Genomic DNA, 45821 nt, shown 5'->3' with positions numbered 1-45821 from the left:
GGGGGGGCGGGTCGGCGGGGGGACCCCCCTTGATAAGGGGGGTGCCGGTAGGCGGGGGGATCCCCCTTGATACGGGGGGTGCCGGTAGGCGGGGGGATCCCCCTTGATAAGGGGGCATCTGATAATTTTTAACGCCTACCTACTTATCAATTAACTTTATTATAACAGGATAACTTCTTTCTTTTCTGGGCTGAGATATTTATCAGCGTTTACTATTCTAATAGCAACCTGACCAGCTTTTTGAGCAACTTTACTACCCATAATATCACACCACCTTCCCAACTGATAACCGATAACTCTTGAGTAATGCACAGAAAACGGGTTTCTCGGAGAAACCCGTTTTCTACTCATGCAAAAGACAAAAAGGGAAATAAATAATCAGGATTAAGCTTTTGTTACTCCCGATCAACCTTTTTTAAACCACGCCTTAAGTCTCACTAATTTCCTGTCGTGGGTCATCCTTGGGTGGATGGAGTTGGCCGGCTATCCATTGCCGTCGGGCATTCTGGATAAAGGGTTCTTCACGACGTTCATCATTCAAATCTAGGCGGTGGCAGGTGGCGCGTCCTGATGGAGTTTTGCCGATAATTTTCAAGGCATCCGCCGACCACAGAAAATGCTCTGACCATATTTGCTGGCGTGGGTTGAACAGTGAAGCTTCTGCCTCGGTTTCTGGGTCAATCCCCGTTGTGAAGTTATAACGCCTTTCATTGCAACGACGACAGGCTAGGGCGAGGTTGTCCAGCGTATCGCTACCACCGAGGGATTGGGGTTGAATATGGTCGATCGAAAGAGGGGCGGAACTGAGGAGTTCGGGATAGTGACAGTATTCACACCGGAACCTAGCGCGTTGTCGAACAATATGGTAGAGCGATTTAGGAATGACCATTTACTCTGGCGGCAATGACAGCGTTGATGTAGCTGAAAATTTGGTCAAGTTCGCCAATCGCTTCTAGCTCAAGGACTTCCTCCGGGGTGAGATCATCAGCTTTTTTTTTGTCAAGAAGCGTCTGCATCCGATCGCCCAGTTCATCTGTAAATTTGAATAGGGTGAGATTATTAATCTGTTGCACCCGCAATCCTTTGGGAATCAGGCTAGAGGGTTTGACAAGAGCGCTCATGGTTGTAGCTGGCTTTTTGAGCAACTTTACTGCCCATAATATCACACCACCTTCCCAACTGATAACCGATAATTCTTTCATTGCCTTAATAAAATTTAACATTAACGCCATTTTCTCAAAAAAATCGACCCGCCTAAGGGCGGGAAAGAAAAGAAAAGAGAAAAAATAGGGAATGAGGGTAAAAGGGGAAAAAGGAAAAAGGGTTAGAGAGTTCTCCCGAATACGCAGACTACCCGAAAACCGACGTTGTTGAGGACGTCGCAGCGGTAGCTGAATCTTGGTTAATTGTCCAACGGTCTTTTTTAATGGCATTTCCCACAAGATTATGGCAGTAATCCGCCAGCTGTCATGGCTACAGTTCCCCCCTAAATGCCCTTTGTAAAAGGGAATTAAAGAGATTTTCGGAAATTTCTTCCGACTCTTTCTGATGCTCTTTTTTGAGCCAAAATTGATTGAAAATTTCCCTATACTTCAACTGAAGCAGTTGTGGCGGAACCGGAAATGGTAAAGTACGAAGTCTCGCTTTTGAAATATTTGGCATAGAACCTGCTGTACCTCCAGCCAATCCACTCAACTTAAGACGCATTGTTTTTTGGCTGAGGGTTTGCCACACATACACTGGATCTATTCCGTCTATTAATCGAAGCCTAAAAATCAAGTCTGGTAGCATTAATTTGGGGCGAGTCATCTGTACAAAAGCAGAAGCGCCAACTAATTCATAAGTGTTCTTTCTAGTAACCAATAAATCACCTGTCTTGATCTCCAATTCCTGTCGAGGAACGTCATCTGGTAGCATAGCTTTGTTTTCATCAGGATTAAAATGCCCGTATGTTACTGCCCCCAATTTCAAAACACCCCATTCTTCAGGTTCGGCTTGTCGCGTATCACATTTAGGACTCCAACCCGATTCAATATCCTTGACACAATCACCTAGTTCTCTAACCTCCCACCCTTTCGGATTAGTAACGGGATCACCGAACATCTCTAGGAAAGTCGATTTTAACAACTCATCAGTCAACCTAATTGCCTCTTTGCGCTTGCGTCGCACCCCATCCGCTTTATCTAAAATTGCCGCAATTCTTCGCTGTTCTTCGAGGGGTGGGAGGGGAAGCCGGTACTGTTTGAGGCTTTGGGCTGAGAGGTTAGGTTGTGAGGATCCGTTATCATATTTATAAATTTCTGCCTGTCCAATTGGACTAGCTAAATAACGATAGAAATAGTCCGTTCTAATTTGTTCAGAAGGTCGAATAATTACCAGAGAAGATGCTATTGCTCCCTCCTGAATATCTTTGATAATTGCCGTCTTGCCTAATGAGCCTCTTAAGCAGTACAAAATATCGCCAGACTTAACCTTTCCGCTTCCTAATAAGTCAAACCTTTTTCTAGAAATAAAGTTCATCGATTCAAAATCTATTTCACCATTTTGAATATGACCAGCATTTATAAAAGGGACTCCATTATCAACAAAATCTTTTTGACTTGGATAGTTTTTACCTCTATCTCCATTTATTAGGGTTCCTACTTCACCCAAACTTACCAGTTTCCAGCCTTCGGGCAACTTAGTCGGTTTGCTCATCCCAACATCTCCTTTAATGCGTGTAAAACCTGATCAATCTTATTTTCAAACATAAATCAAATATCTTTTCGGTGGACTAAAGCGGTGGGTTACGACGGATTGTTAGATTGACTTTAACGCCTAGATTGTTGCCGTCTAACCCACCCTACTATAAACTCTTATCCCCCCTTTTTAAGGGGGGTTGGGGGGGATCGAACCTAAAATCTATTTTTAATTTAATTATAACCAGCTACTTAGGGTCGCAGATACTAGAAAAAAATCAAGCCACTACAGTGGCACCCCTGAGATAATCTTCTAGTTGGCGACCATTATCGTGACTGAGATTGCCTAGAGGTAAAGTTTCGACGCTAAAAGCTCTCACCTCACTAACTTCTAATGTATCTTTGATCTGAAAATTACCCGACGCTGTAACTTCAATTAACAATGAAATGGAGTGAATGCGCGGATCACGCTCAAAAGAGGAATAAACCCCGACTAAACGCCCTAAACTGACTAAATTTAATCCTGTTTCCTCTTTTAATTCCCTTTGGGCAGTATTAAAAATATCTTCCCCCCAATCGATCATTCCCCCCGGTAGGGCCCATTTGCCGGTGTCTCTGCGTCGGATTAAAACAATTGTACCATCAGCAAGCAGCGGAATTATTGTCACCCCAGTTACAGGATGACGAAAGATAATTCCCATCACACTTTTAATAAAATACCAAACACGACCCATAGGAATTAGGAGATGGGGAGATAGGGAGATAGGGAGATAGGGAGATGGGGGGATGGGGAGAGAAATTTTAACTAATACCCCAAAACCCCAAAACCCCAAAACCCCTAACAATATCAATCATGATCGAGAATGGCTTTAGCTTGAATTAAAGCCGATCGCACTTGTTCAAAACCTGTGCCACCATAGCTATTACGGGCCGCCACCACCTGACGAGGAGCGATCGCGTCGTAGATATCGGCCTCAAAAGCCGGATGTAATTCTTGCCATTCCGTCAGGGTTAAATCTTTCAATAACTTACCCGCTGCCAAACTGCTTTTAACGACTTTCCCGACTAAATTATAAGCTTCTCGGAAGGGAATCCCCTTACTGGCTAAATAATCCGCCACATCCGTCGCATTAGAAAAATCTTCCGCCACCGCATTAGCTAATCGGTCAGTTTTAAATTGAATTCCGGTGGCTAAAAGTACCGTCATCGCTTGCAAACAAATCCGCACGGTTTTAACGCCATCAAATAACGCCTCCTTGTCCTCCTGCAAGTCTTTGTTATAGGCTAGGGGTAAACCCTTCATTAAGGTCAATAACGCCTGTAAATGCCCAAAAACCCGCCCTGTTTTGCCGCGCACCAATTCGGGAACGTCGGGATTTTTTTTCTGGGGCATAATGCTAGATCCCGTGGCACAACTATCGGTGAGAGTGATAAAACTAAATTCTTGGGAAGACCAGAGAATCATTTCTTCGCTCAAACGGCTCAGGTGGACCATAATCAGACTAGCGGCCGTCATAAATTCAATGGCAAAATCTCGATCGCTGACTCCATCGAGACTATTGTTATACACCTGCTCAAAATCGAGTAAATTGGCGCTGTAATGACGATCAATAGGAAAAGTCGTCCCCGCTAAAGCACCACATCCTAGGGGCGAAATATTAGTCCTGGCGCGAATTTGCCCTAATCTTTGGTGATCCCGTTCGGCCATTTGAAAATAAGCGAGGAGATGATGGGCTAAACTAATCGGTTGGGCGCGCTGTAGGTGGGTGTAACCGGGGATCAGGGTTTCCAGATGGTTTTCAGCGTGATTGACTAAAGCTTGCTGAAAATTGCGAATTTCTTGCCTAATATCATCGATTTGTTGTCTAAGATACAGACGTATATCCGTTCCTACCTGATCATTCCGCGAACGGGCCGTGTGCAGTTTTTTGCCCACATCTCCCACAATCTCGGTTAAACGACGTTCCACGGCAAAATGCACGTCCTCTTGATCGATGCCGGGGTTAAAGTTGCCGGTGCGGTATTCTTGACGAATTTGTTCCAATCCAGAGACGAGACTATCTGCTTCTTCGGGGCTGATAATACCCGTATAGGCGAGCATTTTAGCGTGAGCGATCGATCCGGTGAGATCATACTCGATTAATTCGATATCAAAGCCAATACTGGCGTTAAATTCTACGATCGTAGGATGGAGACTACCTTCAAAGCGATCGCTCCAAGTTTTCTTTGCTGTCACTGTTTTCGTTAGATGATTGTGGATAAAGTTAACCAAAATATGCTGGACAATTTTGGGGAATAATCCAGCGCTGATAGCATTACCGCTTCAGGTTAGAAAAATCTCCAACCCTACAAACATAAGAATAGCAAGAATTGCTCGCTCTGGCTGAATGCCCATAGGCGAAAAGCTAATAAGAAGTAAAACCTCGAAACATATAACCGGCAATAAAACCGATTAATAGGGCCCATGCTTGCCCAGTTTTGACGAAATTTGAGAAGGATTTCTGAACATTGCCGATGATATCCACGTCTTGCTCCGAAATAGTCATCAAGACATTGGTAAGAGGCGAAAAGTCGATCGAGACGGATAGATGATGGAAGATGTCGATCACGATGGCATTCCTCAAAGACGAAAATCTACAGAATAAGTTAACATGAAAACGACTAAATCAAAACCGCTTTTGTCTCCCTGGTGGTGAGTTGGAAAGGAGGTCACTTTCAAGATGATTGAGATTGCTGGTAATAGGATAATAGTAAATTGCCCGCTTTTGCTAAATCTTGCCCAAAGGCGATAATTCCTTCTTCGTGACCACTCATCACTAAAATTTGTTGCTCCTCTAGATGATCTTCTTGACATAAACGGATAATTTCTGCGGCCATTTCTGGGGTTCCATAGGCGATATTTTCTTGAGTGGTCGGCACTCGATACATTAAATTTTGCCACAGGGGGCGATGGTGAATATGAATCACCCCATTAATCTGGGGATTCGCTTCATAAATCGCTGCATGGGTGAGAGTTTCTGAAGAAGCGGCGATTGTTCCCCGACAAGTGACCCGATTTTCTTGCCAATCGTAGTCTATAACCGTGGTGTAATGGGATTCATTTAATACTGGGATTCCCCCGGTGTTAGTGCCAGAAATAATGATTTCTCTGTCTATTTTTCCTCGTTGACTCACATTCCCAAAACCGATTCCGTTATCGTATTGACCGATTAATCCTAATCGATAGAGGCGATTGCGCCAATAATTTAATTCTGCAATCTCTGAGCTTATTAAGGGACGGTCAGGAATCCAAGTACAATTGTATTTAACGTAGCCTTCGTCAATCATAGATTTTTCTGAAAATATTCGGGATAACTTTGACAAACTTTCTGCACAAAGTCCTGGAGAGGATAGGAAATATTGGCGATATAATTATCTTTAATTGCTTGAGAAAATAGGGGTAAAACTTCCGTGTCTAAGGCGGGGTTAAATAAGTTGATAGGTAGAATTAAATCGGAACATTCCCGCACATCAATGGTCTCAAAATTATCGGCTATAATTAACCAGAGAGGACGCACCCAAAGAGCCGAACGACTTTCGATCACCTGAATTACTTCTCCGTATAAAGTTCGATTTTTGCAGAATAAACTAACAATTTGATGGGGAGTGAATGTGTTCATAGACGATTCTAGTTTTCCTCGATCAGCTAAGACGCATTTTAATCGCTTATTCTTAGATTAGCCGAATCTTCCCCCAATCTCTTTACTCTTGCAAGAGCCAACAGTAAAGAGTATCTCATCTCCACAAGCAATTTAAATGCGTGGGCAGCTTATCTTTCACTGGTCACTGAAAAAAGCTGGCCACTTGCCAATCCCTTGCCAGATCGGGAAAAAACGGCTCTTCTAGGTTGTGTGTGATAAGTTTAACTTACTATATGATTGATCGATCTTTGTGTCCTTTGTGTCTTTGTGGTTCGTTCCACCCCCTCTCTAGGAGGAATGTATCTTAGAATACATTTTACCCACCAAATCCAAGAGAGCCAAAAAACTCCGTTAGAATACGGAAAGCCGTTGACAAAACGATAGAAAATCATGACCGTTGCTTACCCTCGTAAATTCAAGAAGACGATGAGCGCTCGCGACATCATGAAGCGTGTTATTAGCGATCGCGAAATTCATCTTGTCACCCTCAACCGTTACCGCTACAACGAACAACGTAGCTGTAAAGACCTGACCGAACTGATCGAAACCCTAGACGGACAACCGAAAGAACTGATCCAGGAGCTTTCCCGTCACGTCGCCGATGAGGCCCGCCATGCCTACTGGTTAACCGATTTATTAATCGAATTGGGGGCCGATGTGGGGAAACCGCCGGGGTTGTCCTATATTGATGAATTTGAACGTCTTCTCGATCAAGATCAATTCCAAGGTGAAGAACAAAGGGAAGATGGACTGATTGCGGCCCTAGCGGCAATTAACGTCACGGAAAAACGGGGATGCGAATACTTTGCCGCCCATATTTATGCTCTCAAAGCAGGGGAACAAACCCCGGAAAATCTGAAAATTCAGGAAACGATCGCCAAAATCTTTCCTGAAGAAGCAGGTCATGTGCGTTGGGGCAATCGTTGGTTAGCCAAAATTGCCCAAAAAAGCCCCGAACATCGGCAAAAAGTCGAAAAAGCTAAGGCCAAATACTCAGCGATCGAACAGGCCGCCTATGAATCGGGTATGGATATCACCCTGGGGGCAGAATTGCGCCGCTTCGGTCATTTAATGGACATCGCCGCCACTATGCCACTCTGGGAACGTCCTCAATATCTGATGGAACGTTTACCCCAAACCCTTCTCGACCCGAAATTGCAATTATTCCGGGTAGAAGCGGCTCAAAAAGCCTGGAATCGTGATCCACAAATGTTTATGGAACGCTTTTTGTCGATGTTTTTTAATGCGGACGGCAATATCGGCAAAAAAGAGAAAGTCAACTAATTTAATCTTGATTTTCAAAGGATCGAGAAAATCAGCTATTGTTTTAAATAGGGGTGAGTTCTCGGCTTTGGAGCCAGAGAAACACCACTTTTTTACTGTTTATTTTGACTTTTCTTTTTTAGATTATGCGTCTTTTAGCTGCCTTTGATCGCTACCCCGATAGTGTATCGTTAACCCTAGAACCAGTAGCCACCGACTCGCAAAAATTTGATTTATATTTAACTTTACACCTACAAGCTCAAATTCAATCTCTCCTTGGCGGGGAAATCAAATGGGGACTAAAAGGAGGAAAATTAGATTTTCTTTTAGTTAATTGTCACCTAACACAAAATCCTCTTTCTAGTCAAGAGTTATACATAAATCGTATTAATAATTATCAATGGCGGTTATCTTTCAAAGGTCCTCAGTCAATATTTACAGGAGCGCTCGAAAGGATTAACCTAGGAACCGTCAGTGTGGAGGAAGAACCTTATCATCTGACGGTGCAATTTTCCCTGACAGCTGCGGATATCTGTATCACGGAAACATCGGGATTATGGAAACACGATCTAAGTCCCAATAAACATAGTATTTTAGAGCGAAAGTTAGCATTTTTCCTAATGGAAAATCAATTTGATGCTTTTTTGAGTCGTATTTCTTTGGGATCATCGCAGGTGGAATTAGATAATGTTCTAGTTGAACCGCAACCGGCAGCATCAGAAAATTTAGAGAAATTGCAGACACAAATCGAGGGAATTTATGCTGCTGTTAGTGATGATTTTCTCGAACTGACCCAATTAGCTGAACTCGATCCCCTAAGGGATTTTACTGGGGCAAATCTCCTGGCAGCGGAATTAAGTGGTATATCTTTAGGCATGGCCAATCTCTATCAAGCGAATCTGCGGGGGGCCAATTTAACCGATGCTGATTTAAGCGAAATTAATGGCAGTCATGCTAATTTTAAGGGAGCAGATTTAAGCGGAGCCTTATTAGCTAATGCCGATTTAAGTTATGCTGATTTTTACCGTTCTAGTTTGGCTTTAGCTAATTTAATTGGCTCCAATTTAGAAGGAGCTAATTTGGTTGAAGTCAACATCACTCAAGCGAATTTTAGCGGGGCAAAAGTGAAGGGGGCAAAGTTTGCCGATAACGTGGGTATGACCGAGGAATTGCGGGAAAATTTACGCTTGCGCGGAGCTTTCTGCGATTAGTCAACTATTCAGCCTCTAAATGACACCAAATACCCTCACCTTTCACCGAAAATAGCGTTATTAAATAACAAAAGGAGATTAGAGATTTTCCTCGGTATCTATCCCTAATTCCCGCAGTTTAGCCGCTAATTTCGCCGCTTTTTGCTTTTCTTGCTCGACTTGGTTTTCTGCCTCTAAAACCCGATTTTCTGCCTCTAAAACCCGATTTTCTGCCTGTTGTGCCGCTTCTGCGGGAGTGGGTACTAATTCGCCTTCGGAGGTAAAATAGCGCAATTTATTGGCAGATAAACCCAAATATAAGCCTAATTGTTGACTCCAGAGCCATCCCTGGGGATTGGGGGTAATCGGTTGATATTGACCGCTAATTAGGGTAAATCCCTGAAATTCTAAGCTTTCTGGGTCAAACCAAAAATAATCGGGAGTGCGAAATATATCCTGATAAATTTGTTTTTTCTCCTCTCGGTCAACTTTGGCGGTACTATCGGAGAGAATTTCGATAATTAAATTGGGATATTTGCCCTCTTCTCGCCAAATTACCCAACTTCTGCGGTTGGGGTTGGGATTTGTCCCCAAAACGACGAAAAAATCCGGACCACGGAAGAATTCTGACTTTTTCTGGTTGGGACTGTAATAAATGGTTAAATTGCCGGCGGCAAAATAATCTTCTCGCTCGCACCACCACCATTCTAAACACTGAATTAATAAAATAATTTGTTGTAGATGTAGGTTACTTTCCAAGGGTGGTTCATCACTCCAAAATTCGCCTTCTGGGAAGATTATCTCAGGGTTTACATGGGACTCCACTAGGGGTAAGCTTTCAGCGATAGTCATGGTTAGTCCAACAGAGATAGGTCAACAACTTATTATAAATCATTGAAGGGATTTTTTGAGCAATTGTAGCAGTAGCAATTGAGGTAGAATATTCCTGTGGGTAAATCGTCATTTTTCCCTTAAACAATACCAGATCGCAGGGCAATTACGGCCGCTTGTACTCGGTCGTCCACGGCCAATTTATTCATAATTCCCCGCACATGGGTTTTAATCGTATTGGTGCTTAAATAAAGTTGTTCGGCGATTTCAGCGTTACTTTTGCCCTCAACAATTAACTTTAAAACCTCCATTTCTCGCTCCGATAAAAGTGCTAGATTGGGATTAGGTTGCACTGCCGGCGGTTTGAGATTATCCATGACTAAACGGGCAATTTGAGGGTCTAAATAGGTGGCCCCGTCCTTAGCTGCTTCAATGGCGGCCAAAAGGCGATCGAGACTCGCTCCCTTGATACAATAGGCATCAGCGCCACTGGCCAGAGCTGCGATCACTTCCTGTTGCAGAGTGTGGGAAGTGAGCATAACCACATGAACATTAGCTAAACCCTCCTTAATCTGTTTAGTTGCCGCAATGCCATCGAGACGGGGTAAACCGATGTCCATGACCACTAAATCTGGCCGTAGGGATAGGGCTAATTGTACCCCCGCCAGACCATCACTAGCTTGACCGACGATCTCAAAATCTGGCTGTTCACCGAGCGCTTGTTCTAAACCTAACTGCATTAAAGGATCGTCTTCAACAATTAAAATCCGCATGATCTTTGATTCCTAACGGGAAAATGTACGGTTTTCACCCATCTGCATGAAGCAGAACTACTCCTAGTTTAGGCAATCTGGAGAGAGATTAACAGTGATTCAGTGATTCAGTAACCAGTGACCAGTAACCAGTGACCAGTGACCAGTGACCAGTGAAAGATACTAAATTTATTGAAAATTGAAAACTTAAACCTAATAACTGAAAACTTAAACCTAATAACTTAAAACTTAAACCTGATAACTGATAACTGATAACTGATAACTGATAACTGATAACTGATAACTGATAACTGATAACTGAAAATGCTGCGGATTTCATCAGATCGGTCTAAAATTGTGCTTGTTGCCCTAGCTTATCTGGGTGTTGGTTGGCTAGGCTATCTCTGCTTAAATTTAGGGTCGCGACCTGCCCCAATTTGGATGAGTGCTGGTATTGGCTTAACTGCTGTTTTTTTAGGGGGAAAAAGGCTAGTTTTAGGCGTTTTTATCGGGGATTTGCTTCTAACCTTCTTTTTAGGGGCCAGTTGGCCCATAGCTCTATTTTCGGCGATCGGTAGCAGTGTATCGGCTCTGTTAGGGGCGCAATTCCTGCATTATCTGAGATTTTCCGCCACTTTACAGCGTATTCGCGATATTCTCTTACTGGTATTTTTAGCGGCCTTATTGGCCTCGGCAGTTAATGCCACTATCGATACTTTTGCCCGTAGTTGGCTAAATACTTGGGATTGGCGGCAATTTGGACAGTCTTGGGGCATGATCTGGCTCGGAGATAGTACAGGGATCTTAATGACCACGCCGCTGCTGTTGCGTTTTTGCTTCAATCGTCACTCCCTGCGGGAACCCCGGCAACCCCAACGCCTTGGCGAGGCATTACTTTGTATGAGTTTGCTAACGGTGGTGACTTTCGTGGTTTTTGGTGGTCAACAGGATTTTCTTAACCCCGATTGGAGTATGGTGCAGTACCTCGAATATCTGCCTTTTCCTTTTGTGGTTTGGGCTGCTATGCGTTTTCAGACCTGGGGAGCGGTAATAGCCAATTTTTTAGTATCTATTTTAGCTTTGATGGGATTGGTCGGGGGAATCAGTCCTTTTATCCTACAAGCCCCCGACCATACCAGAGGTGTCCTGATCTTACAAATCTTTTTGGTCATTGTCATGTCAACTTCTCTGTTTTTATCGGCGGCGATTACCGAAAGACAACAGATCGATCGAGCTTTAAATGAAACTTTAGAACGAGAACATTTAGTCACACAAGTTGCTTTAAAAGTCCATCAATCTTTAGATATAGATCAAGTTTTAAATACCATTGTTGGGGAAATCAGAAATTTTCTCGATGCCGATCAAGTCTATATCGGTCACTGTCAAGAGCGGGGTTGGTCTAAGGTAATCGCTGAGTCCCGTCGTCCCGAGATTCCCTCGCTGATGGGTTGGTTTCCCGAACCAGAATTACTGGAAGAATTGGGACAATTATTTTCTTTAGATAAGTTAATTATTGCTGATAATACCGCTAAGGTGCAAACGCTGCCCACTCTCAAGGGTTATTACGAATACCTGCAAGTTAAATCCTCTTTAGTTTTACCTCTAACGGTTAATAATCAACATTTAGGTGCTTTAGTTGTCCATCAATATTCCCATCCCCGTCATTGGCAAAAAAGCGAGGTCAAATTATTAGAACAGTTAGCCACCCAAGTTTGTATCGCTATCGGCCAAGCGCAACTATATCAGAGGGTGCAAAGCTTGAATAATAATTTAGAACAGGAAGTGGCAGCTAGAACCCTGGAACTGCGAGAAAAAGTCCGGGAAATTCAGCGTTTATACGAAATGAAAACGGTTTTTTTACAGGCAGTATCCCACGATCTACGCACTTCGATTATGGGATTAGTGATGTTATTAAAAAATTTCCAGTGTCGGCAAACAGAAAAAGTAACTATCTCGCGAGCAATGCTCGATCAGGTGGTGCGTAGTTGCGATCGACAATTAACTTTAATTAATGCTTTATCAGAAAATCATTTTGCTGAAGAACGGCCTTTAATCTTGCATCGTCAACCTCTATTTTTAAAAGAACAGGTGGAAATTTGGCTGAAAGATTGGCAAAAAGATTTTGATTTATACCAAGCTACTTTTATTAATCTTCTCCCCGATAACTTACCCGCTATTGATGCCGATCCTTATCAGCTAAGAAGTGTTTTTGAACAATTATTAAATAATGCCTTGAAACATAATCCTTCACCAATTCAATTAGCTTTAGATGCTCGTATTGACCAAGATATGCTCTACTGCACTTTAAGCGATAATGGCATTGGCATGGATGAGGAACAATGTCAACATCTTTTCCATTTATATGTAAGAAATCTTCATAATCAACACCTAACGGGGATTGGTTTAGGTTCCTACCAATGTCGGCAAATTATCGAGGCTCACTCTGGGAGAATTGGAGTAAAAAGTACCCCGCGGGTTGGTTCACAGTTTTGGTTTACTTTACCCCTTGCTCATCAAAATTCTAGAGTAATTAAGCAGGAGTTAGTCAACAGTAATCAGTGATTTGTAACGGGATCGAGATGATTCTGCTTATCGCTCTTCTGGGACTCTGGGGTATATAGAATCGCCAATTCAGACTTGAATTAGCCATTTTATGTGGGTTGCCTACCGACAATTAAGGCATATTTGAGGAGAATTTGGGCTCTCCCAGCTTTGGTGGGTAAAATGTATTCTAAGATACATTTCTCAAGAGCGAGGGGGTGGAACGAACCACAAAGACACAAAGAACACAAAGATCGATCGATCCTATGTCAATTAAACTTATCACACAGAACCTAGAAGAGCCGAATTTGCCATCTCAATTGTTAAGCAACAATCGACCAAATAGGTCGAGTTTGTAACTATTCTGATTGCTAGTATCCCTTGAAATTCTCACAAGGATCACAAAATTGGCCAATTGTCAATAGCGTTTGAGATGCGCTCACCCCCGGTGGTGAGGATGTCAAACAATCATCAAAAATAGCAGCGGTTGCCCCCTAGTTCTATAATCAGATCACGGCTAATTTGATTGGCTATCGACCCTATTCATGTCTATCTCCCCACCCCGTTCCGGTTACACTTTGCCGGTTTTTGCCTGTGCCAGTGCGATCGCATCTCTCCAGCATCTCCACGGCGAAAATGAGCTAAATTCCGTTACTTTTAATCTTTTAGAACCGCCAGAAACCGTTACAATTGCCATCGAACAAGTTGCCCAACTTAACCCCGAGGCTGCCCTAGCTATCACCCGCAGCGATCCGGGGGACAATTTAGATTTAACTAGAAATACCCCTATATGGGCGTTAGTAGAAAGAAAAACAGGTAATCAAGAGATAGAGATTCAAGGCGGCGCAGGAATCGGCCTACAGATTGATAATGGCGGAAAATCAGCTATTTATAGTTATGCCCAGCGTCTGCTGCAAGAAAACCTCAGACCCCTGTTACTGCCCCAAGAAAGCATCAAAGTGACGATTATCCTGCCAGAAGGCAAAAAACTGGCCACAAGGACTTCTAACGCCGCTTTTGGGGTGGTAGAGGGATTATCTTTGTTGGGTACCACCGGCATTTCCCAACCTCTCAGCGCCCCCGGACAGTTAGAAATCTTTCGCGAGCAATTAAAAAATTTATCCCTTCGTTTTGATCGCTTGGTGTTTTGTATCGGGGAAAATGGCTTAGATTTAGCCCCTCAAATGGGTATTAATCCTGATATTTTGGTAAAAACAGCCAATTGGATCGGGCCGATGTTATTAGAGGCACAATTACAGGGAATCTCTGAAATTCTTTTGTTTGGTTATCATGGTAAATTAATTAAACTTGCCGGGGGAATCTTTCAGACTCACCATCATCTCGCCGATGGTCGTCGGGAAATTCTTACCGCCTACGCCGCTAAAATGGGTTTAGCTACCCCCCATCTCCAGCAAATTTTTGACAGTAGCACCAGCGAAAACGGTCTGGAGTATCTGCGTCAATTAGACCGGCAAACGGGAGATAATTGGGTGGAACGCATCTATGGAGAAATGGCTAATACTATCGATCGCCGTTGCCAAGAATACGTTTATAACCACAGTAACGGTCATCTTGGGGTCGGTTGTATTTTATTCGATCGCTCTCGTTCTTTGATCAGCAAAAGCGAAAATGGCCTTAAATTTTTGCAAAATCTACCAGTTACTCCCCAGTGACTGTGCTATGATCGTGGGAATATTTAGTCTTAAAAAATGAAACTAATAAGGCCACACCATTGTAGCTTATTTTCAGAACAATAGCCGATTTAGTTTACAAATCTTTAACCTTTTCCTGCCAGTTTCTTTTCTTGATCGTAGTGACAACTCAAACCCCCCTTCCCACCCCCCAAGAGACTTTGCCCTCAGAGTCCTTCACTAATAGCCTTAATCGTCAAATAATCATCATTCTTGACTTTGGCTCCCAGTATTCTGAATTAATCGCCCGCAGAATCCGGGAAACGAACGTTTACTCCGAAGTTCTCTCCTATCGTACCAGTGCCGAACAATTGGCCCAAATCAACCCGAAAGGAATAATTCTTTCGGGCGGTCCCAATTCCGTTTATGATCCTGGAGCGCCTCACTGTGATCCAGAAATTTGGAATTTAGGTGTACCCATCCTCGGAGTTTGCTACGGGATGCAATTGATGGTACAGCAGTTAGGGGGCAGGGTAGAACGGGCAAAACGGGCCGAATACGGCAAAGCATCCCTATTTATCAACGATCCTACCGATTTATTAACCAATGTCGAGGACGGTTCCACCGCTTGGATGAGTCACGGGGATTCCTGCGTGGAATTGCCATCGGGTTTTGAAATTCTCGCTCATACCGATAATACCGATTGTGCGGCCATTGCCGATCACGAGAAAAAACTCTTTGGAGTGCAGTTTCACCCGGAAGTTGTCCATTCTGTGGGAGGAATCGCCTTAATTCGCAATTTCGTCTATCATATCTGCAAATGCGAACCCACTTGGACCACGGAAGCTTTTGTCGAGGAATCGATCCGAGAAATTAGGGCAAAAGTGGGCGATAAGCGAGTTTTATTGGCTTTATCCGGCGGTGTGGACTCCTCTACCTTAGCATTCCTCTTGCATCGAGCGATCGGTGATCAACTAACCTGTATGTTTATCGATCAGGGATTCATGCGTAAGGGTGAACCCGAACGATTAATGCAGATATTTAACGAGCAATTCCATATCGGAGTCCAGTATGTCAACGCTAGAAAGCGATTTTTAGCGCAAGTGGCCGGTGTCACCGATCCCGAAGAAAAGCGCCGTCGTATCGGCCATGAATTTATTCAGGTGTTTGAAGAAGAATCGAATCGTTTGGGACCCTTTGATTATCTGGCCCAAGGAACTTTATATCCCGATGTGATTGAATCGGCCGATAGTAATGTGGATCCCAAAACCGGGGAAAGAGTCGCGGTTAAAATTAAAAGTCATCATAACGTTGGTGGACTGCCGAAAAATCTCCGGTTTAAATTAGTCGAACCCCTGCGAAAATTATTTAAGGATGAGGTGAGAAAATTAGGTCGATCAATCGGTCTTCCGGAAGAAATTGTTCGTCGTCAACCTTTCCCCGGCCCTGGTTTAGCGATTCGCATTTTAGGGGAAGTCACCGCAGATAAATTAAATATTTTGCGCGATGCAGATTGGGTGGTGCGCGACGAGATTAATAAGCAGGGAATGTATCACGATTTCTGGCAAGCTTTCGCGGTTTTATTGCCTGTCCGCAGTGTGGGAGTAATGGGAGATCAACGTACCTACGCTTATCCTATTGTCCTACGTTTAGTCAGCAGTGAAGACGGAATGACTGCCGATTGGTCCCGGGTTCCCTATGATTTATTGGAGACAATTTCTAATCGCATTGTCAATGAAGTTAAGGGAGTTAACCGCGTGGTTTATGATATTACTTCTAAGCCCCCCGGAACTATAGAATGGGAGTAGTATTGAATTATTGATTGATTATTAGTCCCGTCCAAATATTGGGGCGGGATTTTTGCAGAATAGACAATTGAGGAGATTAATTACTACCATGGCACAGTTAGAGATGTGGGAAGAAATAGAAGCGGTGGATTTTGCCGGAGAAGAAGATATTGCAGGAGAATCAGCAAACCAAAAAAAGCTACAACTCAAAGAAATCTCCGACACTGTTGTTGCCAGCAGTGATTGGACTACCGCAACGATCCGCGATCAATTAATTCGAGAAAATATTCAACTCAATCCGCGCTTTCAAAGACGAGATGCTTGGAATATTACTCGTAAAAGTCGATTTATTGAATCCCTAATTCTAGGGTTTCCAGTCCCACAGATTGTCTTAGCTACTAATAACAAGGAAAAAGGTAAATTTATCGTTCTTGATGGCAAACAACGCCTACTAACAATTTTACAGTTTTATGGTGACAGTGACACACCTAATAATAGTTTTACTTTAAAAGATTTAGAATTTTTAGATGATCTCAATGGCTGCCAATATCAAGATCTAAAAAATGACTTCAATTTAAATGATTTCTTAGACCAACTGGATAATCAAACTATCCGCACGATTGTTATCCGTAATTGGAAAACGGAGAGTTTCCTCCATAAAATTTTTCTGCGTCTCAATGTGGAAAATACCCCTTTGTCTTCTCAAGAATTAAGACAAGCATTACACCCAGGAGGTTTTATTAATTTTTTAGATGATCGAGCGATCGAAAGTCAAGCATTAAAGAAAATATTTAAATCTTCCTATCCCGATTTCCGGATGCGCGACACTGATATATTATTGCGTTATGTAGCTTTTCATTATTATTTATCTGATTATCGCGGTGATGTTCAGATGCTTCTAGATAAAACCTGTCAAAATTTCAATCAAGAATGGGAAAAACGCTCAGATGAAATTATCAATGTTGTTGATCAATTTGAAAAAGCTGTCCAGACAACGATTAATATTTTTGGAGAGAAAAACTTTTACCGTCTCTGGCTGCCTGAATCGGCAACTTATCGAAGTCAGTTCAATCGAGCAATTTTAGATGTGATGGTTTTTTACTTTTGCGATGATCTAATTAGAGCAGCTGCCGAGAAAAACAAAGAACAGATAGAAAATGCTTTTAAAGAATTATTATCTAACCCTGACAATGAATTTAGGAACTCAGTAGAAAAAACTACTAAAAGTATTAGAGCAACTTACAATCGTTTTCATTTATGGGGTCAAGCTTTATCAAAAGTATTAGATATTAACTTCAATATTCCTCAGATGGAAGATAACCGTATTATTTTTAAGGGGTTAAGATAGTTAGTTTTTTTACTATGCCGAAATCTCTGAGATTTAGACAACTAACCAAAGAATTGAATCGACTAAAAAAACAATTCCTACCTCGTAAATTCAGCGAGATCAATGACTATTCTGAAAGACAATTAGCTTTAACTTTTGCCTATCGAGTTTTTGCTCATGCTGAGATTGAATCTTATCTTGAAGATCGAGTTTGGGATACCGTACTGACAGCAAAAAAAATTTGGGATAATCAAGGTAAAGCTAGTGGAGTTTTGTTATGTGTAATCGCTTTTTCTGGTCAAGAAATGGAAGCTCCTCCCGACACCCTTACTCCTCTTAAAGGTAAGAAAAATCTGCCTGAAGATAAACTAAAAATAACTAAAAAAATTGACATAGCGATTAGATGTTTTAAATCAGTTATCGATCAAAATCATGGGATTAAAGAAACTAACCTATTAAAATTACTCTTACCAATCGGCATCGATAGTGATGACTTAGATAAAGTTTGGTTACTAAATATGGATACTTTTGGAGAAGAACGCGGTGAAATCGCTCATTCTTCGGGAATAAAAACGAAAAAAACGCCTAACCCTGCCGACGAATTAGAGAGAGTTAAACAAATTATTCAAGAATTAGAGAAAGTCGATCAATTGATTACTAACTTGCTCAAGTAATTGCACTCTTAATAAAACTTAAATTGTTAATTATATCAGAAATACAGTATAATAAAAGGCAGACAATAGAGAGCTAATCATCAAAGTGAAACATAGACCAATTGCGATCGATTTATTTGCCGGCTGCGGTGGGATGTCCCTTGGTCTAGAAGCGGCGGGATTTGATATTGCTGTAGCGGTGGAGTTTGATGCAGTCCATTCCTTGGTTCATCATTTTAACTTTCCCTATTGTCAAACTATTTGCCGGGATATAGCCAAAGTAACAAGTAGAGAAATATGGGAATTATTAAAACTAAAAGGCTATGCCACCGATGTTAGTTTAATTGCTGGCGGTCCCCCCTGCCAAGGTTTTTCACTGATTGGTAAACGACAAATAGATGATCCTAGAAATTCTCTTGTATTTGAATATCTGCGGATTGTAGCAGAAATTAAACCCAAGTATTTTATCTTTGAAAATGTCCCCGGCATGGCTACGGGTAAACACAAACAATTTTTAGAGGAGTTAATTTCTGAATTTGAAGCTATTGGCTATACAATTAATCAGCCAATTAAAATCCTTGATGCCAGTGAATACGGGGCCCCACAAAAGCGCAGAAGATTAATCTTAATTGGTAGTCGAAAAGACGTGACGATGGCTAAATATCCCTTAGCCAAGACCGTCGATTTGAACTCAGCCAAAAAATCAGCTTTTACCAGCGTCTATGATGCGATTTCAGATTTAGAATTAATACCGGCTTTTATCGATACTGATTTAGGCATACTCGCATCAAAATTAGATTATAGTGGTAAGAGAAAAAAATATTCAGTGCAGCCAAAAGATATTTTTAAACTTTGCCATCAAAGAACAGTAGATACAAAAATCTATGGACATATAGGCTCAGTTCATACCCAAAGATCAATTGATAGATTTATCGTAACCGAACCGGGTACAGTGGAACCAAAAAGTCGCTTTTTCAAGCTTTCTCCTACTGGTTTATGTAACACTCTCCGGGCTGGAACTAATAGTGACAAAGGGGCCTATACTGCTCCTAGACCCATTCACTATTCTATTCCTCGTTGTATTACTGTACGAGAAGCCGCCAGATTACATACATTCCCCGATTGGTTTCAGTTTCACCGCACAATATGGCATGGTTTTCGTGAGATTGGTAACGCGGTTATTCCGCTATTATCGAAAGAACTTGGCTCTTCTGTGATGGGAGCAATGAATATCAATACCGCTAATCTCAACCGAGTTATTTTAGAAAAAATGCCCGAAGACTTATTGCTATATAATATGTCTCAAGCATCAAATTATTGGGGAATCTCTGACGATGTTATCCCGAAAAGAAAACGAGGTGTCTCTCAGAGGCTGTTCGGTATTTAAATTATACCAATCAAAGAGTATTTCTTTCAGAAGCACCGCGCTATAATTTGCCGTTAATTCAGGTTCCTTCTGGTGAATTATTTGTCATGGGAGATAATCGTAATAATAGCAACGATTCCCATATCTGGGGATTTTTACCAGTCAATAACGTGATTGGCAATGTAGTTTTTCGCTTTTTCCCACTGCATCGCTTTAGCTGGGTTTAATGGTTCTAATCTAACTTCTGACTTCTGTTTTCCGGCAACCTCAAATACCAGGATAAATGTAAAGATTTATTAAAATATAGTGTAGGATACAACGTTTGTGGCGGGGTGGTGTGTATCCTTTTATATTGGGAAATGTGGTAGAGCGTCCCAACCCTGATCGCAAAAACCGCCACAACCGCCACAAACGACTCCCAACTGTATCTGTCTCTTTTAGAACGCCAAATAACCGTGGAGACTTGCTATGACTGCAACACCTGGTCAAAACACACAATCTTCGTCAGCCACTTGCTTGAAAAAACCAGATTTTCGTAAGGAAACTCGCTTAGGATTAGTGCTTTATGGTGGGGTTTCTCTAGCAGTTTATATGAATGGTGTTTGTCGAGAATTTTATAACGCAACAAGGGGTCGGGGAATTTATAAATTAATTAAAGCACTGACAGATTCAGATATTGTTGTTGATATTGTATCGGGAACTTCAGCGGGAGGAATTAATGGAGTTCTCTTGAGCTATGCAGTTGCTAATAGCTACGAAAAAATTGTAGTTGACTTTAAGGAATTTGGAGATATTTGGCGAGAAAGTGGAGATATAAATAAATTACTGCGTCCGATCAAAAAAGAAAATAATCAAAAAGGTGTTAATTCTCTTTTAAACGGCGAGGGATACTATCAGGAAGAACTTTTTAAAGCTTTTGAAAAAGCTGGAAATAACCAACAATCTGCTCCTGATGGAGAATGGTATTCAGAGTTTAACGAATTAGATTTGTTTATCACTGGCACTGATGTTTTAGGAAGAATCTATAAAACCTTTGACAACACTGGAAAAGTCATCGAAATCAAAGATAATCGTTGCGTTTTTCAGCTTAAATATCGAGAAGATCAAGATTTTGGAGATCCTTTTTCTACGACAGATAAAGATACTCAACAAGCCTTAGCTAAACTCTGTCGAATCACCTCTTGTTTTCCCCTGGCTTTTCCCGTAGTACCTGTCGCAATTAAGTCTGATAATAAGGTAGATAACAAACTACAAGAATGGGGAAAACTTCTGAGAAATCGTATCCTTCCGCAAGAACCTCCAAAAGAGGGATATAAAATCTATTTTGTTGATGGGGGAGTTCTAGATAATCGTCCTTTTAGTTATACCACTGAAGCCATTTATTATCGTACAGCAGATCGTCCCGTCAATCGTCAATTATTTTATCTCGATCCCAATCCGGAAAGCTTTGTTGACAGTACCAAATTTAAAGAAATGGAGCAACCTACTGTTTGGGAAGTCATCACAGGTTCTCTAATCAGTTTACCCAGATATGAAAGTATTGGCAAAGATCTGCAACAAATCAAAGATATTAACAACAAAATTCGCAGCTATAATTTATTGTTAAAGAGTGTTGATGAAGAAGTATCTGAACAAACAACAGAAGCCAAAAATCGTTATTGGAGGTGTCGTTTAGTCGGTTTAAGAGATAGTGTTCTCTCCGTAATTTTTGACAATCAATATTTCTTGGGCAAAGAACAAGAACAGGAAGAACTATTAGAAAAAAGTGCCAGTTTATTGACCGAATTTATTAGTAATTCTGGGGAAATTAAAAAGCGAGAGGAAACTTTAAACTCCCTAGCTCAAGATGTTGAAAATCTAGATCTTCAATATGCTATTAGAAAACATGACTTTCTCTTGTCCCAAATTTCCTCTCTGATGTCTGATGCTATTACCAAAGATACAGATGATATTACCAAATATACAGAGTTAAAAAATTTAGCCAATAAAATCACTTGGCTGCTAGAGCTGCTCAAAGTGATTGATCGGTTTGTCAAAGAAGTGATAAAATCCGAACCTGTTCGCCAAAAATTTTATCAACTCATTACAGAAGAGGAAGAGGACAATAATCAAGAATCTGTAAATTTGAAGCGCAAAAAAATCTATGATTATCTATTAACGTTGTTGCGTCTTATCTTAGATAGTCAAGATTTAGCCGATGTTACCGTAGAAAATCTCAAAGAGCTAGATTTTGACAAAATCAATTTTATCCGGGGACAATTACGGAAGAAGGTTAAAGATGTAGCTCTAGATCAAGATTGGGAAGCATTAACTATAACCAAAGGTGAAACCATCTTAGAAAAAATAGAACAAGCTTCTGGGAAGTTGTTAACTGAACAATCGGAGAATGTAGAACCAGCAATTGGCAAATTTGAGAAATTTCAGCTAATTGATCAAGTAATATATCCCTATCAATATTTGTCCGATGTCCAAAACAACAGTCCAATTAAACTTGTTCGTATTTCTCCCAATGATGCTGATAAAGGATTTGGCAAAGATAAGGGACTTGAAGAAAAATTAGCTGGAGATCAATTTCGTGCTTTTGGAGGCTTTTTTAAGAAATCTTGGCGTTCTAATGATATACTTTGGGGACGGTTAGATGGAGTCAACCGTATTGTTGATGGGTTATTAACTTCAGAATCCTTAAAAGCCTTCTCTGGAGTTGTAAGTCGCCAAATTAAACTAGAACAATTCTCAGGAACTCAGGAAGAGAAAATTCAAGAATATGTCAAGCGACTTGTTGATGAATCTTTTCCCACAGAAACACAAACAGAAAAAGATGAGCTAATTCAAGACTTAATTAAACTTGCTCAACCTAATACAACCCTTGCCAAAGCAAAATTAGAAGAATTCCTAAATAAGCTTGTCAATTTAGGACATAGTGCTATTCTTAAGGAAAATTTAGGGAATGTATTTAAAGACGCAATTTCTGAACAATTGGAATGGAATCAACAAAAAATTGACCCAACTCCTGAGTCAAACTACAAATATGTTGGTGGCTATTTTGACAAAGCAGTAACTCCCTTAGCTGCTGCAAAACTTGCTCAACGTTTCCTGGAAGATTTAAAAGGGAAAGAAAAAGAATACTTCCTGGGTGAATATGGAGTTGGTTCAGAAACAATAGTGAAAGATATACCTTCTAATATTCTCAAAAGTTTAGGCACTCGGTCAGCGATAATTTTGAGTTATATCATAGAATCTAGTAAGACTGGTAAACGACTGCTTAGACTTCAATCTTATCAGCTTCTCAAACAAATTCTGAATATATACTATTTCCTGTCCCAAAGAAGTAGTCCAAGCAGCTATAAAACACAAGCCTCTCCCCTCATCTCTGCCTTGAAATCATTGCTTCTTTTTATTATTGGATTTGGAGTAATAGCCTATCTACTAAATGTATTACCAAGATGGGCTGTGTTGACCATTGCAACCTTAGCATTACTCTGGATAATAAAAAGCTTATTGGGACTATTATTCGGGAGAACCTCTAAATAACCCCTGGAAACTGTGCCAAAGAAAAATCAAGGTCCTGTAGGGGTTGCCATGGGGGAGAGAATCTGGTTTAACAGAGAACTGATTATTTATTCTCCGTTTTGTCTTTTGCCTCTTGCATGAGCGCCTCTCCTCACTTACTCACTTACTCACTTACTATCATTTTTATTATTCGGGAACCGTCCACCAAGCGAGAGCAAAAGCTTGTTCTTTTTCGTTAACTTGTTGACGATATTGAACCCGAATTTTATAGTTTCCAGAGATGGGGACAGGACAAAAAATATGCTCTAAACTATCACTATCACTCAGGGAAGCACAGGTGTATTTAGCATTATTATCCTCCTGAGCAGGTAAAAGATAAACATCTAAATTATTCAGGCCGCGATCCTGGAAACTTTCATCGATATCATAGAGATTATTACGATTAGTATCGATTAATTCTACCAAACGATCCCAAGCTAAAGTTATCGAAACAAAACTATTAGCTTTTAAGGGATTCTCTAGGGCATAATCTTGATAACCATTAGCGGTAACTGTAGCGTAATCCCAACCAATAGCAGGAATAGATTCTGCGGCCGACCATTGACCATTACTAAACTGTTGGTAGGCGCGAAAAGTGTTAAGATGTCCCGTCCCCATCTGCATATCTAAAGGAATTTTCGGATCTTTATAAGCATCGGACTCTAACCAAGTTTTTTGGTCTTTAGTTAAGACTGTCCGTCTCATACCTAACCGTAACCCATCCCCCGTATCTTTAATTTTATCGGCAGCATTAAGCATCACTGCCTTCATCACTTGATGATGACGAGAATCGAGACTCCAATGGGGATTTTTTTGATTAATTTGTTGATCGCCGTATTCTTGTAAAAGTGCCACGGATGCCGTAATATGAGGGGCGGCGAAACTGGTGCCACTAACAGTATTTAATTTACCTTTGAGGTCATAAAGCTCTATTTTATTGCCGGGGGCAACTAAATTAATTGACCGCCGCAAACCATCATTAATTTCCCGTTTAATTAAACTGCGACCAATACCCACCGGCAAAGCACTAATATTAGCAAAATCAACTTTAGTAAATTTTCCTTCTCTTTTGGCTGTATAGGCGGTAGTAATGCCGTTAAAATGATCGGTGGGAATGGGAATTCCTCCCTTACCTTGATTACCTGCAATTACATAAAGAACATCATCAACTCGCGATGACCAATCAACACATTGAGTTAATAAAGCTTGACCATCTAATTTTGGTTCCTGTCGCTGATCTCTTTGCAAAGATTCCCCAAAACTAAAGTTAATTGCTCGCACATCACCGCTATTTTGTCGGGCAATATTTTGACTGGTAAGACATTCTTCCGGTTGTCCACCGCGTCGCAAAGAACCCACCGCCCCCGAATATAATCTCGCTTTTGGGGCCACTCCGGGGATTTTTTTATCATCACTGACCATCACCGTTGCCACCATAGCGGCGTGATTATCTAGATAGGTGTTGGGTTTGGCAATTTGATCGCGAAAAAAAACACCAGCTAATTTATAGGGAGGCTGCCAAGCCGCCACTTTATCATAACCGAACTGAGCCGGTCGTCCGATTTCCACTTGACCGATGGCAATTTTTCGCCCTAATAAATTATAGGGTTCCGCCCGCAGGCGATCGGCATAAATTCCCTGTTCACCGATGGAATTAGAAAGAACTAGGGAAGGAAGCAGAATTATCGTTACTACTAACCCGACGACAAACCAAAACCCTCTTTTCATCATCAGCAATCCTGCGGCAGTAAGGTGATACCGATCCATTCTAAGACAGAAATCTCAGAAAATACCCAAATCTCTTTTTTGGCTAGGTGGGATGGTAATAAAAAGCTACTGCCAAGATTAAATAGGTGGCTAGTAATAGGGTTCCATCTAACCAATTGGAACGACCGGTAAAGCTGATTAAATTAGTGACAACCACCGCTACAATTAAAGCCACCACGTTAAAGGGATTAAAATTTAAATCCATCGGCTGCTGCCAAAATTGACCGATAAAAACTAATAAAGGTGCCACGAATAAAGCCACCAATAAACTATCACCCATAGCCACGGAAACCGTTAAATCCATCTGATTTTTTAGGGCTAATTGAGTGACGGTAACTATTCCAGAAACATCGCTAATTAAAGGAATAAAAATCACCCCGATAAAGAGAGGAGTGAGATTAAATCCTTCCATCACCGATTCCACTACATCAACAAATAAATCCGACTCATAGGCTACAGCTACGGTGGAAGTAAGCAGCACAAGTAACCAAATCCAGACTTGAGCTTTTTCTTCCTCACTAACCTGATTGTCGGGGGTATTTTCATTACTTAATCCCACTTCGTAGAGATAGCTATGGGTTTTCAGGGAAAATAATAAAGTTAACCCGTAAACTATTAATAAAACCGTGGCGGTGACTAGGGAAAGACTGAGAATATCGGCAACTTCCACCACGTTAGAAGTATATATTACCAAAGTTGGTAAAGCGATCGCTATTACTGCTAAAGTCATGGAAGAACCATTTACCCGCGCTAAAATCGGTTTAAATTCCTGCTCTTTGTAGCGAATTCCTCCCGTGAGCATTCCCATGCCCATAAATAATAATAAATCGCTGAGAATACTGCCAGTAATACTGGCTTGTACGATGTCCACCAAGCCTTTTTTTAGGGCAATTAAGGCAATAACTAAAGTGGTAGTATTGCCAAAGATAGCATTAACTAATCCTCCCAAAGTTGGCCCGGTTACTACGGCAACTCTTTCCACAGACGTACTTAACCAAATTGACAGGGGAATGATCGATAAAGCGGCAGTAATAAAAATAGCTTGATCTCCCCAATTAAGACGACTAGCGACCACCGATAGGGGAATAAATAATAGGAAAGCAAAGGAGACAATTTTTCTTAAATTCATGGGTTATTAATGGCAATTTCTCCCACCATTCCCGCTTCGGCATGACCCGGAATAGTACAGATTAATTTATACTTACCAGTTTTGAGAGGAACTATCACCCATTCCGCCTGTGCATTAGGTTTTAATTCTAGTTCGTGAATTGCCCCTTTAATCTCCACTTTTCCCGCTTCAACTTTCTGGGTCCAACTAGCATCAGCGAAGTCTTTAGCGGTAAAATAATGTTTAGTAGGACTGGGATTATCGAGGATTAATTTGTATTTTTGTCCGGCAATAAAGTCTAATTGACTAGGAAAGAATTTTAATTCTCCTTGCCCGGAGCCTAGACTAATTTTAACTTCTAGAGGGGCGGATGCAGCGAAGGCGGGAAAAGTCACTAACCAACAACTAATTAAAACTATTACTACTGCCACAAATTTTTGATAGATATCCTGGACAGGGAAGTAGGGATTAGAATTCATTTTGCTCCTGCAGCTTATAGAGAAAATCTGGCGGCTTTGACGATAATTTTAGAACAAGTGGCGATTCTTAGCGGCTCTCTTCCCTTCCATTCCCTCAAAGTCCCTTGGCCACTGTTCAAACCTCGGGACTTCTAGCCACTGTAATTTAAATCGACAAAATTAATCTAAGCTATCGGGAGAATGGGGATAAAGTTGTTCTGCTTCCGGACAATCTTCCGAGACATTAATATCAGGATTCGTCCGCGACACGGAGGCCAGTTTTCTGCTCACCGCACCGATACTTTCTAAACGCACCATTTCTTCCCAAGAACTAATCTCGTCTTCTTCTTCTGTTTCGTAGCGAATGGTGACGAGATCGCTTTCTAGATCGATAATACGAGCATTATCGATCCATCTTTGCTGATCGCGCAAGAAAATGCAGACTTCCTGACCATCCATACAGAATTGATAAATCTTGCGGTGTAACATAAATTGCTCCTAAACAGCTTCTTTTGTTGAATTCAACTAACGGGAAGTGAAAAAATGCCAATCTCAGCAATAGCTCAAGAATTCCCGTGGGTAACACAAAAAGGAGAAAAATTCCGCTAGTAGTGGCAAGAATGGGAAAGGAAAGTCAGGTTTCCAGTTTGGGACTACGTTCTTCAAAGACATCGATTCGATTAATAGACGGCCTCGGCGATCGGTAAAAAATCGCCCTTATAGAGTCATTGTTACATAAATTTTCACTTCATAACAGTATCTGTGGATGGAATCGGGAAATGGGGAGATAGGGAAATTTCCACTAAAACCTCAACACTTAAACCCCCTAACCCCGATGCTGATTTAAAATAGCCATCATCTTTTCGGCCACCGCTGCTGTTTGTTCAAGCATGGCAAAGTGACCACAATCGGATAACTCAATCACGTTGCCGCCAGTTTCAAACAAGGGATGAAAACTGGCCAGATGGTTAACGTACTTAACTTCCATAATCGTATCCTCTTTCCCCGCCAGAAAATAGACCGGCTGCGGGAGACGGGAGACAATCTGGGGTAAAAGATGAACTTCGCTGATAGTGGTGGTTTCCAAAAGTGACCCCAGGGCCGCTTGGTAATCGGCCCGGACAAAATCAATCACTCGCTGTTTGCCCCATTTTTTACTTAGGGTTTGCTTGACCATCATCCGCGAGAATAAAACATCAATCAAGGGAACACGGGGCAACCAAGGCGGTCTTCTCTCTAAAATCTGTCTTCCGGCTTCCCGAAATCGCTCAAATTCCTCCTTTAGATAGATGCCGCCGCCGGCATTCATACAGATTACCCCTTTAATGCGTTCAGGACAGCTATCCGCGGCCCACAAAGCAACACTACCACCGAGGGAATGACCGACTAACCAAGCAGCATCGAGGTTTAAGCGGTTAAGAAGGGTAATAACGTCTTGGGAGTAGGATTCAAGGTTATAACTGCTAGGAGGACTGTTAGAGGTGATTTTTTGGGAGTCGCCAAAGCCCCGGAGATCATAAACTAGACAGGGATAGTCTGGGGAGAGAATATCTACCAAAGGCTGCCAGTAGTGACGACTCAGCAGCCAACCGTGTATAAAGACTAAAACCGGTTTATCCGCTTGGGGCGAAAATAACTCGTAACTGTGGGATACTCCCGATATGTCGATGGTAGGCATATAATCAATCTCAACCTAAGTTAAACCGTTGATAGGGGTTACTAGGGAAACTTCTAGAGAAAAATCGGTGTATTTAGCCTTGTTTATAGAGCAAAATCAGGGAAGCTTAGGATTTTCCCTGATAGCTGATCAATCAATGCTATAGACAATTTCAAAAGCTTCTACTTTAAGTATAAAACACTGGGGATACCTCCCTAAAATAGGATGACAACCCTAGACCAGGATTTATCTATGAAATGCGATCGCTTTTTAACTCTTTCCCTCGTCTTCAGTCTGGGATTAGTTTTTCCCCCCTCTTTACCCGCTCAAAATCCCCCCGCTACCACCTTTCAACCGGGTCCTTGGCAGCCTGTCGCTAGGGTGAATATGAGTCGTCCTGTGGAGATTAAAATCATCAATCAAACCGATATTGACCTCAATTATGACCTATCGGCCAATATTGATTCCTCTCCCCAATTATTATCTCCTGGTACGGAGACAACCCTAAAAGGTTTCGTAATTCCAGCATATATTCTGATTAATCGGGCTAGTGCCGCCTCGGATCCCGATTCCTCTAGTTTAATCTATGCCGTAGAAGTCAATAAAGATAATTTAGTCACGATTACTGTTACCAAAGTTCCGGGGAGTACCCCCGGTTATACCACCTTTAACCTCAATCAACAGGGTGCTATTTATATTTACTAGCTCTAACTTAGGGCGATCAGACCACAATTATATTATCGCGATCGAGATTTATTTGAGATCGATCGACAATTGTAACGTTTTAGTCAATTAACGGTAATTTCCGCCCCAGGAAAGTTAAATTAATAGGGATATAACTCCCAAATTAAGTAGCTGGTTATAATTAAATTAAAAATGGATTTTAGGTTCGATCCCCCCTAGCCCCCCTTGATAAGGGGGGAAGCCGAAGGCGGGGGGATCCCCCTTGATAAGGGGGGTGACGATCCCCCCTTAGTCCCCCCTTAATAAGGGGGGCATCTGATAATTTTTCAAGCCTACCTACTTAGCCTACAAAAGGTTAAAAAATCTCCTACAAACCTAGCGAGGACAAACATGAATACAATCACTAATTTTTTAGCTAGTGCTATTGTCGGTGGTTGGATTATGACCATGGCAGTTTTTGCTATCCAAAATATCCAACCAGTTTCTTTAAAGTTTCTACAATTTGAGTCAATTAAAGTACCCATCGGCATTTTATTGGCTTTTTCTTTGGGAATGGGATTTTTTATGGCCGCAGTTATTCCCGCTTTTTTCAGAAAGTCGAAAAAATCTCCTCGCAGTCGCTTTTCTCCCCCAGAATCGGGGTTAGACGAGTTTGATTTTTAAATAGGGTCTGCTGAAAAAGTTTTTCCTGGGGGTAGGGTGTGGGGTGTGGGGTGTAGGGTTTTACCGATTTTCAGGGGGTCAATTACCTAATTTTCAGGGAAAAAGTGCCTAAATTTCCCCCCCGATCACCCCAAGGTCTGGCACTTTTTGATGGGAAAAAAGTCTAAAATTCTTATCCAACAAGGTTTTTAGATTTATTCAGCACACCCTAAATAGTCTTTTGACTGGCTAATTTATCGGTTCTCTTAGGGTTTGGTGGGTAAAATGTGTTCTAAGATACAGTCTTGCCAGCGAGCGACTGGAACGAACCACAAAGACACAAAGGACACAAAGATCGATCGGTCTTATATAAGTTAAACTGGTCGCAACGCGCTCGCTACGCGAGATCACACCAAGAACAAGAGAGCCATTTATCGGCAGCATCCCGGGTGTATATTGTAGGAGCTAATTGCATTTTGTACTTTAAACAACATTATAATTTTTGATAGCTGTTCTGACTCTCTCATGAATAGAAGCAAATAAACTTCCTTGCCATAAATAATTAAATTTATTTTCTGTGATTAGATTGAGACAATTTAAAATTCGCTTTTCCCAGTCTTTTTGATTGTAAGTATCTTTTCCCCAAGCTTGATATAATTCTCCCTCACTAATGCCACCTAATTTATGAGATAATCGATTTCTATGATTACGCAATTCTGCAGAACCCCAATCCTTTAGATCGACATTAATAGACAACTCAATTACTCGTTGTTGATTGCGACTGTCTAATAATATGTCAGTTTTATTTGTCCCATTAACAAACAATATGCTCAAATCAGGATACTTAGTTAAGACCGAAGATTTTAAAGATGAATAAGTATATTCAGAATTAACCATATAGTCTTTAAATTCATGTTTTAAACACTCATAAATTAAGCCTTCTACCGCTCGGAAACTATGAAGCATAGCCTCGGTTGTATTTTTTTGTTTTAGTCTAACTACTGCGGTATAAGCTTGTTCGTAGGCCATCCACCAATATTGTTGATGCTGCTCTTTTTGTTGATTATTGAAACTAAAAGAAGCGGACTGAAAAAAATCTTCAAATTGTCCTTGATTCCAGCTTACTCCAGATTTAATTAGAGCATAAGTTTCTTTCCATTTTTGTTTATTTTGTTCATAGTAAGGTTTAACTAAGTTCTGAAGACCAGCATAATCATAGCGTTCTAATAATTGTAGGGCTTGTTGTCGAGTGCGATCCCAAAGATAGTTAGTCCCTAAAAAAGGCCCTGTGTAATCTGAAGAAATGCCCTTTTGATTGTCATGAGGAGTGGGAATAAATTCATAGAATTTAATATCGTTTCCATAAAGACTCAATCCCGAAATTCTCGACGCTTCTGAAGCTTGCCCCACCCCACCTTTTAAGCACAATAAAATGGGTTGATCGGGTTGAGGTTCTATATTTTCTTTCCATACTTGTTGCCACCAACGGAACATTTTCTCGAAGTTAGAAGGGTTTTCATCATTTCTACCTATATAGAGAATATTTACTACCAAATCAGAATTTAATTTATTTAGCCAATACTTAATTAATTCTCCTGAGTAAAGAGTATCTTTTTCTCTTTCTTTTACTGTTTCATTTTGATCAGTTACTACTAAATAAACTTTTTCGAGATCATTGATTTTATCTTCCAAAAGTTTACCCAGAATGACTGGTTTTACTTGATCGCCATAATATTCAATGTTTTCCCAAAGGTATTGGGATATTTCTCGAAAAGATGATTTTTCGGTCAGAGCTAAATCAGACACTACTTCTATCTGTTCTCCGAGAATATCACCTTTCATGCGATCATCGCCAATATTATACCAGTCACCAGTGGTGACTTGAAACATTAAATCTCTGGTTCCGATCGTTGCAACTAAAATTGATTTCATGAGATTATAAAGGGAATATTTGAGCAAAATTTTGAGGACTTGTATTACTTCTTAATTGTTTGATAAACTCTTGACGGGGATTCAGATTAGCACCGAATACAGTAACTATCTGGTAATCTCCTAAATCAGCAATCCACACGGGAGATGGTTTAGCTCCACCACTGACTTTACCACAGAGATTACCATCATATTCTCTTTGACCATTTTTACCGGTAATTTTCAAAGTATCACTGTGAAGAATTGCTAAAGCATGGGGTTTACCTCTTTGTTCATTTCCTGCACAGACAAAAATTTGACAATTACTATCGGCTGCATCAATCCAATTACTTTGAGAAACTTGACCAGCTATCCTTAAATTATTAGAGTTTATATTAGTGCCAGTAACTTGATTTAAAGATTTATAAAAATCTCGCAATCTTTGCTGAAATTGTTGTTTAAACCCCTTCACATTATTGGGCATTGCCCAAAAATCTTCTTCACTGTCAATATAAAATGTAGAACCACGAAACCATGGGGCGCTTTCACGACTTTTGCGAGAATAATTAGGTCTTCTCGCACCTTGACCAATACCACCCATATTAGCTAAAAACCAAGTCAAATATTTAGCTAATTTTTTGACAGCTTCTTGTTTATCTTTTGGAGTTTCGGAAGACAAAGATAAGACTAAAGTTCCCTGCTGTTCACCACAGGGGTCATTTTTACCCTGAGGATTGGGTCGGGGTTCTTTTTGGGTAACTTTACCCTCAAGAATATTCACTTGCAGATAACCGTATTTTTTAGGATTAATACCTCCAAATAATTCAGCTTCAATATTTTGAACTTCGTTAATAGGTAAAACTCCAGATGCAAAAACACGAAACCAGTATCGCATCATCGATTTAAAGGCTGTCGGACGAACTTCTGCAACGGGTGCGCTCCGCATTTGCCATTCATTGCGTCGCTCATTCCATTGGGTAAATCGTTGATAACCATGAATTAATTGACCTTCTAGCTCAAAATCCAATCGATAAAATTCCGATTCTAATCTTGGGCTTTTTCCAGATAAGATCAATTGTCCATAACCTGTATTGACTTGTGAACCTATGCCAAGCTGTAAACCTTTTTTCAGCCATTGTTTTACCTTTTCAAGTATCTTTTCATCTTGACAGTTACTAGCTAGACGTAAACGTAAACCAATTAAAAAAGTTGATTCTTTGAGAGAGAAAAAAGGATTAGGGTTAGGAGAATATTCTAGAGAATCATCTTTCCATGACCAAATATTATTAGCCATGTCCATTTCTAACCCCCCGTTCTTAGAAGGTAAAGGATAGGCATCGAAAAAGACAACTTTACCCGTTTTATTTTTTTCCTCTTTGGCGTTTATATCACCGAAATAGGGGGCGATTTCTTTTTCCGCGTCTTTCCATTCCAGATTATTTTCCGCCATGATTTCTCGGATGGCTTGGTTTCTGGCAACACCCCGCAATGTACTGGATGGAATATAGGGCATTCCGAGGGCATCAAAGGCAGGTAAAAGAATACTTTCCGGTCCACGATGACCACCGACACGAATACGCCAAGTGGATTTGACTTGAAAAGCGATTCCGTCTTTCGCTAACAGTTGGGTACGTTGATTGAGTTGCTCAAGACGCTGAGTATAGTTAGCATTTTCTTGGGCTGTTTGCAGAATTTGGGTTTTAGTCGCATCTTTGTGTGGATAGTCGGCAGCACGCATCCAACGGAGATATTCGACAAAACTGGCTGATTGGTCGGGTTGAGGTTCGTTTTCGGGGTCTAACCACGGTGAGGGTGGAGGAGGATTGTTATTGCCGCCACCGCCGTTATTATTACCGCCGCCACCCCTAGGAGGCTGTCTGGAGGGTTGGTTGTTATTTGTGGGTTTTATAGCTTGATTTTTTAGGGTGGGTTTTTGAGGGCGATTAGGACGTTGTAAGGGGCTATGGGACATAATAATTATAATTTCCTTTCTAGTTCAATGAATTATAAAAACTGTGGTGACAATTTACCTGAGTTAGTCCCCACTTTCCACATCGGAATAGATGGCATTAGCCCAGAAGCTAAATTCTTGGGCGATTTCCAAGCCTAAACCCGTTAGTCCTAGATAATCATCAGTGGAAAGTTTTTTTAATGTGTCTAATCCTTGTGGGTTGGCTATATTCCGGTTGTTCGAGATTTCTTCAAGACACTCAAAGTATATTTTAACAACTTCTCGCTTGCCTTCTTTGTCTTTACTAATAGCAGTTTCTTCGGCTTTTAGGCGCATCATTCCCCAAGTAGAAAGATAGGTATAAAGTTCAATAGCTTGATTTTTTTGTTCTTTGCGGCGACTATTATCAGCAGTGGCTGAGGACAATTTTTGCAAGGCAGTGAATACGGGATTGCTAATCGTTCTAGGGTCGAATGTCATGGTTATTTTGGCTCCAAAAGTTAAAAAATATTACCTGACCAAAGGGCATCAAGAGAGATAACAATATCGGGAAATGCAGCAGCAGATAAGGTTCCTGTACTAAATTTTTCTTGATATTGATAATCAGAATTTATCGGTTGACGGAAAACATAAATCTCTCGATTTTTGATGGCAACTACCCAATATTCTGCAATACCAGCTTGGGCATAGATGTGTTTTTTTTCGGTTAAGTCTTTACTGAGAGTTGAGTCGGAAATTTCGATTAACCAAAAAATTTCATCGGCATAGGGATGATGATCTCGATAGCGAGAACGAGGGGGAAAAACTACAGCGATATCGGGTTCAGGTTCTGAGTTTTCTAAGGTAATGGGTCCAACTTCTCTTACCCATGCTTTATCCTTGAGACGTTGACGGAGAAAGTTGGCTAATCCTTCTCCACTGTCTTTATGTAAAGGGCCTTCTGGACTCATTTCGAGAATATCTCCATTCAGTAATTCTACACGCCGATCGATTAAAATTCCCGCCGCAATCATGCGATGATAATCGACCACTGACCATTTAGCTAAGGCAAGATTAGCTGTCATAAATTACCTCTACCATTGTTGCACAAAACCACGTCCTAAACTTTCCTGTCCGCCGATTTGTAGAATGTCATTATCTGCTAATAACTGTTTAAAATCAGCTTGGGATTGTTGTCTGGTTCCATTAGCTTGAGAGGTAATACCCCAAGGAAAATACATTAAGGTGTCGGGGGGAATAGCTTCTTCATAACGAAATCCTCCATCGACGGATTTATGCTCATCTAATTTAATTTTAACTTGTCTCCATAAACTCATTTGAATTAGAGTCGTGCAATGCTGATCGGGTAATACTAAGACTTTATTAATGCCACTGCTGACAGAGTTTTTGGGAATAAAACTTTGCCAATTTGACCAGTCTTTTAGATCATCGACCTTGAGAATGGCATCCTTGAGATAGACGTTGGTGTTGGCCTTTTTAAAACTACAGCTATATTCGGGGGGAATTGTCAGACTAGGATTAGTTAATCTTGTCCAACGACGAAGAAGTAAAGGAGAAGTGATCCAGACGACACCGTGACTAAGGGAAGGGACGGGCAACCAGAGAATCGAACCATCTCCTATCCAGATGTCTCCCTGTTCCAAGTTTTCTGCACCTTTATCGATTTCATTACCGAATAACTTAAATTTTAGGTTTTCTTCGGTAGCTAAAGAACGGATTTTCCCGCGAATTGTACTGGAGGGAATATAGGGTAAAGTGGTATGGGATTCACGAGCAATACCCACTAGATTCCCCTCTTGAGTGGTTCCTCCGGTATGTAGGGGAGAAAGTAGATAAAAGTGGATTAAGTTCATGATTAATTATTCTCCTTTATAGTTGATCCAAAGTAATTCTGAGTAGCCTAATTTGCCCCTATTCGCTTGTCCAAAAACAGCGATCAAATTTGATCCAAAGTAATTCTGAGTAGCCTAATTTGCGCCAGCGTTGGTGATATTCGGGACTATCGGGCTGCTCTTGAAATAGGCGATCGGGTTGATTTAAATAGTATTGACTACCGGCGGGGGCCGCGAAGACTTGGGGAGCGGGAATGCTAGTATTTTCTTTTGATTGAATGCGGCAACTGATCGGGATAGCTCGATCGGTTGCGACACTGACTAGATTGCCCGGTTTCTGATTACTATTAACAGTATGGGCGAGTTTCCATTCCCAGGGCCAAGAGCGACAAATGGCTTGATTATTATCGTGACGGCGTTCAAAAATACCGGGGGTAACGAGATAAGCGATCGCTTTATTTATTTGTTTAAAGTTCTCCTCGGATTGTTGTTTTAATTCTTGCCATTGTTGACCTAAATTATCGCATTTTTCCAGTATAACTCGGTGTCCTTCTCCTCCTAACCGCAAAGTTGTGGGAGTGGGAATATTAACATCAATTCCGATCGCTATACTCCAACCGGGTAGCATTCGGATCGCTTTTTCCACAAAGTATCCATCGGCATCTTTTACCCGTTTGCTTCCCGGTTTTATGGCGTTATGGGAACGAATTTCTTCTCGCCAGGGTTTATCTTCTCCTTCGTGCTTGACTAACCATTGAGAGGGATCGATCGCTCCTGTTTTTAAATAATCGAGAATAACTTCAAAAGGTAAATACTGACGATATTTACTTTGGTTCTCTTCTTCCGCTTGATTTTCTCGATTTTGGCAATTTTTGTTAGGTTTAGCCTTAGCTAAGGGGGCAGGTTTCGATCGATCCCAAAATATATGCTTTTCTGAAATCGTTAAATTATCACTCCAAGAAATAGGAATTAATGGGTCAGAATTGGCGAATCCTAAAGGACGGGGTAGATATAAAGTATCTCCAGCAAAAGATAGGAATGGACCAGTGATTTTAAAATAACTATTTTTAGAGCGATCTAGTAAAGCACTTAAAGCACCGGCGATCGTGTGACCGTTGGGGGGAAATGTACTTCCGGCCCAGGCTCTTTCTCCGGGGCTAAAGGGTTTGGCATCGCGTAGGAGAAGAACATCTAGGGGAGTGATTGTGTACCAATACATTAAATGGAACCTCCGATCTTAATCTCTCTTTTTCGAGTCATAAAAGCCGCTAGTTTAAGCCAATTGTTGATAGCTTCATTGAGAACTTTTGGTGTGTTTTCTGTAGTTTGCCAAAGGCTATCTAGAAAGTTGGCAAGTTCTTTTTGAATCTTCTCTGTTTGTTTTTCTGATAAGTTCTCCCGACGGCTACAGAAGGCTTTTGTCCAGGGGAAAATCGCTTCTTGTACTGGTGCGGGATGTTGTTCCCAAATTGTCGCAGCTTGTTCAAAGATACTGGCATCTAAATTCAATTCTAAGAGTTTTTGCCATTGATAAAAAACATCAAACTTAGCCGTAGATTTTAGGACGTTACCGTTACCGTAGAGAACGCGCACTTGTACAGCATCTTTTTTGACTTTTTTGCCGTCAAAGCCTTTATAGGCGTGTTCCTTGGCTTTTTTCTCGGCTTCCCAGAGATTTTCTAGGGCGATAGCAAGGGGTACGGAATGATGAGCAATGACAATACCGAAACTGATAGTCGCCCGCTTTCCCATGGTAAATAGGGGACGTTTGGAGAGATTTTCGGGAGTTTTTTCGCCTTTCCATTGCCAATAGTCACCGGCGTTCTTAAATTCCCCATGGGGGTCTTTTTCTCCCTTAAAACATTGCTGGATATCCCATAACCATTTATCCCATTCCCAGAGATTAGTATAGGCGAGAACATCATCACCGCCACCATAGATTAAGCGTCCTGCATAGCGTTGTTCGGTGAGGTAGGGAACGAGTTGATTAGAGAAGTCTAAAAGGGCGCGACTGAGGGCGCTATGGGTAGATGGTCCCATGCGTTTATTGAGGGTGACAAAATCGCCAAAAGCTTTTTGTACTTCTTTTTCTAGGGTATCGGTTTCGGTCGGGGGATGATCGGCGTATTGATGAAGTGACTTAGGGATATATTCTCGATAGGGTTTCATTTTTTGGCCTTTTAACCATTCCCCCATTCCGTCACCATCTCCTGCGGCGATAACATACCAATCAGCCGGGTTATTGTGGGGATAGTTTTGGTCAATTAATTGGCTTAATTGATGGCGATAATTAGCCATTTCTTCATCGGTAATCTCTAGTTCTTCTACTAACCATCCCGCATTGAGAAATCGAGGGTGATAACGTTTATATTCTGGTTCGATGTGATCGTCAATGTAGGGGATTCCCCAGGGTTGGGTAAGTGCCGGGGGAATCTTTTTCCCGTCTTCTCTTAACCTACGCGAGATGGTGCGACAAGCGTGATGAAAATGGTCGAGATCACCGCCTGTTTTGAGATAACCGGCGACTCCCACGGTTAAATCGGGATAAGCGGCATCTAGACGCTCTTGGTCGCTATTTTTTAAGAGTTTTGGCAGGATTAGGTGTAATCCGCGTTTAACGGTTTCGGTGGCGTTGAGTTGTTCGATCCCATCGAATAATCCGGCATTTCGTTGCCAATATTCTTTGCTTGCTTTTTCGCTAATCCAATCGTTGTTACTATCGGGATGGACGACGGGGCCAAGTCCAGAAATGGTGGAACGGGGGCCGAAAGCGGTGGGAATCTGCCAATCGCGGGCATTTTTGACGGCAGCAAGGGCGGAACGGTTTTGATCGAAAGCACTACTCCACCAAGAACCAACATTAGAACTAAAGGGATGTTTTTTCCATTTCTCAAGGCGTAGTTTTCCAGCTTTTTGCAGAAATTCCTGCTCTTTTTCTAAGAATAGAGCTTTTTTATCGTAGAGATTATAAAGTTCGTTTTGTTTATCTCGCCAGCTTTGCGCTTTTTCTGGGTCTTCGGCTTGATTTTCGGCACTATTTTCGTTTTCTTGGTAAATTTCGCTACTGGTGAGGAGTTGGTCTTCTCTACCGATGGGGACTCCCACATAATAGGTTTGCCATTGGGCATTTAACCAACTGTCCCAGGTACGACTATTTTCTTTTAATTTGGGCATCCAGTGACGTTCTCCCAATTCCTCGAAAACTTGCCGACTAATTTCTTTCCATTCTTTTAATAAACTAGATTTAGCGGTTTGCATGGCCGCTGCCACCTTATCTTTGGGCAAGACGAGGATAATAATGTTGGGAAATCCGGCGGTTAGTAATTGTCGATCGCTCGGTGGGTCGATCCAGGGTTTAAAATCGGGATATTTCTCTAGTAACCATCGATCGATTAAGGGTTGTGCGTAGAGAGAGGGATAGATCAAACTATCGGGGCCGTATTGTTGGGCCAGTTGCCAGCAGACTTGAGCAGATAGATAGTGCAGAATCCAAGAACCTGCCCAAAAATCGCGCATTTTGCGGCTGGCTTTGATTAGTTCTTGCACAGGGGAAAAGGTGAAACTAACGAGATAAGCGTGGGATAATTGTTTTCCTGTCGGCCATTTATTGACCACATCCTCGGAGGTGAGATCATATCCCGCTAGGGCCCCGGCGATGGCCGCCGTTAAACTGGCATGACTCCAGATCGATCCGTCCGGTATTCTGGTTTCGGCGGGCATTAAAAGCAGATTTTCGTCATCGAGTAATTTCGTCGCCGCTTGGGGAAGACAGCGCCATAACCACCAAAATAGTTCTTTAGCTTCGTTTTCTGAGATTCCTGTGCGTAATCTGGCGGGAATTTGGTTAAATAGTTGGTTTTCCTGTTCTTTTAAGTAATCTGTGCGGTTAGAAGCGATTTTCTTATGGGTTGTGTCGGCTAATTTGAGATCTAAGGGTTCTCCGGAGAGGAGGTGACGCAATTCTAGACCTGTTTCTCGATCGTAGTTAACGAATTGGGTTAAACTACCGATCGCCGATCGATCGCTGGCTGAGGTGATATAGTCAGCTAGTTTGATTTGTTTGAGAATTTTTTTAGTCGATTCTTCGGGGTTATGTTTTCCCCACAACTTCATTACTTCTAAATCTCTCCAGAAGCTGTTATCACCGCGTCCTGAGTTGCTATGTAGGGCCTTGAAGACGGGATCGTGTAGTAGTCCCCAGATTTTCGCTTGCCAGTATCCTAGGGCCATAAACGCCTCAATTCCTTGCTGACCGATGTTCTCAGTATATCAATATGCCTTAGGAACCTCTAGAGATAACACGATATTTTGAAGATTTTTTCTAAAAAGCTTCAAAAGCTGATCCTGTCTAAGTTTCTGGTGGTATGAATTTTTTACTATGATTATCGTCTGTTGGGGGAGAATATCGATCGACCAACATTTGCGCCGATCGCCGGTGTTTTTCCGCCATTTCTGGGGGAGAGAGAATCTGGGCCTGTTCGAGATAGCGCTGTACCCACCAGAGAAATTCTTCCAGGGAACGGGACGGGAGAGCGATGTGGTAATCGATCGAGTTAAGGATTTTCGTCTGCGGGTCGATCTGGGGATTTGTCAACTGCTGCCGGGGGTGACGTGCTTCTCCCTCCCGGATAAAGTAACTCACAGGATGAAAAAAGCGAACTTTAACGGTAATTAGGGTTAATTGTGCCGCTAATTCCAATTTTTGCGCTGCTAAATCCCCCAAATTCAAGCCCCAGCCATTTTTAATCAGTTTGTGGGCATTATTGAGGCTGTGGCGCTGTTCTTCGAGGGAGCGAGAGGGTTCTGGGAGGATTCGACAATGACCGGCGAAACGATTGAGGCGGCCGATGGCCAGACAGCCATCGGGATAGGTTTCATAGAGGAGATACCAGCCAATGTCACGGTAAATTAACTGGAGGGGATAAATCGGGAAGGGCCCGGTAAATTTCTTTTGATAGGGATCGATCGGTCGGGCGATCTCGATTACCTCTCCCCGGACAATGGCCTGTTCTAGGGTGTCGATTTTCTCGTATAAAGTTTGGCGATATTTTCCCCGTTCCATCATCTCTTCTGGATCGGTATAGTTGATCGGTCGATCGAGTTGTTCCCAGACGGGATAGAGAAAGTCAGCCCGGGAGCCGAGTGTAAACCCTTGAAGACGGCGATCGAGTTGGTGATAGACCTGACGGATTCTCGGATCACCCTGATAGAGGGCCCGGGAGCGGAGTGCATCAAAGGCGATTTTAAGTTCGTCGGGACTCATAACGCCGGTGCCGAGATAATACCCCCAGCGATAGATGTGGCGATCGAGAATTTTGTAATCCCGTAGGGTCGTTATGTCTTTTCTCAGGGTGGCAATGGAGGGATATTCCGCAGGCCAACCGAGGGCGAGGGTGGCGGCGAGTTCTCTCACCCGTTCCTGTACTTCCGTTAATGCGTTGTGATCTTTCCCCGAATGGTAATTTTCCGAGGGATCGAGGGTTTGATAACCGACTCCGGGGTGTCGGACGAGGGTGGCGATCAGGAGCATAAGTCGCTGGAACTCGCGACTATCTCGTTCACGCAGTGTTCTTTCCCTAGGGGATTTGGGGTGCTGAGTCATACAGATGCAATCGGTTCAGTCAAGGGGAAAGCCGATATAAATTTACTTCACTCCGAGGGCTAGAAAATCCGATCAGGACTGGAAAAATTAGCCGCTCGATCGAGGGGTTAAATTATTGGCTTTTTAGGGTATCATCGACTAGCGACGGATAGGGGTGGGAGCAGATAACCTCGGTTTCCGGTAAAATCCCTCGATCTACCACAGGATAAGGGTTTTGTGGTTTATGGGGTTGACGGTGCGACCGTATCTAGCTATAATTAACTTATCCGTCGCAACTGGCTTCCGAACCCCAATCCTGTTCGGACGTTTGCCTACCGGCTCTCTCTACTCGCTAGAGAAATTAATTGAATGGAAACGATTTTAAAGGTTGCGTCAGGAATTTGTACCATTTCAATCATTTCTCTCTACTCGCTAGAGAAATTAATTGAATGGAAACTCATGAATGTCGTCAATGTGCCATTCTACTCCTAATGTCCCCTCTCTACTCGCTAGAGAAATTAATTGAATGGAAACCATAAATTCCCCTCGAAATCAGGACAAAAGTAGATAAAAGACTCTCTACTCGCTAGAGAAATTAATTGAATGGAAACATTCCGCCGCGCTATAGCGATCTGATATTCGTATTCCCTCTCTCTACTCGCTAGAGAAATTAATTGAATGGAAACAGCAAAGAATCCACCTTATCCGAATCTAAATAGCGGAAACTCTCTACTCGCTAGAGAAATTAATTGAATGGAAACATGATCGTAAAATTTACCGACTGCCCTGACAGTGTCTCTCTACTCGCTAGAGAAATTAATTGAATGGAAACTGAATGGGCTGATCAGTGGGGATTGATAAATATTTCTCGGCCAGATTGCTCTGGGAATACTAATAGTGTCTATGGGAATTTGATCAGCAAGGGATTTAAAAAGCTAAAAATATCTTTCACTCCTTACGATCTCCGGCACTCTTGGGCGCGGCGATATTTTGATTTCGGCATGGATGTTACCATGTCCTCTAAAATGCTCGGCCATAGTACGAAAATTCACACAGAAATTTATCGCCATTGGATAGATCGAGATTCTTTTAATCGAATCTACCAGCAACTTATTACTCATCCTGATCGCCCTTTACCACCATGCTAAAAGCTAAATATTGGTTCACTTCTGTTTTATTATCAATTATTCTTAATTTAATGTCTTTTATCGCTTACTACATAAGCCAAGCTTTAATGGTAGTATTCGATCCATCTAAAGAATGGATTTTATATTATTTTTCCTCTTTAATCGCGACTTTATTTGTAAATTTTACAATACTCTGTTATTTTCACCTTTGGCTAAGAGAGAGAAAAATTAAAATAAATCTTGATTGGCAAAGCGTGAAAAGTGCTTTATTGACCACTTTAATACTTTTTATCTATTACAATACAATCATTTTAATTAATTTTTATTCTAAATATTTTATAAATGTAGATATTATGGCGATGTATCATCGCTTAACACCGATCATGATTATCTATTTTCTTGTTTTTTTTAGCTTTTTCTATTTTCTTTTTGACAATTTTAAATTAACCAGAAAATAAAACAGCAGAGGCAAATTACATGATTAAAAGAGTGCAACAATTTTTAGACTCTGGCGATAGTGATAGAGCTAGAGAAGAAATTGATAAAGTTTTCGGCAATCCGAGAAGGATGAATAGTTACGCCAAAGAATTTGCCGCTCTGTTGGCACTGGGATCGATCAACTCTCTACTCGCTAGAGAAATTAATTGAATGGAAACCCGCTTTAAATTTTGGATTGAAATTTTGTGTTTATCTCTCTACTTGCGCTTAGACATTAGCTGAATCTCCCCCAATCCCTTTCCTGTTGACCCTTGCAAAAGTGCCTCATCTCAACAGACGATTTAAATGCGCGGGCAGCTTATTCTATATGGTAATGTTTAATTGTATTCCCACAAAAGTTGCTTATGTCCTTACCTGAACTCCCTCTTCATCTTCAATTAACCCAAATGGTTTCGGGTTACTGGCTATCTCAGGCCATCTATGCTGCGGCTAAATTAAGTCTAGCCGAGCATTTAAGCAAAGGAACGAAATCCTGTCAAGAATTGGCCTCCCTAACTGAGACTAATCCTGCTGCTTTATACCGACTGATGAGAGCATTAGCTAGTGTGGGAATTTTTCAAGAAACTGAATCTCAACAGTTTATACTAACTCCCTTAGCCGAACATTTATCTAGTGACCATCCCCGGTCAGTAAAAGCGACAGCGATTATGTTAGGAGAAGCCCCCCATTATCAAGCCTGGGGAAATGTGTTACATAGTATTAAAACGGGACAACCATCCTTTGATGATGTCTTTGGGATGGGAGTCTTTGAATATTTTCAAACTCATCCGCTAGATGCCGAGATTTTTGAACAGTCGATGAATAGTTTTTCTTTTTCGGAGGAGAAGGCTATTTTAGCTGTGTATAATTTCTCGGAATTTCAAACCCTAGTAGATGTAGGTGGGGGATACGGTGAGATGTTGGGGACAATCTTAGAGCAATATCCCCACCTCAAAGGGATTCTTTTTGATGAAGAATATGTAATTTCCCATTGTCAACCGACTTTAGAAAAACACGGGATTCTCCATCGTTGTCAAACCGTTGGCGGTAATTTTTTTGAATCCGTACCATCGGGAGGAGATGGCTATTTATTAAAACATATTATTCATGATTGGGATGATCGACGAGCGATTGCTATTTTGAAAAACTGTTGTCAAGCTTTAGATAGCGATGGGAAAGTTTTGGTCTTGGAAATGGTTGTTCCTGCGGGTAATAATCCTTCGGCCGCTAAAATGTTAGACCTAAATATGTTAGTTATGTGTCCGGGAGGTAAGGAAAGAACCGCAGAGGAATTTGAGGAATTGTTGAGTCAAGCGGGATTAAAATTAAATCGAATTATTCCAACTCAAGAGGATATTTGTATTATTGAATGCGTTAAAAAATAATAGAATAGAAAAAGGGTTTCTTCAAAAAACCCTTTTTCTATTGTTTAGATATAAGTAGCCCAAGATTTTGCCCAGGCGAGAATTTCATGAACTCGATCGAGGGTTGAAGATTCACAGTAGAGACGCAAAACCGGTTCTGTACCACTAAAGCGAATTAACAACCAACTGCCATCTTCTAAACGGAATTTATAACCGTCTATAGGATTACAATCAGTCACTTGTTTACCGGCAATTTCCCTTAAGGGTTCCTGATCCAAAGCAGTAATTAACTGATCGCGAGCTTCCATATTAGCTAGGGGTAAATCAATGCGATCATACTGAGAATAAAAACCAGTTTTATCCTGTAATTGCGCGTAAAGATCGCTTAAATCTTGGCCCGATTCTACCACTGCTTCCAAAACGTATAAAGCTGATAATAAAGCATCCCGTTCGGGAATGTGAGTACCATAACCGACACCTCCCGACTCTTCCCCACCAATTAACACAGGAGTGGTCAACATTCGATCGGCGATATACTTATAACCGATCGGGGTTTCAAAGACCGATAAACCGTATAAACTGGCTAATTTGGGGATTAAATCGGAACCGCTCACCGTTTTCACAATTTCCCCTCTCATTCCCTTTTTGCCGGCTAAATGCTCGATTAAAATCGGGATGAGATTTTGGGTGCTTAAAAAATTCCCCTGACCATCGATCGCCGCCACTCGATCGCTATCCCCATCGAAGACCAAACCTACTCGCAAAGGGGCTAAATTTGCGCTGTGAGCCAGTTTATCGATGATTTCCGTCAAATTTCTCGGTAAAGGTTCCGGAGAGCCGCCACCGAACAAAGGATCGCGATTGCCGCGTAATTCCGTGATCCCCACCCCCAAAAGACGCTCTAAACCGGTAGCCGCCGCACCGTGCATGACATCGGAATAAACTTTTAGTTGTCCCGATTCGATCGCTTCAGCAATAGCGGCAATATTAACTTTTTGGCGTAAACCCTGACAATAACCTGACCAGGGTTCAAAAGTGCTTAATTTACCTGCATTGGCCTTAAATTGTGGCGGATTAGACAATAAAGCTTCAATTTGTTGGGTAATTTCCGGCGAGACAGAACCACCAAAATAACCTTTAACCTTCAAACCGAGATATTTAGCTGGGTTATGACTGGCGGTTAACACGATCGCACCGAGAGCATTTTCTGAGCGAGCTGCCCAACTAAAAGCGGGAGTGGGAGCGTAGGATTGGGAGAGAAGCACATCAAAACCTGCTTTTTGCAGCGATTCCGCCGCAGTTTGAGCAAAATCCTCCGCCATAAACCGCCGATCATAGCCGACGATCATCGTCCGCGAACCCGTGATCTGACCATAATTATCGGCTAAAACCTGAGCCGCCAAGGGAGCGAGCAGAGCAACTCGATCGAAAGTAAAATCGGCGGCGATAATCCCGCGCCAGCCATCGGTTCCAAATTTAATCGGGTTCACGGTGGTCATGATTTACCCCTAAATATCCATTTTTTCAATACTGTAACCCGCTCCGTACTCTCTGGACACTCATTTTTCCCGATCATCGGTTTTTGCCGCCGGATCGAGCGCACCGGCTTCACTGATTAATAATTTTTCCATTAACATTTGTAACTTCATCCGTTCTATATAGGGCCATCCCCCGGTTTCCTCGATATCCCGGAGTAATCCGTATAAATCCTTACGCGTATTGGGTAAAGATGGCTCGAACATCTGCTCGCGAATTTGCCGATGTAAATTTTCTAAAGTTCGCAGCAACCTTAACAAACCGTTACAATCTCCCTGCTGTTCTTCGGCGATCGCTGTCACTGTCGTTACAAGGGAATGTAGTTGGCTATCTAATTGGCTATTATCTCTAGGTAATCGGCTATTCATCGGAATTTCTGCATCTGAAAACAGTCACACCAATCATATCAGTCATCAGCTATCAGTTACTTAGAGCCTCCTGACTTGAAAGAGGGTGTGGGGAAGTGGGGTGTGGGGTGTGG

General features: G+C 41.7%; 39 protein-coding genes, 1 pseudogene and 1 CRISPR repeat array. Of the genes and pseudogenes, 15 read left to right on the top strand and 25 right to left on the bottom strand.

All coding sequences use genetic code 11. From position 1 onward, the window contains the following. Window positions 1-427: 427 nt before the first annotated feature. From PN470_RS18725 to PN470_RS18690, 8 genes are all read right to left on the bottom strand, one after another. The gene (locus PN470_RS18725) at window positions 428-889 is read right to left on the bottom strand and encodes an HNH endonuclease (protein WP_012265247.1); all 462 of its coding nucleotides are present in this window, start codon (window positions 887-889) and stop codon (window positions 428-430) included. Then, window positions 876-1433, bottom strand: coding sequence for a hypothetical protein (locus PN470_RS18720; protein ID WP_271935956.1), 558 nt, complete (start codon window positions 1431-1433; stop codon window positions 876-878). Before PN470_RS18720 ends, PN470_RS18725 begins: the two co-directional genes overlap by 14 nt. Window positions 1434-1473: 40 nt before the next feature. Then, the gene (locus PN470_RS18715) at window positions 1474-2697 is read right to left on the bottom strand and encodes a restriction endonuclease subunit S (protein ID WP_271935953.1); all 1224 of its coding nucleotides are present in this window, start codon (window positions 2695-2697) and stop codon (window positions 1474-1476) included. 259 nt (window positions 2698-2956) lie between these two features. After that, the gene (locus PN470_RS18710; protein WP_271935952.1) at window positions 2957-3412 is read right to left on the bottom strand and encodes an NUDIX hydrolase; all 456 of its coding nucleotides are present in this window, start codon (window positions 3410-3412) and stop codon (window positions 2957-2959) included. A 113-nt stretch (window positions 3413-3525) separates the two neighbouring features. Further along, entirely contained in the window at window positions 3526-4914 is a 1389-nt protein-coding gene (gene argH / locus PN470_RS18705; RefSeq protein ID WP_002735516.1) for an argininosuccinate lyase, read from the bottom strand. Between the two features lie 169 nt (window positions 4915-5083). Further along, the gene (locus PN470_RS18700; RefSeq protein WP_002735090.1) at window positions 5084-5287 is read right to left on the bottom strand and encodes a hypothetical protein; all 204 of its coding nucleotides are present in this window, start codon (window positions 5285-5287) and stop codon (window positions 5084-5086) included. A 106-nt stretch (window positions 5288-5393) separates the two neighbouring features. After that, window positions 5394-6005: a class II aldolase/adducin family protein gene (locus tag PN470_RS18695; RefSeq protein ID WP_271935948.1), complete on the bottom strand. Its 612-nt coding sequence runs from the start codon at window positions 6003-6005 to the stop codon at window positions 5394-5396. Next, window positions 6002-6337, bottom strand: coding sequence for a hypothetical protein (locus tag PN470_RS18690; protein ID WP_002773358.1), 336 nt, complete (start codon window positions 6335-6337; stop codon window positions 6002-6004). The genes PN470_RS18695 and PN470_RS18690 overlap by 4 nt, the downstream gene beginning before the upstream one ends. Window positions 6338-6748: 411 nt before the next feature. Between PN470_RS18690 and PN470_RS18685 the strand changes: the two genes are divergently transcribed. After that, on the top strand, window positions 6749-7642 hold the full coding sequence (locus PN470_RS18685) for a ferritin-like domain-containing protein (protein WP_271935946.1): 894 nt from the start codon (window positions 6749-6751) through the stop codon (window positions 7640-7642). Between the two features lie 125 nt (window positions 7643-7767). After that, the gene (locus PN470_RS18680; RefSeq protein ID WP_271935944.1) at window positions 7768-8832 is read left to right on the top strand and encodes a pentapeptide repeat-containing protein; all 1065 of its coding nucleotides are present in this window, start codon (window positions 7768-7770) and stop codon (window positions 8830-8832) included. Between the two features lie 78 nt (window positions 8833-8910). On the opposite strand, the gene PN470_RS18675 is transcribed toward PN470_RS18680, so the two are convergent. Beyond that, a complete protein-coding gene (locus PN470_RS18675) occupies window positions 8911-9663 on the bottom strand; it encodes a Uma2 family endonuclease (protein ID WP_271935942.1) in 753 nt (250 codons plus the stop codon). A gap of 119 nt (window positions 9664-9782) precedes the next feature. Continuing rightward, entirely contained in the window at window positions 9783-10415 is a 633-nt protein-coding gene (locus PN470_RS18670) for a response regulator (RefSeq protein WP_002737320.1), read from the bottom strand. Between the two features lie 303 nt (window positions 10416-10718). On the opposite strand from PN470_RS18670, the gene PN470_RS18665 reads away from it, so the two are divergent. From PN470_RS18665 to PN470_RS18630, 8 genes and pseudogenes are all read left to right on the top strand, one after another. Next, on the top strand, window positions 10719-12956 hold the full coding sequence (locus PN470_RS18665; protein ID WP_271935940.1) for a sensor histidine kinase: 2238 nt from the start codon (window positions 10719-10721) through the stop codon (window positions 12954-12956). Between the two features lie 524 nt (window positions 12957-13480). Further along, window positions 13481-14608, top strand: coding sequence for a cobalt-precorrin-5B (C(1))-methyltransferase CbiD (gene cbiD / locus PN470_RS18660; protein WP_103112630.1), 1128 nt, complete (start codon window positions 13481-13483; stop codon window positions 14606-14608). 140 nt (window positions 14609-14748) lie between these two features. Further along, window positions 14749-16374, top strand: a complete 1626-nt coding sequence (guaA, locus tag PN470_RS18655) for a glutamine-hydrolyzing GMP synthase (RefSeq protein ID WP_271935938.1) — start codon at window positions 14749-14751, stop codon at window positions 16372-16374. 88 nt (window positions 16375-16462) lie between these two features. Then, on the top strand, window positions 16463-17701 hold the full coding sequence (locus PN470_RS18650; protein ID WP_272104929.1) for a DUF262 domain-containing protein: 1239 nt from the start codon (window positions 16463-16465) through the stop codon (window positions 17699-17701). Window positions 17702-17715: 14 nt separating this feature from the next. Then, entirely contained in the window at window positions 17716-18354 is a 639-nt protein-coding gene (locus PN470_RS18645) for a HEPN domain-containing protein (RefSeq protein WP_272104928.1), read from the top strand. 85 nt (window positions 18355-18439) lie between these two features. Then, on the top strand, window positions 18440-19720 hold the full coding sequence (locus PN470_RS18640; RefSeq protein WP_272104927.1) for a DNA cytosine methyltransferase: 1281 nt from the start codon (window positions 18440-18442) through the stop codon (window positions 19718-19720). Continuing rightward, window positions 19696-19926 (top strand): annotated as a pseudogene (gene lepB / locus PN470_RS18635) (signal peptidase I); the annotation flags it as partial. The gene PN470_RS18640 and the pseudogene lepB, both read left to right, overlap by 25 nt. Before the next feature lie 241 nt (window positions 19927-20167). Beyond that, the gene (locus PN470_RS18630; RefSeq protein WP_272104926.1) at window positions 20168-23230 is read left to right on the top strand and encodes a patatin-like protein; all 3063 of its coding nucleotides are present in this window, start codon (window positions 20168-20170) and stop codon (window positions 23228-23230) included. Between the two features lie 165 nt (window positions 23231-23395). Here the strand turns inward: PN470_RS18630 and PN470_RS18625 are convergent, their stop codons facing one another. The 5 genes from PN470_RS18625 to PN470_RS18605 form a co-directional block, all read right to left on the bottom strand. Beyond that, window positions 23396-25015: a S8 family serine peptidase gene (locus PN470_RS18625; RefSeq protein ID WP_271935930.1), complete on the bottom strand. Its 1620-nt coding sequence runs from the start codon at window positions 25013-25015 to the stop codon at window positions 23396-23398. Between the two features lie 43 nt (window positions 25016-25058). After that, window positions 25059-26144 carry a calcium/proton exchanger gene (gene cax, locus PN470_RS18620; RefSeq protein ID WP_002735957.1) on the bottom strand — a complete coding sequence of 362 codons (1086 nt, stop codon included), beginning with the start codon at window positions 26142-26144 and terminating at the stop codon, window positions 25059-25061. Next, window positions 26141-26602 (bottom strand): cupredoxin domain-containing protein, encoded by a 462-nt coding sequence (locus PN470_RS18615; protein ID WP_002735338.1) that lies wholly within the window; start codon window positions 26600-26602, stop codon window positions 26141-26143. Before PN470_RS18615 ends, cax begins: the two co-directional genes overlap by 4 nt. Before the next feature lie 159 nt (window positions 26603-26761). Continuing rightward, a complete protein-coding gene (locus PN470_RS18610; RefSeq protein WP_002735547.1) occupies window positions 26762-27070 on the bottom strand; it encodes a DUF6679 family protein in 309 nt (102 codons plus the stop codon). Between the two features lie 337 nt (window positions 27071-27407). Then, entirely contained in the window at window positions 27408-28259 is an 852-nt protein-coding gene (locus tag PN470_RS18605) for an alpha/beta fold hydrolase (RefSeq protein ID WP_002736085.1), read from the bottom strand. Between the two features lie 231 nt (window positions 28260-28490). Between PN470_RS18605 and PN470_RS18600 the strand changes: the two genes are divergently transcribed. Both PN470_RS18600 and PN470_RS18595 read left to right on the top strand, forming a co-directional pair. Next, on the top strand, window positions 28491-28943 hold the full coding sequence (locus PN470_RS18600) for a hypothetical protein (RefSeq protein ID WP_334310457.1): 453 nt from the start codon (window positions 28491-28493) through the stop codon (window positions 28941-28943). Window positions 28944-29312: 369 nt separating this feature from the next. Next, complete coding sequence (locus PN470_RS18595) at window positions 29313-29585, top strand: lipopolysaccharide assembly protein LapA domain-containing protein (protein ID WP_002751442.1); 273 nt, start codon at window positions 29313-29315, stop codon at window positions 29583-29585. Window positions 29586-30047: 462 nt separating this feature from the next. Here PN470_RS18595 and PN470_RS18590 read toward each other — a convergent pair whose 3' ends face one another. The 8 genes from PN470_RS18590 to PN470_RS18555 form a co-directional block, all read right to left on the bottom strand. Beyond that, complete coding sequence (locus PN470_RS18590; RefSeq protein WP_103112713.1) at window positions 30048-31496, bottom strand: hypothetical protein; 1449 nt, start codon at window positions 31494-31496, stop codon at window positions 30048-30050. Window positions 31497-31500: 4 nt separating this feature from the next. Beyond that, window positions 31501-33444 (bottom strand): type III-B CRISPR module RAMP protein Cmr6, encoded by a 1944-nt coding sequence (cmr6, locus tag PN470_RS18585; RefSeq protein ID WP_271935928.1) that lies wholly within the window; start codon window positions 33442-33444, stop codon window positions 31501-31503. A gap of 63 nt (window positions 33445-33507) precedes the next feature. Beyond that, window positions 33508-33903 carry a hypothetical protein gene (locus tag PN470_RS18580; RefSeq protein WP_016515600.1) on the bottom strand — a complete coding sequence of 132 codons (396 nt, stop codon included), beginning with the start codon at window positions 33901-33903 and terminating at the stop codon, window positions 33508-33510. 20 nt (window positions 33904-33923) lie between these two features. After that, a complete protein-coding gene (locus tag PN470_RS18575; RefSeq protein WP_002751434.1) occupies window positions 33924-34487 on the bottom strand; it encodes a Uma2 family endonuclease in 564 nt (187 codons plus the stop codon). 9 nt (window positions 34488-34496) lie between these two features. Next, window positions 34497-35276, bottom strand: coding sequence for a type III-B CRISPR module RAMP protein Cmr4 (gene cmr4, locus PN470_RS18570; protein ID WP_002737749.1), 780 nt, complete (start codon window positions 35274-35276; stop codon window positions 34497-34499). Window positions 35277-35334: 58 nt separating this feature from the next. Further along, on the bottom strand, window positions 35335-36474 hold the full coding sequence (locus tag PN470_RS18565) for a type III-B CRISPR module-associated Cmr3 family protein (protein WP_272104925.1): 1140 nt from the start codon (window positions 36472-36474) through the stop codon (window positions 35335-35337). Beyond that, window positions 36474-39485 (bottom strand): type III-B CRISPR-associated protein Cas10/Cmr2, encoded by a 3012-nt coding sequence (gene cas10 / locus PN470_RS18560; protein ID WP_272104924.1) that lies wholly within the window; start codon window positions 39483-39485, stop codon window positions 36474-36476. Before cas10 ends, PN470_RS18565 begins: the two co-directional genes overlap by 1 nt. A 118-nt stretch (window positions 39486-39603) precedes the next feature. Further along, window positions 39604-40857 carry a helix-turn-helix transcriptional regulator gene (locus PN470_RS18555; RefSeq protein WP_016515604.1) on the bottom strand — a complete coding sequence of 418 codons (1254 nt, stop codon included), beginning with the start codon at window positions 40855-40857 and terminating at the stop codon, window positions 39604-39606. Window positions 40858-41177: 320 nt separating this feature from the next. Further along, a CRISPR array of direct repeats spans window positions 41178-41668; the repeat unit is 36 nt; unit sequence CTCTCTACTCGCTAGAGAAATTAATTGAATGGAAAC. Window positions 41669-41690: 22 nt separating this feature from the next. On the opposite strand from PN470_RS18555, the gene PN470_RS22420 reads away from it, so the two are divergent. From PN470_RS22420 to PN470_RS18545, 3 genes are all read left to right on the top strand, one after another. After that, the gene (locus PN470_RS22420; RefSeq protein WP_442930037.1) at window positions 41691-41984 is read left to right on the top strand and encodes a tyrosine-type recombinase/integrase; all 294 of its coding nucleotides are present in this window, start codon (window positions 41691-41693) and stop codon (window positions 41982-41984) included. Between the two features lie 456 nt (window positions 41985-42440). Continuing rightward, on the top strand, window positions 42441-42611 hold the full coding sequence (locus tag PN470_RS18550) for a hypothetical protein (RefSeq protein ID WP_162205050.1): 171 nt from the start codon (window positions 42441-42443) through the stop codon (window positions 42609-42611). A 194-nt stretch (window positions 42612-42805) separates the two neighbouring features. Next, entirely contained in the window at window positions 42806-43825 is a 1020-nt protein-coding gene (locus PN470_RS18545; protein ID WP_272104923.1) for a methyltransferase, read from the top strand. A gap of 44 nt (window positions 43826-43869) precedes the next feature. Here PN470_RS18545 and PN470_RS18540 read toward each other — a convergent pair whose 3' ends face one another. Beyond that, entirely contained in the window at window positions 43870-45303 is a 1434-nt protein-coding gene (locus tag PN470_RS18540; protein WP_272104922.1) for a phosphoglucomutase/phosphomannomutase family protein, read from the bottom strand. A gap of 60 nt (window positions 45304-45363) precedes the next feature. Then, window positions 45364-45708 carry a hypothetical protein gene (locus PN470_RS18535; protein ID WP_271935925.1) on the bottom strand — a complete coding sequence of 115 codons (345 nt, stop codon included), beginning with the start codon at window positions 45706-45708 and terminating at the stop codon, window positions 45364-45366. Between the last annotated feature and the right edge of the window lie 113 nt (window positions 45709-45821).

Source organism: Microcystis sp. CS-574 (assembly GCF_028329095.1).
GTDB classification, from domain to species: domain Bacteria; phylum Cyanobacteriota; class Cyanobacteriia; order Cyanobacteriales; family Microcystaceae; genus Microcystis; species Microcystis ichthyoblabe_A.
This window is presented reverse-complemented; position numbering and strand designations above follow the sequence as displayed.

Excerpts from the sequence above, each read along its gene's own strand:
- PN470_RS18725 (WP_012265247.1), bottom strand. The coding sequence starts at position 889 with ATGGTCATTCCTAAATCGCTCTACCATATTGTTCGACAACGCGCTAGG.
- PN470_RS18720 (WP_271935956.1), bottom strand. The coding sequence starts at position 1,433 with ATGCCATTAAAAAAGACCGTTGGACAATTAACCAAGATTCAGCTACCG.
- PN470_RS18715 (WP_271935953.1), bottom strand. The coding sequence starts at position 2,697 with ATGAGCAAACCGACTAAGTTGCCCGAAGGCTGGAAACTGGTAAGTTTG.
- PN470_RS18710 (WP_271935952.1), bottom strand. The coding sequence starts at position 3,412 with ATGGGTCGTGTTTGGTATTTTATTAAAAGTGTGATGGGAATTATCTTT.
- PN470_RS18695 (WP_271935948.1), bottom strand. The coding sequence starts at position 6,005 with ATGATTGACGAAGGCTACGTTAAATACAATTGTACTTGGATTCCTGAC.
- PN470_RS18690 (WP_002773358.1), bottom strand. The coding sequence starts at position 6,337 with ATGAACACATTCACTCCCCATCAAATTGTTAGTTTATTCTGCAAAAAT.
- PN470_RS18685 (WP_271935946.1), top strand. The coding sequence starts at position 6,749 with ATGACCGTTGCTTACCCTCGTAAATTCAAGAAGACGATGAGCGCTCGC.
- PN470_RS18680 (WP_271935944.1), top strand. The coding sequence starts at position 7,768 with ATGCGTCTTTTAGCTGCCTTTGATCGCTACCCCGATAGTGTATCGTTA.
- PN470_RS18675 (WP_271935942.1), bottom strand. The coding sequence starts at position 9,663 with ATGACTATCGCTGAAAGCTTACCCCTAGTGGAGTCCCATGTAAACCCT.
- PN470_RS18670 (WP_002737320.1), bottom strand. The coding sequence starts at position 10,415 with ATGCGGATTTTAATTGTTGAAGACGATCCTTTAATGCAGTTAGGTTTA.
- PN470_RS18665 (WP_271935940.1), top strand. The coding sequence starts at position 10,719 with ATGCTGCGGATTTCATCAGATCGGTCTAAAATTGTGCTTGTTGCCCTA.
- cbiD (WP_103112630.1), top strand. The coding sequence starts at position 13,481 with ATGTCTATCTCCCCACCCCGTTCCGGTTACACTTTGCCGGTTTTTGCC.
- PN470_RS18650 (WP_272104929.1), top strand. The coding sequence starts at position 16,463 with ATGGCACAGTTAGAGATGTGGGAAGAAATAGAAGCGGTGGATTTTGCC.
- PN470_RS18645 (WP_272104928.1), top strand. The coding sequence starts at position 17,716 with ATGCCGAAATCTCTGAGATTTAGACAACTAACCAAAGAATTGAATCGA.
- PN470_RS18630 (WP_272104926.1), top strand. The coding sequence starts at position 20,168 with ATGACTGCAACACCTGGTCAAAACACACAATCTTCGTCAGCCACTTGC.
- PN470_RS18625 (WP_271935930.1), bottom strand. The coding sequence starts at position 25,015 with ATGGATCGGTATCACCTTACTGCCGCAGGATTGCTGATGATGAAAAGA.
- cax (WP_002735957.1), bottom strand. The coding sequence starts at position 26,144 with ATGAATTTAAGAAAAATTGTCTCCTTTGCTTTCCTATTATTTATTCCC.
- PN470_RS18615 (WP_002735338.1), bottom strand. The coding sequence starts at position 26,602 with ATGAATTCTAATCCCTACTTCCCTGTCCAGGATATCTATCAAAAATTT.
- PN470_RS18610 (WP_002735547.1), bottom strand. The coding sequence starts at position 27,070 with ATGTTACACCGCAAGATTTATCAATTCTGTATGGATGGTCAGGAAGTC.
- PN470_RS18605 (WP_002736085.1), bottom strand. The coding sequence starts at position 28,259 with ATGCCTACCATCGACATATCGGGAGTATCCCACAGTTACGAGTTATTT.
- PN470_RS18600 (WP_334310457.1), top strand. The coding sequence starts at position 28,491 with ATGAAATGCGATCGCTTTTTAACTCTTTCCCTCGTCTTCAGTCTGGGA.
- PN470_RS18595 (WP_002751442.1), top strand. The coding sequence starts at position 29,313 with ATGAATACAATCACTAATTTTTTAGCTAGTGCTATTGTCGGTGGTTGG.
- PN470_RS18590 (WP_103112713.1), bottom strand. The coding sequence starts at position 31,496 with ATGAAATCAATTTTAGTTGCAACGATCGGAACCAGAGATTTAATGTTT.
- cmr6 (WP_271935928.1), bottom strand. The coding sequence starts at position 33,444 with ATGTCCCATAGCCCCTTACAACGTCCTAATCGCCCTCAAAAACCCACC.
- PN470_RS18580 (WP_016515600.1), bottom strand. The coding sequence starts at position 33,903 with ATGACATTCGACCCTAGAACGATTAGCAATCCCGTATTCACTGCCTTG.
- PN470_RS18575 (WP_002751434.1), bottom strand. The coding sequence starts at position 34,487 with ATGACAGCTAATCTTGCCTTAGCTAAATGGTCAGTGGTCGATTATCAT.
- cmr4 (WP_002737749.1), bottom strand. The coding sequence starts at position 35,276 with ATGAACTTAATCCACTTTTATCTACTTTCTCCCCTACATACCGGAGGA.
- PN470_RS18565 (WP_272104925.1), bottom strand. The coding sequence starts at position 36,474 with ATGTATTGGTACACAATCACTCCCCTAGATGTTCTTCTCCTACGCGAT.
- cas10 (WP_272104924.1), bottom strand. The coding sequence starts at position 39,485 with ATGGCCCTAGGATACTGGCAAGCGAAAATCTGGGGACTACTACACGAT.
- PN470_RS18555 (WP_016515604.1), bottom strand. The coding sequence starts at position 40,857 with ATGACTCAGCACCCCAAATCCCCTAGGGAAAGAACACTGCGTGAACGA.
- PN470_RS18550 (WP_162205050.1), top strand. The coding sequence starts at position 42,441 with ATGATTAAAAGAGTGCAACAATTTTTAGACTCTGGCGATAGTGATAGA.
- PN470_RS18545 (WP_272104923.1), top strand. The coding sequence starts at position 42,806 with ATGTCCTTACCTGAACTCCCTCTTCATCTTCAATTAACCCAAATGGTT.
- PN470_RS18540 (WP_272104922.1), bottom strand. The coding sequence starts at position 45,303 with ATGACCACCGTGAACCCGATTAAATTTGGAACCGATGGCTGGCGCGGG.
- PN470_RS18535 (WP_271935925.1), bottom strand. The coding sequence starts at position 45,708 with ATGAATAGCCGATTACCTAGAGATAATAGCCAATTAGATAGCCAACTA.